Here is a 57,671-nt window from a genome sequence, read left to right as displayed (position 1 = left end):
GAGCGCTCGTCTGAGCGCTGCTGCCAGCAACACCCGCTTCTGCTACGTTTTCAATAACATTAGGTAACTCATAGGGCGAGTAGTATTTCCATTTTCCTAATGCCCTTGTAGCCGGAGAATAACGCCCGTCTGCAACGGTCTCTCCTATCGCCTGAACCTGAAGGATGCGATGGGTACGAGGATCAATGACTGACTGAAAGCCTTCTGGGTCTTCAGGTAACGAAAATGAGAGCCCACTAAGTGATAACCGGACTCCTTCAACGGTTTTCTCTGGCGCCTGTTTCCAGGCTGTAGCGAGCGCAGTTATCACGGCATAAGCATCTTGTGCAATGAATGTCGGATAACGCCCGGCCCGGCGGTAAAACTCCCCAACATACTCCCGGTTAGCCTCGGTGGCCGGCCAGTTCACATGTGACCGCGCCGAAAGAACCAACCCTTCAGGAAGGGCGTCACCCAGTCGAGACAGAACATAATAGCCCCCTCCTGTATCAAAATTAACAAACCGGGTCCGACTGAACAGTCCTGCCAACTGAGCCTGCTCAATGAAGCTTACCAAGTCACGAGTCCAATGACCGCTGACCACAATATCCGGAGGATCAGCCAATAAGGCATCAATGTAGCGGCTATAATCTTTCTCGCCATGCAAACTGTAAAACTCATCTTTTACTTGGTAATCCACCTCTAACGTATCGAGCGCTGTCACCATCTTTTGCCAGATCTGATGTCCGTATTCATAGTCAGGGCCGATATAAGAAAGGGTTTTCCACTTCCATTCATCTTTGATGTCTTGAAGGTACCTGGCCCCGGCCCCGCTCGATTGACTGGCATCGTTGTTCAAATGAAAATACCACGGATGAAGTGCATCTTCGGTCAAGCGAGGAGAACTATGCCCGGCACCGAGGAATAAGGTCTGACTTTCAAATGCCAACTTGGAAGTTTCTAGCGCAATATTAGAGTTCACCACGCCGCAAAGCACGTCCACCTGTTCACGTTCAATGAACTGCAGGGCAATCTCCCGCGAACGATATTGCTTCCCCATGGTATCGGCCACGGTAACTCGCATCGTTGGTGCATGAGAATCAGCTTTGAGCTTATCTAGCGCCATTTTAATCGCCACAACCGCATCACTTCCCCAGAGTGCAGATGGCCCGGTAAGCGGATACAAGCAGCCAATATCCAGATCAGCCGTGTCCTTGTCACTGCCAAGTACCACTTCCGCAACTGCCGTTGTACTCCATAACCAACCCAGTACTAACCAATGAGCCCATTTCATGACTGGATCCCCAGCTTTTGCAGGCGGCGTTTAAGGGCATGACGGGAGATCTGTAACAGCTTAGCGGCATTGCCTTTATGACCACCGGTTTCACGTAGCGCATGAAGGATTATTTTCTTTTCCTCATTGGCAAGATGGCTGACGACCGGATTACTAGCCGCCACAGCATCAGAGGCTAATTGCCCACAAGAGGTGACATTGGTTTGGGGTTGGATACTGATATAAGCAGCAGTACTTACCTCTTGCTGGCTGCTCGTTTCATCCCTGACGATCTGCCAGTCTGGCGGTAGCATCTCAGTTGTGATCACCTGCCCGGGATAGAGCACCGACAAACGTTCAATGAAGTTTCTCAACTCACGAATATTGCCCGGCCACGCGTACTGGCAGAAAGCCTTGGTAACAGTCTCTGCAAAGGACAGTGCTTTACCACTAAATCGAAAGCGATCTGCGAAATAGGTCATCAACAGGGGAATATCATCCCGTCGCTCAGACAATGAAGGAATATGTACAGGCATTACATTTAACCGATAGAAGAGATCAGAACGGAACCTTCCCTCTTCCATAGCATTACGAAGATGGAGGTTAGTTGCCGCTATGATCCGCACATCAGCCTGCTTCTCGGTAGCGGAGCCAACCGGACGATAACGCTGGTTCTCCAGAAAAGACAGTAGTTTAGCTTGTGTCGGCAACGTTAGCTCACCCACTTCATCAAGAAATAACGTCCCACCGTCGGCCGCTTCAATCAACCCGCCCCGGCTACGGTGCGCACCGGTATATGCCCCTTTTTCGGCACCAAACAATTCAGCTTCCAGTAAGGCTTCTGGCAAAGCCGCACAATTGACTTCAATAAACGGCTTGTCGCCAAGTTGGCTATGCCTGTGTAGCTCTGATGCGGCCGCCGTTTTACCGGTACCCGACTCCCCCAACAGCAAAATAGTCCTGGTATGGCTGTTGGCAATCAATGTCAGCTCCCGCGCCAGTTTTTCCATTACCGGACTTTGTCCGATTAACCCACTACAGTGACTCGTTACTTGTACATCTGCCAAGCACTGGGAGATACTCTGCCTAAGCTGGGCAACATCGAAGGGCTTAGTTACAAAATCTGAAGCCCCCATTTTCACTGCCTCGACCGCGGTGCTGATATCGCCATGCGCAGACATCATCACTATTTTGCTGTCAGCCAACAATGTGCACAACCGACTCAGCGGCTTAAGATCGTCACTATCTGGCAGCCTTAAATCAAGCAATATCATAAACGGACGCAAGGCATGAGCGACAGCTAACCCATCAGCCGCATCATGGGCAATCGCGATTTCATAGTCCTGACTTTTCAGCGCAATTTTCAATGAACGCGTTAAGTTCACTTCATCATCAATAATTAGCAGTGTTGGTTTCTGGCTCACAAATAAAGTCCTTTTCAAACCTCATAGTAACTGTTGTTCCATGTCCGGGCTTGCTATCAAAACCGAGCTCAGCATGATTTTGCTTCGCCAGGCACAAGGACACCGCCAGCCCCAAGCCTGTCCCTGTTGTCTTGGTGGTATAAAATGGCTCTGTCACCATCGCTAATTGCTTTTCTGTCATACCTTCGCCGGTATCTTTCACCATGACACAAAGGCCTTTTGAACCCACAGTAAACGACATCTTCACTTCACCTCCCGATGAAGTGGCCTCAACCGCATTAATGAGCAAGTTCATTAAGATCTGCTGAAGCTGTCCAGCATCAGCCATCACTGCATAAGGGCAACATTCGTCAGTGTTTAGCGACACCCCTTTATCTTTAGCAAGTGGGGAAACCAGTACATGAAGACGATGCAATAACCCCGACAGTAACACCGGCTCACCATTAGGCTGCGGCGGTAAAGCATAATCCAGTAAGTTACTGATCAAATGATTGATCCGGTCAATTTCCGTCACCATCATGTCGCGCAGCTCCCGGTTATCATCATCCTGCTCCGGTAGTGCTTGAACACACACCTTGATTGTTGCCAGTGGATTGCGAATTTCGTGTGCTATCCCGGTAGCAAACTCACCCCAAACGGCTTTGCGTTCCATATCGCTTTGCGCAATAAGCAGTGCATTCAAGCGGGAGGTCATCTGGTTAAAAGCGGTCGCCAGCAAAGTGATCTCGTCATTGCCCTTCGGGGTGATGCGTGTGTCCCATTGCCCCTGTGAGATTGCATCGGCAGCATGGATCAACGGTACAACCCGTCCCCTGATCCGTAACACGACCAAATAAAAGAAAACACAGACGCCAACCACCGAAAGTATCGCCATCAGAGCAAGCAAAAAACGCTGCTGGTTGGTTCCCAAAGAAGGTAATACACGCGGGATCATCGCCAGCGTCCAACCTTCCCAAAGCGATAACGATATGACCTCCTCAGGTAAACTGTCTCGCCAACGCCCCAATGAATCAAAACATCCCAATGCCTCAACCCAAAGGCATGACTGAGCTCCCCCTTCGGACAAAATCGGTGGTAAATGCTGCGTCAAACTGGCTAGCCGAATCTGAAAAGCAATAAACCCGGGAGACACTTCACCATGTAAATTGGCACTAAGGGGAAAAGCCATAAGGTACCAACCAGATTGTGCCGTAAGCGGTTTTTGCGGCCCTAGCAACAAAGCCTCCCCGTAAGGGAACCGGGGAAGAGTCGCTATGTTAAGATCACCTTCGCCCCAATAAGGATAACCACTGGCACTCTGGCCAGGGAAAGCCCGCTTCAACTGCCAATGGCGGTCAAACAGTATGGCGCCATAAATTTCAGGGCGGTCAATATCAAAATAGATGAGGTTTAATACCTGACGAGGCAGGGTAAGCGCAGGCTCAGGTTGCAACAGTTGATTGATGCCGGGCAGCTCGCTGATTGCCCGCAGTGCATTACGATGCTGGCGCATCATGTATTCCATGCTGCTTTGAGTCTGCTGCAGTTGCAATGTATCCTGCTGCGCATCCATATCTTTAAGCAGGTTCGCTGTCAGGGAATCATATAACACAGCCGTGATCGTTAAAGGAAGAATGGCAACTAATAGAGAAAAGGCCAAATAACGCCTTACCAAGCTATTTTTCCAAAATCCTATTTTAGCTTGCTGGCGCATCATACTACTGACCTCAAACAAAGATGGCTGGTTAGGCTCTCCCTTTACTTTCTAAGAATAACAAGTTGTAAAGTGGGTTGTTATTAGCGATTGGTCTAAGTTCGATTCATTGATTTACCGTGTATCTCTTCACTCAAAGCGAGGATAATTAATATTGGCCTTGCTAGCCTATCCAACACATCAAGATCATCTACTAAGTAATATAACTAACAGCCCTCTTGTCTATTTAAGCTAGTTAACAACAAAGCCTGAAAGTGCTGAGCTTTATATAACTTCTCTCCTCTCAGCTTGTTCACTGAAAATTACTTGGGTTTTATAAAAAAGCAACCACAGACAACGTAAATCACTTGAATGTAAGGAAAAACGAAGAGAGGTCACAAAATAGCGCTTTTACCTAACATTGTGAAAAATTCGTAAAATATTCATTAGTTACATTTCTAACTGTCAGTTCACCTACAAAAAGTGATGGCAGAATCTCTCTGTACAGGTATTTTGTTATTAAATAACGACACTAGTCCTAATTTGTGTGAGCCATTTCAAGTTTGCTATTTTCTCCTCCCTGTTCCTCATCCCCCTACTCCCTATTAGTACGGTGATTTCATTATCAACAGTTTACTTATCATCTTAATAACAACTGATTACTTCTAAACCCATCACTTATTTATTAACGACTAGTGGACTAGGATTGTGACTATAACGACTAAGAAATTTAAATACTCGGCACTTGCGAAAATAATCATACCGCTATGCTCTGCAGCGCTTATTGTAGGCTGTAATGACGATGATTCAGCTGCATCAACGACACCGTTAAACCCAGTTAATCCGGTTACCCCAATTGAACCAAGTGTCTCCCAGCCAACACCTGTTGAGCTCCCAGTGACAATTAAGCTACCAGATGAAGCACCATCGCCGTCTGCAGAACAATTTGTTGTTAGCTATATGGCCAGTTCGACCTCAATAGCTGTGCTGAAGTCAAGTACACCTAAATACTCCAACTGGACGCTAAACTGCAACAGTATTGATTCAATACCAGCAACTGGCTCAGATGAATTTGGTCCTATTTGGGTGGTTAATAAAGATGTTCTCGATTCTTGCAGCGCGCTAGAAATAAAAGATGAAAGCCAATCTACTAAAAGTACATTCTCAGTATCCCAAGCTGATCTCGGTAAAGCGTTTTACGTAGCAGAAAATGATGCCGTAAAGAAAGTTGAAGGTTCGCGCCAAGATGGACTGCTTACAGCAAAAGGGCTGCCTCAGGCAGGAACTGATGTAGTAATGCCAGAAGTCGTCAAGCCAGGGGAGCTTCCAGCACCACCGGAAGGTATGGTTGCGCTACAGCTTTACGACGCAATGGGTGACTACGCTCCATATGAAACTATGAACCTGCACCTTTGGGGAACAGACAAGAACGCTGATAGCGGTTGCTCAGGGTTATCTGATTCGGCGACAAATAGCGATTGGGGTGATACATCGGTGCAACCTGCTGCCAGTGACAAATTCGGCCCTGTTTGGTATCTCCCGGTGCCTGATACTAAATCAGGATGCTTCAAGGTCATTTTCCGCAAAGCTGATAAAAGTAAAATTATTAGCGAAGATATTAAAATCGATATCGCTAAAATGGGTGATAACCGCACCCTGACATTTATTCCTGGTAGCTCAAAAGAGTACGATACTCGAGAAGAAGCCTTTAAACTAGACGGGCCATCATCTAATTTCTCTGTCGATACACTAGGCGCAGTCATGGTAGATGAAAACACCCTGGCATGGAAAGGTGGTGCAAATGCTGACATGGTTCAAATCATGTTCAGCCATGATGGAAAATACAAAGTTCAAGAAAAAACAGAAGGTAACGAAACCAAAAAAGTGGTAACCGGTTCATCTATCGTATTGCAATCTACCACTTTAAATCCAGATCAGCTTGCTAAATACCCTCACCTAAATGGCTACCCTGCGTTCTCAATTCCATCACTGCCTAAAAATATTTCCCTTCAGACTTTGCTAAAAGGCAGTATGGTCGCTATCGCTTCGAACAGTGATGGCGAGCTCCGCGCATCCACCGGGGTTCAATATGCTGGTGCGTTAGACGCATTGTTTGCCCAAGAAGCCACCGAACTTCAATATGGTCCAATCTATAATGATGGCCAAGTCACTTTCCGCCTATGGGCGCCAACAGCCTCTGATGTTAAACTGGTTGTCTATAACAGCGATAAATCAGAAGCTCAACGCATTGCCATGGTTGAGGATAGCAAGTCAGGAAGCTGGAGTGTCGCTCTTGAAAGTGATGCAGTTGATGGAAAGTTCTATCGCTATGCAATGACAGTCTTCCAGCCTCGCAAGCAGCAAGGTTATGGTTATGAGGTTACTGATCCCTATTCTGTCAGCCTTTCAACCAACTCAATTTATAGCCAGGCAATTGACCTCGACTCAGATGAACTCAAACCTAGCGGTTGGGATAGCCTGGAAGCTCCGCACTCACAGAAAGGCAGCGCTCTTTCTGACATGGTGATCTATGAGTCACACGTCCGTGACTTCTCTGCCCTTGATGCCAGCACACAAAATCAAGGCAAATACTTGGCCTTTACCGAGCAAGGTACTGTGCCTGTTGATCATCTCAAGCAACTCAGTGAAGCGGGTATGACCCACCTGCATTTGATGCCGGTATTCGATATAGCAACCATCAACGAAGATCCTAACAAAGTTGCCGATATCGACGAGTCATTCAGCAAGCTATGTGAGGTAAATCCAGCAGTCAAAAAATCTGACTTCTCAAGCTATTGTACAGGTGGCGGCACTATTGCAGACGCCTTTGCTGAGCTTGCGGCAGAAGACAATAAGGATAATGCAAAGGTAGAAGCTCTCAATGAATATGTACGCAGTGTTGATAGCTTCAACTGGGGCTATGACCCATTCCACTACACTGTTCCTGAAGGTTCTTACGCCACCAATGCTGAAGGTACCGCCCGTATTCTAGAATTCCGTAAGATGGTCCAATCTGTCAAGCAAGACATCGGCATGAATGTGGTGGTGGATGTCGTCTACAACCACACCAATGCATCCGGCCTGAACGATAAATCGGTACTCGATAAAGTGGTTCCTCTGTACTACCAGCGTTTGGTTCCTGATACAGGTAGCGTTGAAACGTCAACGTGTTGTGATAACACGGCACCAGAGCATGCCATGTTTGCCAAGCTCATCGACGACTCGGTTCAAACTTGGGTTAAAGCCTATAAGATCGATGCCTTCCGGTGGGATCTGATGGGCCACCACCCTCTTACTCAAATGCAAGGAACACTTGAAGCAGCACGTAAGATCAACGACGAGGTGTACTTCTACGGTGAAGGCTGGAACTTTGGTGAAGTTCAAGATGACAAACGCTTCGTACAAGCTACCCAGAAGAACTTAGGCGGTACGGGTATCGGCTCGTTTTCTGACCGACTACGTGATGCTGTCCGCGGCGGTAGCCCATTCGATGGCGGTGAAGGTATCCGTAAAACGCCTGGCTTTGCGACAGGTGCCTATGTTAAGCATAATGAGCTAGTAAATACTAAGGCTGATGCAAATGAAGATGGTGTTTCTGATGAGCTGGCACGTGCGCTACATCAGACAGATCTGACCCGACTGGGCATGGCGGGTAACCTTAAAGATTTTGAGTTCATTGACTTTGAAGGCAACGCGCTGAAAGGTTCAACCCTGGACTACAACGGTCAGGCAGCAGGCTATGCCGAACAGCCATGGGAAGTGCAGAACTATGTTTCCAAGCATGATAACCAGACACTTTGGGACATCAACATGTACAAGGTCTCTCACGATGTCTCGCTAGAAGATCGTGTCCGTATGCAGGCTATTGGCATGTCAACAGTACTGCTGGGTCAGGCAATGCCATTTAACCACATGGGCGGTGAGCTGCTGCGCTCTAAATCAATGCAGCGAGACTCATATGACTATGGTGATTGGTATAACCGTGTTGACTTTACCCTGAATGACAACAACTGGAACAAGGGGCTTCCTGCAAAAGATAAGGATGCAGCCAACTACGCTGTTATCGAAAGTGTGCTGACAGCAGATGCACAACCATCAGCAACAAACCTTGAGCAGATGTTTGAGTTCTACAAAGAGCTACTACGCCTGCGCAAAGCATCACCTTTGATGACGCTACCTGGTGCTGATGAAATCATGAAGCGCGTTGACTTCCGTAATACGGGTAAAGGTCAAACACCGGGTATGATTGTGATGTCCATTGATAATGGTTCATCGCAAACCACAGATCTCGACAGTGCTCTTGATTCTATTGTTGTCGTGATTAACGCAACACCCAACGAGCAAACGACAGGTAGCTTCCTTAATAGTAACAACGAAGCTATTGCCCTTGCAGGTTTCGAGCTAAGTTCAACCCATAACCAGGCGAACTCTATTGCCGGCAATGCGAGTTTTGCTAATGGCAAGTTCACAGTTCCTGCATGGTCAAGTGCTGTCTTTGTTCAGCCTCGTGGTAACGAACGTGGATTAGGTCTGCCAGTATCGCAGAAAGCAGACATTCCTCCGTTTGAAGCGGCTAAGAAAGTCTATGTCGCAGGTAGTTTCAATGGCTGGAATAAAACGGACACTGAAGCCGCTTATGCAGGCAAAGGTCTTTATAGCGCCACTGTCGGTTTGAGCACTACTGCAGAATACAAGATGACTACGGTTAAAGGTGATGATGTATCTTGGTATGGCTGTAACGGCGAAAACTGTACGGTTACCAAATTAGGTATGTACAAACTATCTTTGGATGCAACCAACCCTGAACAACCTGTTGTTCTTGATGCTGCACTTCAAGACGACTACACAGGTGTTTCTTGGTACATCCCAGGAACTATTTCAGGGGGATGGGAGCATGAAGATACTCGTAATAAGATGACTAAAGTTAACGCTGAACAATTCAGCTTCCCTACACCAAGCTTGAATGCGGGTACAGAGTATGGTTTCAAGTTTACCGGTGGAAGCTGGGAAAAGTTTGAGCATACTGCTAGTGATGTCGTTGCCGCTGAAGGAAGTCTGGCCTTCTCTGGCTCAGACAATATCGAGTTTACTCCGGCTGAAGCTGGCAGCTACCAGGTAAGCTTTAATATTCTGACCAAAGAGGTTGATATTCAAAAGAAATAACTGCTGATTATTAAATCACTGCTTAAAGCGCCAGTTAATTTTAACTGGCGCTTTTTTCATCATTTTTATCTTTAATCATCAAGTAGTGATACCAACATTAGTTTGCTTTTATCACTTAAACTAAATTAATTTCCAGCACCGAATTCACCGAGCTGCCGTTCCACTTATAGGTATAGTGTTTGGTCTGGCATACCTTGGAAACCAAATTCGGTTTGAAGAGTGCATAGCAATCATGCCCCTGATGGCGAACTGACTGATAAACGATCCCGTCGCCTTTCTGCTCCTTGATTTCATTAGCCAGCATTTGCGAGTGGGAGTAATTTGTCGGATGGTAAATGTTTTGGTCGAGATATTGCTGCTCTGTAAGATCAACCAATGCTGCATTAAACCAGGCATCAATACAACGCATCTGAATATCCTGTGCAGGTTCCTGGGTATACCCCATCACCCGCTCCATATGATGTACGGTTTCCTTTATGGCGGTATTCACATCTGGTGCCGCATAGTAAGCCCCGTAGTCGGCGGTGTTAAATCGCGCTCCATCCGGGCTGACATGGGTAAACGCAGCCATCACAAAACTGCAATGCGGGATCCCCACTAAGCGTTCTTCAAGCGGGATCTGCGAAAAATTACCGACCTCTTCCGAAAGGCGAGGATTGGTTATGGCCTCGACAGCAAATATCGCCTCAAGCTGTTCGGGCTCAGCCACATCTTCATACAAATTGATAGGCGGATATTTCGATGGGATCAGGCGAAAGCAATGCTGATCACTGAAGGATTTCACTGGATGGCTCATCTAAGACTTCCCACCTCGCCAGGCATTCAGACGAGATGCTACCTGATATAAGTCAACCACTTTGCCCTGAACCATGATATCCATTGCCGAGCGACCAGCAAAAAACGGGTGGGAGTTGGGCTTCTGCACCCATTGGTACACACTCTCTTCAGCGGTAAACATGATTCGAAGACATTTGTGAATATTGAGTATATAACTCATCCGCTCCAGCAGATCCTTCGACACCTTAGCCGATTCTGGATGACTACGATACTTATTCAACGTAGAGCGACTCGCCAGGCCAAGAATGGCCATCTGCTGTGCCTGGGTGCAAGCCCACTTATCAAGAATATTAAAAATAACCGGTAGCACCATGTTACCCGCCTCTGGCATTGACTGCCCTTGTACCGCATGGGATGCGTTCATAAGCACCTCTCACTATAGTTGTTTGTTTATTTATATACAATTATAGTTGAAATGTACACAAACAGAGAAAGCGACACTTGTTTTAAATGCAACTAGCCCGAGGCTCTCAAGCGGCCGTTAGTTATAAAGATGTGATCATTTCCACAATAGAGTAATTACTCATGTCGAATAGCTTTCCTTGGTTTACCCTTAATTATGAATATGACGCTATTGCGCAGTTTTTTTAGGAAGTAACTCTTACAGCAATTTGGAGAGCTACAATGAAAATGCTAGATCTACCCAAAAACTTCTTTATAAAAAAGCAACCAACGAAACACCGTTCATCGACTAACACACAGAGCGTGTTACTCAACCCCAAAACTGAAAATTACGAATACCTCGATGAATACTCACAAACACTGTTAAAGAAAACCATCGACTTTTTTGAACAACGAGGAAAAGCAAAACTAAAAGAAGATGATCATGAACGTCTTTGGTACGCAGATTTTCTAGCGTTTGTGAAAAAAGAGCAGCTATTTGCAACTCTCCTGACTCCCAGTCCCTTTGGTGATGAAAACACCCGGTGGGATACATTTCGCAACTGCACACTCAATGAAATACTAGGCTTTTATGGATTGGCGCACTGGTATACTTGGCAAGTCAGTATCCTGGGACTAGGGCCAATCTGGATCAGTGAGAACGAGCACGTAAAAAAGAAAGCGGTTCAGCTGTTACAGGATGGTGGCATATTTGCTTTTGGATTATCGGAAAAGGAACATGGTGCCGATATCTACGCCAGTGATATGGTTTTAACACCGCAAGAAGATGGTAGCTACCGAGCAAACGGCGGCAAATACTACATTGGTAACGGTAACAAGGCTGCTCTGGTCTCAACCTTTGGCAAGCTCGCGGATACCGACGAGTACGTCTTTTTCGTCGTGGACTCGCAACACGATAATTACCAGCTCGTTCAAAATGTTGTTAACTCGCAAAACTATGTCGCCGAATACCGCCTAAATGATTACCCCATCCGGGAAGAAGACATACTGGCCAAAGGTCGTGATGCTTGGGATATGGCATTAAATACAGTCAACATCGGCAAATTCAATCTTGGCTGGGCGTCAATCGGCATCTGTACCCACTCCTTCTATGAAGCTATCAACCATGCCTCGCACCGACGTCTTTTTGATCACTATGTCACTGACTTTGTCCATATCAAGTTGCTGTTCACCGAGGCCTATGCCCGCCTTACCGCGATGAAGATGTTTGCCCAGCGCGCAATTGATTATATGCGAATTGCTAGCCCTGAGGACCGTCGCTACCTCCTGTTTACACCTATGGTAAAAATGAAAGTCACCACCCAGGGTGAGGAAGTGATGAACTTGCTGTGGGATGTTATTGCCGCGAAAGGCTTTGAAAAGAACATGTACTTCGAGATGGCGGTAAGGGACATTCGCGCCCTACCGAAACTTGAAGGTACCGTGCATGTCAATATGGCCTTAATTTTGAAGTTTATGGGTAACTATTTCTTCAAGCCTGGAAAGTTCTCAGACGCGCCTAAGATGAGACAGGCAACCAATGACGACTTTTTATTTAATCAGGGTGCCACCAAGGGGCTTGGCAAAACACGTTTTCATGATTATCGAGAAGTGTATGGTGAATTTGATTCCCCCAATGTGAAGATATTTAAAAAGCAAATTCGCCTGTTGAAGATCCTGCTACTGCTGGGCAAGCCGAATAAAGAGCAGACAAAAGATTTCGACTTCCTGTTAAATCTCGGCGAATTATTTACATTGGTGGTCTACGGACAACTCATCCTGGAAGAAGCCAAACTGACCAACCTTGATGATGACATTATTGAGCAAATCTTTGATGTCATGATCCGGGATTTTTCCAAATTTGCTCTACAGTTGAGTGCCAAGTCGAGTGCAACTCTGCTCCAACAAAAGATTTGTGAGCGAATGATAAAACGTCCATATGTGGACAATGATCGTTACCAGCGAATGTGGAACAACTATGTGAATGTCACCAAAGATCAATATGAGATGAACCCATAACACAGGAATAAAGAAGTGCGGAAACGCTGACAAAAAAGAGCCTGCCGATATATGGCAGGCTCTTGTCAGTTACCCTACTCGCCTAGTCTGAGCTAGTACAAGTTATTGATAGCGAGCTGCAGTCTTCTCAGCCACTTTAACAATCACTTTTACTGCCTGCTCCATACCTTCAACAGTAATAAACTCGTGAATGCCGTGGAAGTTATAACCGCCAGTAAAGATATTTGGACATGGCAGATCCATGAATGACAAACGTGCACCGTCTGTACCGCCACGGATTGGCTTGATCAATGGCTGTACATCACACTCGATCATCGCATCTTTGGCAAGCTCGATGACGTGCGGATGAGGCTCAACCATTTCACGCATGTTGCGGTAGCTGTCAGTGATCTTCAGCTCAACACGACCTTTCTTCAGCTTGCTGTTTAGCTCGTCGACTTTCTCCTGCATGAAGACCTTACGGCGCTCAAGACCTTCACCATCAAAATCACGAAGAATGTAGTTCAGCTCTGTTTTAGCAACACCACCTTCCATAGCAACCAAGTGATAGAAGCCCTCGTAGCCTTCAGTGCACTCAGGTGTTTCTTCGGTAGGCATCATGAGCTGGAACTGAGCGGCGATGTTCATGGCATTGATCATCTTATTTTTCGCTGTGCCCGGGTGTACGTTGACACCATGGCAAATGACATCAGCAGATGATGCGTTGAAGTTCTCAAACTCAAGCTCGCCAACCGGACCACCATCAATAGTGTACGCCCATTTAGCGCCAAACTTCTCGACATTGAACAGGTCTGCACCGCGACCAATCTCTTCATCAGGTGTGAAGCCAATGCAGATTTCACCGTGTTTGATTTCTGGGTGTGCTTTCAGGTAAGCAACGGCGGTAATGATTTCAGCGATACCGGCCTTGTTATCAGCACCCAATAACGTTGTACCGTCAGTGGTAATAATATTGTGACCGTGTAACTTGTTCAGATCCGGATACTGAATTGGAGATAGCACCTCATCGCCAATACCCAAGGCAATGTCACCGCCCTGATAGTTTTCGACGATTTGCGGTTTAACATCTTTACCGGATGCATCCGGTGCAGTGTCCATGTGCGCAATAAAGCCAATGGCCGGCACGTCATGTTCAACGTTTGCAGGCAAACGAGCGGTCAGGTAGCCATGTTCGTCCAACGCCACATCGGACAGCTCGAGTTCAATAAGTTCTTTTTTAATCTGTTCTGCTAGCACTCGCTGCCCTTCAGTACTCGGACAGTGGTCGACTGATGAGTTAGATTGAGTCTCAAAGCTCACGTAACGCAGAAATCTCTCAATTAATTTATCCATGTCTCACTCATTCGTATTGGTAAGTTAGAAGTGCTGATTCTTAATGAGGCGCTATTCATATACTGCTTGCCTCAGAAAATACTGGGCAAGTATCAGGGACTCGACAGCAAAATGAATTGCGATGAATCAGTTTTTCAGTGAAATGTATAAATTTATTCCAATATTTGAGACTTAAACTACTTTATAGCCATTGAAATCGTGTCTATATCAATATGACTATAGGTTAATATCACTACTACCCATGCTTTTCATGTGTAATATGACATTTTCCGCTCTCATCGATGGGTCATTGAAAAAGCGGAACAATTCGTTAGTTGCCGCCTTCTCAATAATTGGGCTAACGGCCATTGAATCAATGATACTCGGAACCAGCGTACCTAACTGCTCAGCAGTGTGAAAATCTCTCCTTGATTGCAAAGAGCAGGCATTAAAGCCTGACAATGACACGTCCATACGGGCCGGTATCGCCCCTTTGGCCAAGTTAAACTGACTAAGAAAGTCTGGTTCTGAAACAATCGCTGCTATCTGGTTTGCTTGCTGTTCATCAAGCAAAGGATTCTTAAACAGTGCAAAGCTGTCCATATTGTAGATAAAGCCGGGTTGCTTAGACGGTGTGGGATAGCAAGAGATCGAGTCGGGAAATTTACCTTCTATGGCCATCAGCTCGCCCGCCACCCAATCTCCGGTAATTTGAAATACACGCCTTCCGGACAATAGCTCCTGAGTGGCCTCCTCCCAGCGCTGATTTGTTAAGTCAGGCAACACAATCGCACTGATTTGCCTAAATTTATTCAGAGCTTCAAGCGTAAGAGAGCTATCAAGCACATCGGGTTCCAGTTCGATAAATGCCCGACGGTAATAATCAGGCCCGCCCAGCCCGAAGGCAATGTTTTCGAATAACTGAACGACTTGCCAAGGTTCATTGCCCAACGCCAACGGGGCAACCCCGCGTTGTTTAAGCTGGTAGAAAACATCAATCATCTCATCCCAGCTTGTTGGCATGGTTAACTGATGGCGATTTAGAACCTCATGGTTTACCCATACCCAATTAAGTCTATGAATGGTAATAGGAACGGCAACATACTCTCCCTTGAACTGGTGTATATCACGCGCCAAGGGAAGCAGATTCTGATCCCAGTGATTACTGTTGGCAACCGTGTCCAGTGAATGCAAAAAACCCAATGCTGCCCACGATTTAATAGCCGGCCCTTCAAGCAGAGCCATATCTGGCGGATTGCCCGCAATGGCGCGAGCTTGCAGAATTGATTTGGCAGTATGACCACCGCCCCCCTGAACAGGGACATTCACCACCTCAAAACCAGCCTCTTGCAAGGCGTGTTTCACCACTTCTGCCGATTTAGCCTCACCTTGCGATGTCCACCAATGAAGAAAATGAACGTCTTCCCTTGCCTGCACAGAGAAAACACATCCAATAAATATAGCTATAGCAATTAATTTCATACATCTCTCGCAAAGGATAACTGGACCTCAAGCCCTTGTCCGTCATGATTGGCAAGCTTAAGATCGCCGCCGTGTGATCGGGCAATGCTTCTCGAAATTGTCAGCCCTAAACCGGACCCATTGCCATCGTCACGCTCTGCCCTGTAATAAGGCTCAAAGACTTTTTCCAGCAGTTTGTTATCTATACCCGGCCCATAGTCACGAATAGTCAATTGAAGAAAACCGGGAGTCTCATCAAGGCGGATGTCAACTTTGTGACCATAAAGCACGGCGTTATCGACAAGGTTATAAATACAGCGCTTCACAGCAATTGGCTTACCCAGATAGTGCACCTTCGGTATATCGTTCAACTCAACGCACTGGTTATTGCGGTTATAATAATCGGCACAATTGTTGAGTAACTGTTGAATATCAATCCACTCAGGCTCTTCATGAATATCCGTATCCCTAATGCACTGAAGGGCCGCCTTCAACATCAGATCGACCTCATTGAGCAACTTCTCAAACCGTTGTCTGGCCTTGTCATCATCCAGCATTTCGGTGCGAAGTTTCAGGCAGGCCAAAGGGGTTTTCAGATCGTGAGAGATAGAGCTAAACAACATCTCACGATCTCGGATATAAGCTCTTACCCTGCGGTTCATTTTATTAAAGGCATGAATTGCGCTGCGGGTTTCCCTACTCCCTTCTTCCTTAATTTCTGTTGTTGTGAACTGGGCGCCCATCAATGTTGCCGCCTTTGCCAATGACTTGATCGGCCGGATCTCCCTTTGCAGTATCCAGGCGGTGCACAACATGAGCACAATAGAGGTAATAGCAAGAATTAGTAGCTGGCGTTTATCAATAAACTGAGTTGTCAGCGAGGAATGAGGTACCGGCAGCACAGAGGCAATATAAAACCATTCATGTTCGGACATCTCTATTTGCATGACAACGATAGGTAAATCCAATTCACCAAGAACCAAACTATATTTCGTCCAGATTTCTGGAAGTTCTGCCAGTTTAATACCTGAATTAAAAACCCGTATATCATCTCTTTGAGTTATCGTCACGTGGACACTGTTGGCTGACGCAAGCCTGTCAAACAAAACGTTGGCGGTAAATTCAGGCAACCACTGCGTAAAAGTCAAATCAGGGATCGCATCCATTTCTATTTTTTTGTTATTGATGGAAATAAAAAAACGTGTGCCACCAACATCTCTTAGTTGATTTAGAATTAAGTGGCGGTAATTAAGAGGCAGTGATTGAAAGTAATTGTATGTATCGGCTGCGGCATTAGATATATTCTTCATTGTATGCTTTGCATTTTCTTCTTTTGTCGCTGCATTTGTTTGATACCAAATAATCCCTGCCAGAAGTTCCGCAATGACAATTGCCAATAATAAAGTAATACCGACACGAAACGTAATCGATTTGAAAAAACCAAATCTCACTCTATACCCTCCACTGGCTGGTATTTATGCTTCAGATAATGAATCAACTGCGAGCATGTACCCTTTATTTCTGACGGTAATAATAATGGTTCGATCATCATCATGGAGGTGCTTTCTCAATCGGCTCATCTGAACATCAATTCCCCTTTCAAGCGGATCAACATCTCGTCCCCATACGCATTGTGCGATTTCATCACGGCTAAAGACTTTGTTCGGATGCTGCAACAATAGGGATAACAAAGAGAAGTCCGCACCAGATAACTGAACTACTTCACCGCCGGTATGCACCAACTGCCGTTTTACAGTGTCAAACGTCCAGTCAAGAAAGCAGATCTTGCGGTTGAACGGGGTGTGAGTGCTAAATTGGCTTCTGCGAAGCAGTGCCTTAACCCGAGCCAACAACTCTCTGGGGCTAAAGGTTTTTGTTATGTAGTCATCAGCACCAATCTCAAGCCCGGCCACTCTGTCAGCCTCATCGCAGACAGCCGTGAGCATAATAATAGGAACATGTGATTTGAGTCTTATTTTGCTGCAAAGTGTTAGGCCATCATCTCCGGGTAACATGATATCCAAGACAATTAAGTTCGGCTCCTCCTTATTTAAATGCAACCACATTTCATCGCCATCAGCAGCTGTCAATACATTAAATCCTGAACGCCCAAGATATTCACTGAGCGCATCACGAATTTCTTCACTGTCATCAACCACTAATATTGTTTTTCTTTCCATGAAAAAACTCTCTACCTGTCGTTGAAATGTTCTTAATAAACTTATCATCTTATATTTTAGTTATAGTAACACCGAGCCTCCTTTCAATTCTATTTTTACTCATTGATATTTGTAAGAGAACACTTACAAATATCAATGTAACAATAGCAAACAGCAGATAACAGTAATTGTAAGTCATCCCTTACAAAGGGATAACATTTTAAAACTTCAGTAAAAGTAGAATCCTGTAACTTATGTGAGGTGAGTGTTTTATATAAATATCACCGTCAAACATAAGGAAAGCCATATGACAACCGAGGCTACGTTGACGCCTGACAAAGGCATCTCGATATTATCAGCGTTGAAGCAAGCAGCTTCGAAACTATCAACCATCGGGAAGGCATTAATGCTTCCCATCTCTATCTTACCTGCAGCAGGTTTGTTACTCGCTTTTGGTGAAAAACTTGATATCCCACTGATGCTTAATGCAGGTGGCATTCTGTTCGACAATCTACCTGTGTTATTTGCAGTCGGTGCCGCCGTGGGATTAGCGAAAGAATCTGGCATTGCCGCATTGGCTGCCCTTGTCGCAATGTTGGTTATGAATGTAACTATCAGTACTAACTTGGGTATTACGCCAGAAATGACAAGCGAAGGTGCCTATGCCATGGTGTTAGGAATTCCCACCTTACAGATGAACGTCTTCGGCGGCATCATATGCGGGATCTTAGCCTCTAGCATGTATAACCGGTTTCATGATATCCAGCTCCCGCCTTTTTTAGGCTTCTTCGCCGGTAAACGCTTTGTTCCCATTGCGACCGCACTCAGTGCCTTCGTACTTGGTTTGATTCTGCCTAGTTTCTGGATGTACGTACAGGCAGGGATCATTGCCCTGTCCAATGTTGTCAACGGTGATAACCAGGCCCTCTCTACCTTCGTTTTTGGCTTCACTGAAAGAGCACTGATCCCAACAGGCTTACACCATATCTGGTACCCATCTTTCTGGTTCTCGTTTGGCGAGCACACCACCGAAGCTGGTGCGGTAATTAATGGTGACCAGACTATTTGGTTTAAGATGCTGGCCGAGGGAGTCAAAGACTTTAACTCCGACACCTATCAAGGTGCTGGTAAATTTATGCAGGGTGAATTCCCGTTGATGCTATTTGCCCTGCCGGCAGCTTGTCTGGCGATGTACCACGAAGCGAAGACAAAAAACAGAAAGTATGCCGCCGGTATCTTGTTCTCGGCCGCGCTAACCTGTTTCTTAACCGGTATTACCGAACCTGTCGAGTTTACGTTTATCTTTGTCTCGCCTCTGCTTTATCTGTTTAATGCTATCTGTACTGGCTTTGCATACACCTTCATGTACCTGCTTGATGCGCACCTTGCAAAGACATTCTCAGCCGGTTTCATTGACTATGTCACGCTGGGCATCATGCCTTCATTTAGCGGCTTCGAAACCAACTATTTCGCAGCCGTGATCGTCGGTGTGCCAATGGCTGCGCTATATTACTTTGTCTTCCGCTTTGTCATTCGTAAGTTTGATGTACAAACACCAGGACGTACCGATGATGTAAAAGAAGAGATCACGCTAACGGATGAGCAGCTAACTAAGCTCACCCTGGATTTCGTAGGCGGCAAAGACAACCTGACATCAGTGACATCATGTATCACTCGTCTTCGTCTGGAAGTGGTAGACACATCACTGGTCAATGTAAAAGGACTTGAAGATATCGGTGCCATGGGCGTGGTGAATGTAGGCTCGAACGGTATTCAGGTTATCTTCGGGGCAAAAGCACAATTTATTGCTGACCAAATCAATCAGGCGTAGCACTGTAATAGTTAATACTCTCCCACTCTAAAATCCAAAGCACATGTTAAGTATCCAGATACTTTCATGTGCTTTATTTATTCAGGGACTCTTAGTTGCCAATCGTAGGGACAATGAATAAAAAATCAGGCTACATACGTTAGCCTGATTTTCATTTCATTCATCGGTGGTGGGAAGATTAACTGCCTTGTAGGCTAACTCTCTTGCGAATTAACTACCTTGAGGAATCCAAGGCGTTACCTTCACGGCGCGCTGAGGAAGCTTAACTTCCTCGCCTTCGGTAAGCTCAGCAAGCTTAATAACCACCTTGCTATCCTTCACCGAAATTGTCTTGCCGCCAGAAAGGCGAATAGGCTCACTGACATCGTCTGCGAAATGAACCACAACGCCACCGACTTCTGGCATAAACCAACTTGAGAACATCCCGCCCAGGTCAGATAACAGTTTATCCATCTGTGGGGCCAAGGCAGCAATTTCCGCCTGGTTAATACTTTGTCCATAGTCTTTGTTGGCAATAACCTGCATGGAAAGGTCGCAAGTAATGCCATCATCAATCACAAACGTCACATCCGGGTTAGCCTGACGCAGGTTAGAGTCGATGGGAACAACCAGTTCATTGTTCTCGGGGATCACCAACTCCTCGTAGTGTTTTTCTTTGCGCATCGAGCCCTTATGAACAGTACAAACATTACCGTCTTCCTGATTTAACAAGAAAAAGGCAATACGCACATCCTCATGGCCTTCTTTGACATTCTGTTTCAGCTTGCCGTAGAGCGAGCTATAACGCATTTCTATATTTTGGGCAGAAGCGTCCTGAGCATAGACAGACGCTGTGGCAAACATGCCAGCTAAAAGCCAATGGGTTAACTTCATCCTTTATCCTTGGCGCCAGTATTTATTGTTATGTCTGATCATCGACTGTATTTCATCTACATACGCCTGACCACGTTCTGAATAACGGCTTAGTCCTTCAGCCAGTTTGGTGCCTTCAATCATCTGGCCGGTACGACGCTGAGCCGCTCGAATATCGCGCAAATCAGCGTAGGCACGATTTCGGTTCACGTTCATAAAGTATGCCTGTACAGACAGATACGCCGAATCAAACACCGCCACTTCATGGGTTGCGCCATTTGTACGTGAAGCCGGTACTAAACCGCAACCCGCACGATAACACCATTGACCAAAATAGTTATTACCTTCAACAGCAAAGCGTGATGTACCCCACCCCGATTCATTGGCAGCCTGGCTTAATACCAGCTCTTCAGGTAGCACATCGACACGATTCAACATTTCTTTGAGCCATGACTTGGCGATAGTTTTAGCCGCACTGTCTCCCTCTAGCGCAACCTGATACATTTTGCCGAGCTTGGCCGCGTAGTCGTACTCTTCGCTATCGAGCTTGTCACCCGAGTCAAGCTTGGCCTGAATGCTCAACAAAAACTGTCGCTCTCTTTCAACCCGCTTGTTCTCATGCTCAACAGCAGGTCGCAGAAAATCAAAGAAAGCCGCTTTCTTCTGGTTTACATCCTTAAAAGCTCGAAAATCAGGTTTAGATGTGTATGACGCTTTAATTTTCGTGTCGTCGACAGCTTCTGTTAACGGGTTCTCCGGAAGAGTTTCGCCACAGCCGGCCAGGCCTGTGATCAGCGCCAATAGCGCAAGTTTTTTTGTTGTTTTTATCACGCGTTAAAGACCTTAGAGTCATCTGTTGTCGAGTTGTCGTCGTCACTGCCCTTTTTCATTGATGTTACCTGCAGCGTAATTCCAAACAAGTTACGGTAGACAATCCCCTTAACATTGAAGAAAAACGGTATGGTCCAGATAAGGCCAACGCCAGCTGTTGCAAAAGAAATGAAGAACATGATCAGCACGACCAGATAAATAGCGGTTAGCGGCATAAGTTTTCTCACCGTAGCCACCAACGAGTACTGAATCGCTTTCAATGGGGTAACGCGCTTCTCACACACCAGTATGATCGCCATACTAAAGCCCATAGAAAGGAACAAGCCGATTAGCGGGAAAATAGCATTACCAACCCCCTGCAGCGACGAAGTCAACAGCATGGTCACAACAGAGACCAGGGTGAACGGGAAGCCTTTAACCAGGTGGCTAGGTTTGGTTGGCAAGCCGACAGCGTGGTTCAGCGCCATCAGGCTAACACCTACATATAGCGGGGCACTCAGTACATCTGACCAAAAGTTCGCCATGTAGCCCGCCTGAACAATTTCCGAGGAAATCTCACCGCCTGTCACAATCGCCTCAAAGAAAAGTGAGGCATCACCAAGCTGTACCTGCAGGCCAAGCATCAACAGTGCAACCTGGGCCAAAAACAAACCGATAATTGCAGGGAGAAACGAGAGAAAATTCTTGGCCGTTACCTTCCAGGCTTCCTGAAGTATTGCAAAAGCCTGAAGTTCAGAGTCACCCTTCATGGCTTTATCGATCGAGCCACCGACATGGAAAGTTTTGTTGTTCATTCTGTTTTATCAACTAATCAGTAATCATAGTGACGTGATTGTACGCTAGCCGGCCTCTATATAAAAATCGAACTAGCACTAAATTGTTAAATAGGTATTAACAAAGCAATCTATAACCCCTCCTTCAAAGAAATCACCTCTTATTCTCGGTTAAAGCATAATTGGCACCCAAGTCTGTTTGTTCGCATTTTTAATCTATGCTTAATAGCTGCGATGCTTCACTGTGATAGTAGGTTTGCCTTTGATTTTATTGCTAAAAATAGCGTGCATCACCGAGTTCATTTTAATCAATATGCCTATTATTTTCTGCGGTTGAAAATTAGCTAAAAAAACCATGAAAAAACGCTTTGAATTACTAAGTTAGAGGTCTATTATGCGCCTCCTAAAATTAGCCTTTCTGTTGGGGTGACACAGTGACCCCCCTGGGTGGAGATAACGTAGAATTGAACGCTGCACAAACAACTAAAAAACCAGTGATTCAGCTAATAGGGCTGAGTAAAGGCTTCGATGGCAAGCAAATCATCACTGGTCTTGATCTAAACGTTAATGATGGTGAGTTCCTGACTATCCTTGGTCCGTCAGGCTGCGGTAAAACGACCGTTTTACGCCTCATTGCAGGTTTTGAAAATGCTGATGCCGGTCAGGTGATGATTGACAATCAAGACGTCACCGAGATCCCAGCGGAAAACCGCCACGTTAATACTGTTTTCCAAAGCTATGCGCTATTTCCGCATATGACAGTATTTGAAAATGTAGCGTTTGGATTGCGCATGCAAAAAGTTGCTGAGAGCGAAATTGAGCCTCGTGTTACTGAAGCGCTATGTATGGTGCAGCTTGAGAGTTTTGCCTCTCGTAAACCCCATCAGCTATCTGGTGGACAGCAACAGCGTGTAGCGATTGCCCGCGCCGTTGTTAACAAGCCAAAAGTACTGCTGCTTGATGAATCTTTGTCTGCGCTTGATTACAAACTACGTAAGCAGATGCAGATCGAGCTGAAACAGCTACAGCGTAAACTGGGGATCACGTTTATCTTCGTTACCCACGATCAGGAAGAAGCCCTGTCGATGTCAGATCGCATCATTGTTATGCGTGACGGCAACATCGAACAAGATGGTTCGCCGCGTGAAATCTACGAAGAGCCAAAGAACCTGTTTGTTGCGCGCTTCATTGGCGAGATCAATGTCTTTGATGCGACGGTTAAAGAGCGTCTTGACGAAAACCGTATTCTGGCAAATGTAGAAGGCCGCTCGTCGCTACTGCACTGCAAACTGCCCGTTGAGAATGGTGACAAGGTCAAAGTCCTGCTGCGCCCGGAAGATATTCGCCTGGAAGAAATCAATAATGACGAAACAGCGAATGGCATCGTCGGCTACGTACGTGAGCGTACCTACAAGGGGATGACTCTTGATTCCGTTGTTGAGCTGGAATCTGGCACCTCTGTCATGGTTAGCGAGTTCTTCAATGAAGATGATCCTGATGTTGATCACTCGCTTGACCAAAAAGTGGCGATTACCTGGGTGGAAAGTTGGGAAGTGGTACTTGCAGATGAACAAGAAGCTTAATCTTCAGAACATCATCATTACTGTTATTGTCAGTTGGTTATTGCTGTTTGTCTTTATTCCCAACCTGATGATCATCGGAACCAGTTTTCTGACCCGTGATGATGCAAACCTGATAGAAATGACGTTTACGCTCGATAACTATATTCGGTTATTCGATCCGCTATACGCCAAAGTCATGCTGCATTCGTTTTATATGGCGCTAGTGGCGACCCTGCTTTGCCTGGTCATCGGTTACCCATTTGCGTATGCGATTGCCAAGATGCCGGTCAAGTGGCGGCCATTTATGCTGTTTCTGGTGATTGTTCCTTTTTGGACCAACTCACTGATCCGCACTTATGGCCTGAAAATCATGCTGGGAACACGCGGTGTATTCAACAATGCCCTGCTCTATCTCGACATTATCGACAAGCCGATCCGTATTATGTACACCGAGTATGCAGTGATGGTTGGCCTGGTCTATATTCTGCTGCCGTTTATGGTCCTGCCGCTCTATTCGGCCATCGAAAAGCTGGATCATAACTATATCGAGGCAGCTCGCGACCTGGGTGCCAATAAGTTGCAGACATTTACCAAAGTGATCATCCCGCTGACAATGCCGGGCATTATCGCAGGATGTCTGCTGGTATTATTGCCGGCACTGGGTATGTTCTATGTCTCTGACCTGCTTGGCGGAGCGAAGAACCTATTGATTGGTAATGTCATCAAAAGCCAGGTTCTCAATGCCCGTGACTGGCCGTTTGGTGCAGCAACAAGTATCGCCCTGACCATGGCGATGGCTGTCATGTTGTATGCCTACTACCGTGCAGGCAAGTTGCTTAACCGTAAAGTGGAACTGGAATAATGGGACGCGTATTTAAATTCAGTCTGATGGCTGTGGTGTATGCCTTCCTGTATACACCGATTATTATTCTGATTGTGAACTCCTTTAATGCCAGCAAGTTTGGTATGAAATGGGGTGGCTTTACGACCAAATGGTATGAGCATCTGGTCAACAATGACAGCCTGATGCAGGCAGCTTGGCACTCACTGAATATCGCAGTGTTTTCAGCGACAGCCGCAGCCATTATCGGGAGCCTGACGGCCGTTGCCCTGTTCCGCTATCAGTTTCGCGGCAAACATTTCGTCAACGGCATGCTGTTTGTCGTCATGATGTCGCCAGACATTGTTATGGCTATATCGTTATTGGCACTGTTTATTCTGGTAGGTGCCGAGCTGGGCTTTCTGACGCTGCTGCTCTCTCACATCACCTTCTGTCTGCCTTTCGTGGTAGTCACGGTCTACAGCCGTCTGAAAGGATTTGATGTGAAGATGCTTGAAGCAGCGCGCGATCTTGGCGCCAGCGAGTGGGTGATCCTGAAACAGATTATTCTGCCGCTAGCGAAACCTGCTGTTGCTGCTGGCTGGCTGCTAAGCTTCACCCTGTCTCTGGATGATGTAATTGTTAGCTCATTCGTGACCGGGCCATCCTACGAGATCTTGCCATTGAAGATTTACTCAATGGTAAAAGTGGGAATTTCACCAGAAGTGAATGCACTAGCCACGATAATGCTTATTGTGTCTCTGGTTCTGGTAATTTGCTCGCAGTTGCTAGCCAGAGAGAAGATTAAATAAAGTAATCTAACTCAGTTTTTTAATTGGCCTTGTGCCAGATACTGCAAGTGATTAGTCAGCCGATTAATCACTTGTTTTTTATCAATACCCTGCTGGGGTTTTGGAGATGATAAACAAATGAAAAAATGGTCCGCTTTTCTGACCGGTACTGCTTGTGCAGCAGCGATGTTCTCAACCTTTTCGAATGCTGCTGATAAAGAATTAGTTTTATGAACTGGGGCCCTTATATCTCTACAGAGCTAAGGGAACAGTTTACTAAAGAGACTGGTATTAAAGTGATTTATTCGACTTACGAGTCGAACGAGACTATGTACGCCAAGTTGAAAGCACACCCGAAAGGTTACGATCTGGTTGTGCCATCCACTTACTTCGTTGCCAAAATGCGCGATGAAGGCATGTTACAGACAATCGACAAATCAAAGCTAACTAACTTCCATGAGCTTGATAAGAATTATCTGGATAAGCCTTTTGATCCAAACAACGACTACTCCATCCCCCATGTAATCGCGATGACCGGACTGGCCGTAAATACAGATATGTACGATCCGGCCGACTTCGATAGCTGGGCAGATCTGTGGAATCCTGAACTCGAAGGCCAATTGATGCTAATGGATGATACCCGTGAAGTGTTCCATATTGCCCTTCGAAAGTTGGGTTACTCTGGTAATACGACGGATCCAAAGCAAATCGACGAGGCTTATGAAGAGCTGAAGAAACTGATGCCGAATGTATTGGTATTCAACTCCGATAACCCGGCAGCACCCTACCTTGCCGGTGAAGTCGGCTTAGGTATGCTCTGGAACGGCTCGGCAGCCGCAGCGCAAAAAGAAGGCCTACCAATTGAGCTTGTCTGGCCTAAAGAAGGCGGTATTTTCTGGGTCGATAGCCTGGCTATTGCCAAGAACGCTGAAAACGTTGATGCCGCCCATAAAATGATCGACTTCCTGCTCCGCCCGGATATCGCGGCCAAGATTTCGGAAGAAACCGGTTATTTAACCGCGGTAAAAGCCTCTAACGATAAGTACAAGGATAACCCGACGCTCTTCCCACCTCAGGAAGATCTGGATCGTGGTGAATGGCAGGACGCCGTTGGCGAAATGAATATTCGCTATGAAAATTACTTCCTGGAACTAAAAGCCGCTCAGTAATTCTGCATCTAAGGCAACCAGATAATATTTGGTTGCCTTAATCATAAACCTATCTGCTATAATCTCCTTTTAAATCGTCTGTTTATAGTCATATACCCAAGCTACCGCAAGGTGCAGGATTCAGAGTGAAACCAGCGAGTCTAGTTCAAGGAAAATCACAGCAGGAATGGCCATCCATTTCAATGTGATTTGACGCAGAAATGGGCACGCTGGTTCACTCCCAAAGGGCGAGTTTACTTGGTGACTATGCGTTGTTACCGACTATTAATTTAGGACCACTAGATTTTCAAATCGGTGCCTAGCCTAGTAACCAAGTAATTCTCGCTGAACAAGCACCTTGAAGTAGTTTGGGTATATTAAATAAAAGAAAATGGCTCTCTGGAGTCATTGGATTTCTTTTGCATGTAGGAGAAGCGGTTAGTACCGAGCAGCCATGCGCATTTATTTGCTTATTGGCATTTATTGTTTAGTACATTCGCTGGAGATAACTCTCAACACATCCTGATAGTTAGGAGCACAATAAAATGAAAAAATGGTCTTCCTTAGTGGCCGGTGGTGTCTGCGCAATGGCAATGTTTTCGAATGTTGCAGCAGCTGCAGATGAAGAACTGTATTTCTACAACTGGTCTGAATACATTCCAAGTGAAGTATTGGAACAGTTCACGAAAGAAACGGGCATTAAGGTGATTTATTCGACTTACGAGTCGAACGAAACCATGTACGCCAAGCTAAAAACCCACGGCACAGGCTACGATCTCGTCGTTCCTTCAACATACTACGTCTCAAAAATGCGCGACGAAGGCATGCTGAAGAAAATTGATCGCTCCAAGCTATCAAACTTTGATGAGCTTGATCCAAACTACCTGCACAAGCCATTTGACCCAAGCAACGACTATTCTATCCCTTACATTTGGGGCGCGACCGGTATCGGTGTAAACACAGAAATGATGGACAAGGCTGAAGTCAGTTCTTGGAGTGATTTCTGGGATCCTAAGTGGGAAGGTCAGCTAATGATGATGGATGATGCTCGCGAGTTCTTCCACATCGCACTTCGCAAGCTTGGCTACTCTGCGAACACCCAGAACCCTGACGAAATCAAAGCAGCCTATGAAGAGCTGAAGAAGCTAATGCCAAATGTATTGGTATTCAACTCAGACTACCCTGCTAACCCATACATGGCTGGTGAAACATCACTAGGCATGCTTTGGAATGGCTCTGCATATATGGCTCGCCAGGAAGGTGCTGAGATCGAAATCGTATGGCCAAAAGAAGGCGCTATTTTCTGGATGGACAGCCTGTCAATTCCAGCGGGTGCCAAAAACGTCGATGCTGCTCATAAGATGATCGACTTCCTGCTACGTCCGGAGAATGCGGCAAAAGTTGCTCAGGAAATCGGTTACCCAACACCAGTTGCCTCAGCGAAGAAACTACTTCCAGCAGAGTTTGTTAATGACAAAAACATCTTCCCACCTCAGGAAGTATTGGACGCAGGTGAATGGCAGAACAGCGTAGGTACAGCCAACACCATCTACGAAGAATACTACCAGAAGCTAAAAGCTGGCCAGTAATAGCGAACGCTATCACTAGCTTAAAGCCGATTAGATGACCAAAACCCAAGCGACTGCTTGGGTTTTTTATAGCTTTCGTTAAGGCCGAGGGTACTTAGAACATGTTGTACCAACCTGGATAAGTCATTAAATACTACAGCGTCAGCGTATTGAACATGATGAGATCCAACGCTAATACCGCTCCGCCAAGAACCATCATCGCCAGAATTTTTTCAACCGGCTTGCTAAGAAAGTCCCCCCCTCGCTCTTTCCTTGAATATAGGTAGAATGGTAAACCACACGCATAGAGCAACAGTGACAAAAGCAAGTAGTCCAGCCCGCCGGCATAAATCAACCATAAGCCATAGCCTGAGCCAATTGACATCATCAGCATCAAAGAGGCTGAACGTTGCTTGTTTTCGACTGCAACCTTGAGGCCAAAAACGGCACACAGCAAATATGGAATCAGCGCCATTGACGAAGCTAACTGGATTAAAATGTTATATCCGGCATCATTGAGGTAGTTCACTATCAGAAAAACCGTGATCAGGCTATTCGTCAACCACATAGCATTTTTGGGGATCTGATTAGCATTGAGCTTACCAAATACCGACGGTGCAGTGTTTTGTGTCCCTTTGGCTGCAAGGAAAAGCATCTCACTGGAAATCATGGTCCAGGCCAACAATGCCCCGCCAACAGAAACTATCAGGCCGATATTAATCAGCATACCGCCCCACGGGCCGACAGCGTACTCAAGTACTTGTGCCATTGACGGATTTTTCATTCCAGCAAGTTCCGCCTGTGGCACCACCCCAAGCGAGAGCAGAGAAACACAAACAAGCAAGGTGATGGTGATCAGAAATCCCAGGATGGTTGCCCGACTGACCACTTCCATATTTTTCGCCCGAGAAGCATATACAGTCGCGCATTCTATACCCAGAAACACCCAGACAGTGTAAAGCATCGTATTCTTAACCTGGCTGGTTACTGTCCCTAGCTCTGGTGTTCCCCAGAAATCGATATTAAATGTCTCGATTTTAAATGCCAGTGCAACAAGCAGGATAAACAACAGGATGGGAATTATTTTAGCTACTGTGACTATGACGTTTAGCGTAGTTGCCGATTTAACCCCTCGCAAAACAAAGAAATGCAGTACCCATAAGGTAATGACACTACAAACCATAGCCGGAAGCGTACTACCATTGCCAAAGAACTCGAACGCATGAAATGAACCCAACGCACTATACATGACAACCAGGTAACCGACGTTTCCGACCCAAACAGAAATCCAGTACCCCCATGCGGCATTAAACCCGAGATAGTCACCGAAGCCCTCCCGAACATATCCGTATACTCCGTCTTCAATGTCGGATCGGTTAACGGACAACCATTGAAATATTTTTGCCAACGTAACCATACCGAAGAAAGTGATCACCCAGGCAATGATAATTGCTCCGGCCCCGGCTCCCTCCGCCATATTTTGCGGCAAACTGAAGATCCCACTTCCGACAATCGCCCCTGTTACAAGGGCTGTCATTGGCAGCAACCCCAACTTCCGTACGCTTTTGTCTGTCATAATATTATCTCCTGAGTAAGGGGGGAGACATCCCTGCCTTCCCCCTTCAACGGATTAAAAGCGCAGCGACATACAGCTAACGCCACCGTCAACTTTGCGATACTCAGAGGTATCAACGGTTTCCACCCTGTACCCAAGCTCACGGATTCTATTCTCTGTTGTCGGATAACCACTTGGCATAATGACGGTACCGTTTACCCAGATACAGTTAGCGGCATAGCTCTCGTTCTCGGGGATCTCGATAATATTAAGATGGGCAAACTCAGGTTTATCAATAAACTCACCGGCGGCTAGCAAATTACCGTTTTCCAAATAGGCAAGCCCGGTTTTGAGGTGGAGTACTTTTTCCAACGGAACAATATGTCCAGACATGCCGTACTTTTCCAGTATCGCAATCAACTGAGTGGCACCTTCTTCGTTGGTTCGGGCCGACTTACCAATATAGAAAATGTCTCCAACCATCATCACATCACCGGCATCGAGGGTGCCGGGAGCAGTGATATGTTCAATTTTGTCCCCATAGAAACGGCGAAGCGCCGGTTCAATCGAATCAATTTCCCCACGGCGCGTATCAGCTCCCGGGCGGGTCACAATACCGCAGTGTTTGGTGCAAAGTGCCGGGTCCTCAACAAAAACAGAGTCAGGATACTGCTCGAGTGGCGGCAGCAATAAGATTTCAACCCCACACTTTCGCAAGGCATCTAAATACGCCAGGTGCTGTTTCATAGCAAGTTCGTAGTCGGGTTTGCCATCATCAGCAGAAGAGATACCATCAACCAGTGCCTTACAAGGGGTACGCGCAATAATGTAGTTAAACATAGTCAGTCCTTTTAATATTTACCTTTAACGCCTGAGACCAACCTATAGCGAGAACCGTGCCATATTGACAATTCTATTAAAAGTATCGTTAAATCAGCTTGTTACAATGGTTGATAAGGTTTTAATAAGGTGAAAAGGGTGCCGAAAATTCGTCGCTGATGAAATTTCGGCAAGTAGAAGATAACCATATAATTTATTTGGTTTATTTGTGAATTGCTTCACTACAAAAGTGGATGTTAGATGGTTTACTATGACGATAATTCGTCAGTTTCGAGGATAAACTGTGATGGACAAATACCCTGCTGAGATACTCTCGCTTCTTAATCAGGTAATGACAGTCTTTGACAGTATTTCTAGTTCCTACATTATCATCGATGCATCAGAAACAGTTGTTACCTACAACGAAGTCAGCTCGAAGCTTGATGGCATTGCCGCCAGTAAAGTTATTAACCGTAAATTGCTCGATGTATTCCCTACCCTTTCGAGAGGTTCAAGCTCAATGCTCCAGGTGTTACGCAGCCGTATACCCATCTGGAATAAAGCCCAAAGTTATCAGGCACCATCTGGAAAATTGATGACCATGACCTCCTCAACATTTCCCGTTATAGGGGCTGACAACACGGTCATGTTCGTAATTGAAGTTGTGCATGATATCAGCAACTTAAGAGAGCTGACGGATCATGTTATCCACCTGACGGAGACTCTGAAAGAAAGCCAGACGCCAACAAAACATAGTCTGCAAATTATCACCGAGAACAAACAGTTTAAACGACTTCTCAAAGATGTAAGAACGTTCGCCCAAACACAATTACCGGTACTGATCGCAGGCGAAACAGGTACAGGGAAAGAGTTAATAGCCCGTTATATTCACCTCAATAGCAGCCAAAATAATACCGCGATGGTAACAATCAATTGCGGAGCTATACCGCCAACCTTAATCGAAAGTACCTTGTTTGGCACTGTTAAAGGCGCATTTAGCGGTGCCGAAAACAAAAAGGGATTACTTGAACTTGCTGATGGCGGAACACTTTTTCTTGATGAAATCAATTCCATGCCGATAGAGGTACAAAGCAAACTCCTGCGCGTTGTCCAGGACGGTGCTTTTCGTCCTTTAGGTGGCAGCCAAGAAAAAACAGTGACCATCCGCTATATCACCGCGATGAATGAGCAGCCCGAAGTGGCAATACAAAAAAAGGAGCTACGCTCAGACCTCTTCTACCGTCTTGGTGTTTGTATGGTGGTACTTCCGCCACTACAGCAGCGGCTGGATGATATTTCGCACCTGGTCGAATATTTTATCCGCAAACATAACCCGCTACTCAATACAGCTATAACTGGCTATACACCGGATTTTATTCAATCGCTGGAGTCTCGCTCCTGGCCAGGAAATGTCCGGATGCTGGAGAACGTAGTGCTCCGTTGCATGCTGATTTGTTCACAACAAAATCATGATGTACTGACGGCATTGCACTTGGGGTCAATCCAGGAGCCGTCGATTTCTATCACTCCTACCTCTACTCATCATGAATGGGAACCGATAGACAGCCGTGAGCCAGAAGAGTCGTTAGCCGATCACCTTGCTGCTTATGAGAAGAAGTTACTGATTGATGCTCTAGCTCGGTATCAAGGCAATAACAGCAAAGTCGCTCGGCAGCTAAAGCTCCCCCGAACAACCCTACAGAGTAAATTGCGAAAATATGGCATCAGTAGCTAGTCTAATCCAACAAGGTATTTATGGCTTGGCATAACCACTTAGCTGCCGGGCCCATACTGCAATCTTTCGGTGTGATGTACTCAATCGGAACTGACCAGTCTTTATAGTCGAATGTTACCGGAAGTATATGCAGTTGACGGGAAACATCCTGTTCAACAAGATGCCTTGGCATGTAAGTCCAGCCTAACCCCATCTCAACACTTTTTAACAACGCGCGGTAGTCATTGCCATACCAAACCTGCGATGAAACCGGCTGTAAATGTGCCTGATGCACACCATTAGCGCCCTTGATCATCAACTGCCGATGAGGGATCAGATCTGCTGGTGTAACATTCTCCAGGCTTGTTAATGGGTGTGTTTTGCAAACAATAGGAACAAACGACATATTACCGATATAGCAAATATCAGCTTCTTTAATGAATGTCATATCACTCAAAATAACGCCAATATTCGCCTTCCCAGATAGAACATACTGGATAGTATCGCTGCTGGACATCGTCATAATGTTCAGTGATGTTGCTGGGAACTGGCATGCAAAATCATCAATAATCGTATAAAAGCGTGTAACCTGCAGACTATCTTCAATTGCTAAAGTTAATTGAGTTTCTTCATTATTGGTTAGTGCCTTTGCCGCACTTTCAAGCTCATAGGCCTGCTGCAATATAGCCTCGGCAAAAGTCAGCAGGTGCTTGCCTTCATTGGTTAAGGTTGGCTTTCGGGTACTCCTGTCAAAAAGAGTCACATCAAGGTCAATTTCCAGATTAGAAATCCCCTGGCTTACTGCAGATTGAACCTTACCTAACTTTCTGGCGCCTGCTGAAAAAGAACCCAGCTTCGCAGCCGTAACAAACATATTCAACTGATCGAGATTATACATACCATCACAAATTATGATATTAACTAACTAGATCTAATCATATATTAAGATACATTAGCTGCATAGATTATCCCTTAAGAGTATTAACCCATGTCAGTTAAAGAACGTATCTTGCACAGCCTGCTTTTTGAAGCGATTGCACTATTCATCCTAATGGTTGCAGCGACACTGTTTACTTCCCACAACCCAGGTGTTGTTGGCGGTATTGCAATTGTCTTATCGCTATTGGCGATGGCCTGGAACTACGTCTATAACTTAGGCTTCGACCATATTTTTGGTCATGATCGTTTATCACGAAAACTCGGCATGCGTATCGCGCACGGATTTGGCTTTGAAGTGGGCTTGCTGATCGTTACAATTCCGCTATTAATGTGGGTGCTACAAATGGATTTCTGGACAGTATTCGTCCTTGATCTGGGTATTGTTATCTTCTTTTTGGTTTACTCAATCATCTATAACTGGGCTTACGATCAAGTACGCTCAAAAATAACAGCACGAAAAGCGGTTACTTCATAAGAAGTAAGCAAAGCCCGTGGTTATATACCCACGGGCTTAGTGTTTAAATTAAACGCAGAGTGCTAAGACAGAATTTGATCCACAAACTCCGGAACCAACACCGAAGCCGGACCATAGCGCTTTTCAGCAAACTCACTTTCAACTTCACTCGGCTCAAGATTGAGCTCTACCGTGTGTGCACCATGCATAGCCGCCTCATGGACAAAACCGGCAGCAGGATATACGGCGCCAGAAGTACCAATCGAAATAAACAGATCGGCTTTCATCAGCGCATCATGAATGCGGTCCATGCCAATCGGCATCTCACCAAACCACACCACATTCGGGCGCATTGGGGCTGGCATCTGACAACAATGACAATGATCATCTAGAGAGATGTTCCCGCTCCAAGCTACACTCTGGCCAGTGTTACTACACTGCGCCTTTAAGAGTTCACCATGCATGTGGATAATATTATTTGTTCCTGCTGCCTCGTGAAGATTATCGATATTCTGGGTAACAACAGTAACTTGCCCTTCCAGTTCACGTTCGAGCTTGGCCAGCGCCAAATGGGCCGCGTTGGGGGCCACCGTACCGCTCTCGAGTTGCTGGCGGCGTTGATTGTAAAAATCTTGAACCAAAGATGGGTTACGACGGTATCCTTCAGGAGTTGCGACATCTTCAATATGATGATTTTCCCATAATCCATCTTGATCACGGAAGGTACGAATGCCCGATTCAGCTGAAATGCCGGCGCCGGTAAGAATAACGATATTACGATACGGGAAAAGCATAGATACGTCCTTTTCAGCTTGTATAAGCTATTTATACCATTGTTTTCATAAGGTTATAAGTCAAAAGTATTCGACATTAGTCTAATGTTTTAAGGTTACATTCATAAAGTTATAGTGCATTAAGGAAGTTGTCCATAGTGCAACTCTCCAAACGAAAAAAAGCCGGCGAGGAGCACTCACCGGCTTTGCTTGTCTTTTCAGGGACCTGCAAGTAAAAACTAACTATGCATTATCCTGAGCAGGCTTCTTCGAAGCTTCAAGCTTTTCTTCATAACCTGGCTGATTTTCAGGCAAATCTTTTACCTCTTCATACCATAGGTCATGATGCTCTTTCGCCCAGGTCTCATCAACTTCACCCGTGATCATGCCATCTAGTGCCGCTTCCATCCCAAACAGGCCGATATAGATGTGGAAGACAAAACCACAGATCAATATCAGTGCCGAGAACATATGCACGAGGTTCGACAACTCCATGTCACGGCGAGTTTGATCAAAGATCGGGAAGTCCAGAATGAAACCACTGACCGTGATAAAGATACCGAAAAAGATCAGTAGCCAGAAAATCGCCTTCTCACCGCCATTAGAAAACCCTGCCGAAGGATGAGTGCCTTTGTGTTTACCAACCATGCCGCCCATCTTCATAAACCACTTCACATCAACCATATTGAAGATGCTCTTGCGCCACCATTTGATAAGCACCGTCAGTAACAAGATGGCGAAAATCGGACCAATGTAGTTATGGTATTGCTTGGCGATATATATTATCCAGCCCCATAACTCAGTAGGCACCACTGGCTTGATGAAGTGTTTGCCATAAACCAACGTCAGGCCACTGAACGCCAGCGTCAGAAAGGTGAAGGCCATGCTCCAGTGTAATGCGCGATCCATACGGCTCCAGCGCTTGATCTTACGACCTGTTTTAGGCTTGCTGAGCTTTAACGGGCCGACAGTTACATACGCCAATGCAACCAACGCCAAACTGCCAAAAATAGCCAATGCCCCCAAAGGTGACATCCACTTCTCTTTGAGGATAAACCACGTCTGACCCGGTACGGAAATTAGCACCCCGTGCTCAGGCGACTGTGATGTGGTATACCCTTCCTGACCATCCTTGACCATGCGCCAATAGTCGGCTCCGGCAAACCCTACGATTTCTTTCTGAATCACAGATTCGCCCAAGCGCGTATTATCAGATTGTTGGCTGGTTTCATGACTGGCTAACACTGACAGCGAAAACGTCAGCATGAATGCAGTAACCAGTATTGTAAACCAGCGTTGAATTCGCTTAGTCATTAACACTCCCGACTGTTTGAAAAACAGTTTTTACTTAACAAGGGTTTCAGCCCGGTAACAGGCTGAAACCGATTAGTGCTTTGAAACACTAGATTTATCGTGATTAGGCCTTACGTACCTTGCCTGCGTCATAGGCAAGATCATCAGTATTAGCCCACCCCGCTTCTTTTGCTCCGCGAGCTACCACACGTTCACGGTAGATATCGGAGATTTTGGCTGCATCACCAGCCAGCAGCGCCTTGGTCGAACACAAAGATGCACACATTGGCAGCTTGCCTTCTGCAATACGGTTTGCCCCGTACTTTTGCTTCTCTTCGTGCGAGCCAGGCTCTACACCCGGACCACCGGCACAGAAGGTACACTTGTCCATCTTGCCGCGCTCGGCAAATGCGCCCTGTTTAGGGAACTGAGGCGCACCGAACGGACAGGCGAACAGGCAGTATCCGCAGCCAATACACAAGTCTTTATTGTGGCGAACAATACCGTCTTCGGTTTGCTCGAAGCAGTCAGCAGGACACACCGCCATACACGGCGCATCGCTACAATGCATGCAGGCAACCGAAATTGAGGTTTCCCCTGGCTCACCATCATTTAGAGTAACTACGCGGCGGCGCTGGATGCCCCACTCAAGCGCATCATCGTTTTCGTTTTTACAGGCGGTAACACAACCGTTGCACTCGATACAACGTTTAGAGTCACAAAGAAATTTCATACGTGCCATCAGAATGACTCCTTACGCTTTAGAGATCTTACATAGGGTTACTTTGGTTTCCTGCATCTGAGTGACAGGATCGTAACCATATGTGGTTGCAATGTTTGCTGATTCACCGGAAATAAACGGTGCAGAGCCTTCCGGGTAGTTTCCTCGCAGATCTTCACCCTGGAACTTACCGCCGAAGTGGAACGGAATGAACGCCAAGCCAGGTTTCACCCGGCGAGTTACCATCGCCTTAACATGGATACGCCCCTTCTCGGCACCTTCAACCCACACCATATCACCGTCACGGAAGCCCAAATCGTTGGCATCTTTCGGGTTAACCTCAACAAACATTTCTTGCTGCAGCTCGGCCAGCCAAGGGTTAGAGCGGGTTTCATCACCACCACCCTCGTACTCAACCAGACGACCAGACGTCAGGATGATCGGGTACTCGCCAGAGACGTCTTTGTCCTGAATTGACTTATACAGAGTCGGAAGACGGAACATCGCCTCGCTGTCATTCCAGGTCGGGTAATCCGTCACCAGATCGCGGCGAGGTGTGTAAAGTGGCTCACGGTGTAACGGAACGGCATCCGGGAAGGTCCAGACAACAGCACGCGCTTTAGCGTTACCGTAAGGAATACAGCCATGCTTGATCGCAACGCGCTGAATGCCGCCGGACACGTCAGTTTTCCAGTTTTTACCTTCAGCAGCGGCTTTTTCTTCAGCAGTCAGTTCATTCCACCAACCAAGCTGCTTGAGCATCTTGTCACTGAATTCCGGATAACCGTCTTCAAGCTCACAGCCTAGCGAATAGCTGTCATCTGCCAGCAGACTTTCACCATTTCGTTCAACACCAAAGCGGGCACGGAAGTTACCGCCACCCTGGGCAACCGTTTTGGATGTATCGTAAAGAATATGAGTACCCGGATGCTTCATTTCAGGCGTACCCCAACACGGCCAAGGCAGACCGTAGGTTTCACCGTCGGCAACACCACCCTCAGCTTCAAGCGTCGTTTTGTGGAAGGTATGCCAGTTTTGCTGGTGTGCCTTTAGACGCTCCGGACTCTGACCGGTATAGCCAATGGTCCACATACCCTTGTTGTATTCTCGGGTAATGTCTTCAATCACCGGCTGGTTATTTTCAACCTTGATATGCTTGAACAGTTGATCGGCAAGGCCGAGCTTTTTCGACAGCAGGTACATGATTTCATGATCAGGTTTAGATTCGAACAACGGTTCAATTACCTGATCACGCCACTGAATAGAACGGTTTGTTGCCGTTACAGAGCCTGTGGTTTCAAACTGAGTTGTCGCTGGCAGCAGGTAGACATTATCGGTACGGCCGTTCATTACCGCTGCAACACCCGGGTACGGATCAACAATAACCATCATGTCGAGCTTGCCCATTGCAGTGCGCATTTCCGGGCCACGGGTTTGCGAGTTTACAGCATGTCCCCAGTAAAACATGGCGCGGATGTTATCGTTCTGCTCGATATTGGCTTTATCTTCCAGCACGCCGTCAATCCAACGTGATACAGGAATACCGGCGTTGTTCATTGGTTTCTTGCCGCGATAGTCAGCTTGATCAAAACGTCCTTTCAGCCATTCGTAATCGACATCCCACACGCCAGCCCAGTGTTTCCAGGCACCTTCAGACAAGCCGTAGTAGCCAGGCAGGTTGTCAGACAGAACGCCAAAGTCCGTTGCACCCTGTACGTTATCGTGACCTCGGAAGATATTGGCACCGCCACCGGCTTTACCCATGTTGCCAAGCGCCAGTTCTAAAATACAGTAAGCACGGGTATTGTTGTTACCTGTGGTGTGCTGGGTTCCCCCCATACACCAGACGACACAGCCCGGACGGTTTTCAGACAGCATCTTCGCCGTTTTATACACTTCTGCTTCAGGCACACCACTGACGCGCTCGACTTCTTCCGGCGTCCACTTGGCAACTTCTGCACGAACTTCATCCATACCCCAGACACGCTGGCGAATGAATTCTTTGTCTTCCCAGCCATTCTTGAAGACGTGGTACAAAATACCCCAGATAAAGGCGACATCCGATCCCGGACGTAGCGACACATAATGGTCGGCTTTTGCCGCAGTACGGGTACGGCGCGGATCGGCAACAACAATCTTACAGCTGTTGCGCTCTTTGGCGATCAGGATATGCTGCATCGCAACCGGGTGCGCTTCAGCGGCATTCGAGCCGATAAACAGAATCGACTTACAGTTGTGCATGTCGTTCAGTGAGTTGGTCATCGCACCGTAACCCCAGGTGTTGGCAACACCGGCTACCGTTGTCGAGTGACAGATACGCGCCTGGTGGTCAACGTTGTTGGTTCCCCAAAGCGATACCATTTTACGGAACAGATACGCCTGCTCGTTGTTGTGTTTTGCAGAGCCCAGCCAGTAAACCGAATCCGGACCTGACTCTTCGCGAATTTTCATCACTTGCTGGCTGACTTCGTCTAAAGCCTGCTCCCAGCTCAGTTTTTTCCACTTACCGTTGACCAGTTTCATCGGGTATTTAACGCGGCGCTCACCATGGCCGTGTTCGCGTAGCGCGGCACCTTTAGCACAGTGTCCACCAGCATTAAAAGGATGGTCAAAAGCGGGTTCTTGGCCAGTCCAGACACCTTCTTGTACTTCTGCGTAAATACCACAGCCCACTGAACAGTGAGAACAAATCGTACGCTTAACTTCTACCGGCGCTTTCGGGTCTACCGATTTCGCTTGCGCCTTTTTCATCATACCCGGTGCAAACATGCTGGCACCGGCAACACCACCAGCCGCAGCCAGTGAAGTGTTACGAATAAAGGAACGACGAGAGATACCGAGCTGGTTTTCGTCCTTGCTCACTTTGTCGGAACGTTTAGTCAGTTTCATTTATTGCTCCGTCTTACAAGGTTTCGTAGTAATCACGAACATGCTGAGTTTCGCGATAGCCTGTTGTGTTGTTTTCATTCTTCTGTTCCGGCGTCTCTACCGCGGCCTTGGCAACGGTTGTCGTACCGGCAGCAACAGCTCCAGCAGCCGCAGTCAAACCAATGTTCTTCAACAATTGGCGACGGCTTTGATCAGTTTCATTATGAATAGCTTTGTTTTGCTCACTCATAAAAGCTTGCTCCTTTATCGTTGTTCCTGATGTCCAAACCATGTTCACCGGGAATCGATTCTTATGTTTTTTCTAATTACGTCGTTACAAAAAGTAAAATCAGAAAACTCTAGTTCACTTCAATAAAACGCGTTTTCTCTACCGTTAAAAATTGCAAAGCCAGCTCACCAACCGCACAGTAGAACACGGCGCTCTCGGCGGCTTTCATATCGGCACATAACCGCTCAAACCAGGTTGCGACATGACGATTAAAGAAGGTTTTCTGCAGGTGCTCATCACCGCCCTCCACCAGCATTGCCATCACCTCCAGCAGCGCAGCAATGTGGTCTTCCGGCTCTTTCACCGACTCATCACGTTCAAAACCCAGCTGGACCAGATCTCGACGCAGGTGAGCCAAAGGCATTTCCATCAAAGACCCCGTCAAATACCAGGATCCAAATGGCACAATCTCGCCACGACCGATACCGATAAACATATCCTGATACTCTTCTTCAACGGCGATAAGGTTGGCCTTTTGCGCAGCCAGTCTTAGTAGCGGCCAGGCTGCTGCCATTTCAGTGGTTTGATGCTCTGCGATCTCCACGTTCAGATCGGCCAGCCAGTTCAGGACATTTTCATCAGGCGCCTGACGCATCAGATGCGCAAGCATGGCGTAGATCTCGATTCGCAGTGACGTTTCTGCTTGTTGTGGCTGATTTACCATCGGTTGTTCCATTTGTTGAACCATACTTCGCTCCTTACACCCTTAACTGACTTTCAGGATCAGCGTCGATCTTTGAAAAGACATCACGTACGCGACAGTCTTCACACATAGCCAGCCGGCGAATGGCCTCTCCCTGAAACTGAGAGTGACCTTGTAACTTTTCAGTTAGCATTTTCACCATGGATGCCGGAGCAAATGGTTTACCGCAACTTGTACAACAAGCCGCTTCTTCCTCATAAACAACCCGCGCTTCCTGACGTTCAGTTTTGTTCCAGTTAAAACCCGGCTTAAGCGCAATCACCTTCTCAGGGCAGGCCTTTTCACACATACCGCATTGCACGCAGTCTTCTTCAATGAACAACAAACCCGGACGATTACCAATGGCATGCAAAGCGCGGGTCGGACAAACCGCCACGCATCCCATACACAAGGTGCAATCATCAGACTGGCATTCCACCGAACCATACGGTGCATTGGCAGGTACATCTGAACGGACAGGCTTTTTCTCTGCAGCGCTATACAGCAACTCAAGTACCGCAAAAAGTTTCTCTCGCTTGCTGCCTTCAAGGCGCTCAACAGAAGATGTTGTTGCTATTGGTAGCAAAGGGATATCGAAAGGCGTAAAGGATGCCGCCGAGGCGAGATCAAACAATGCAATCCGGTCGGCCTCATAACCAAGCTCAGTAAGAAATGTCTGAGCAACCGAAAGCTCGTCAGACAAAACACGATCAATAGTGGCAGGAATATAAACTGTATTTGTAGCCAGAAGCACTTGATGCGCTCCGTAGGCCAAGGCAGTAAACCAAGTATCAATCCCTACGGTTGCCAACTCTTCCAACGCTACAGGGATAACTGTAGAAGGAAGATGAGCTAGCGCATTCACAACAGATTGCTCGTCTCGATTGCCATATATAAGCAGAGTGGGCTTTTCTCCCCCTTCTTGCTGATAACGGTTTAATAATCGGGATACAAAATGTTGAGTATTATCAGGATCAGGCAGTGCATAACTAATGGCTTCTGTAGGGCAAGCCGTCGCACAGGTTCCCACTCCTTGACAAAGGTACGGATTGATTTCGATGGCATAACCATTACTGGACAATGCACCCGCGGGGCACGCATCGACACAACGATCACAGCCACTCACGCCGCGCGACGAATGGGCACAAAGATCCGGGTTCAGGCGAAAATATTTGGGCTTATCGAATGTTCCCAGCATATCCGGAAGATCTTCAATAACACTCGCTAGTTTCGCCTTGCCTGCACCCACACCATAATAACCAGGAGCCGGAATTTCTGTTTTAACAACGCCTTCAGGCGTCATATCAACCACAAGATCAAAACAATCACGACCAATCGCTATTTTTGCCAAGTTCGTGAAGGCTTCCGTATCCCCAGTTTCAGATTTTGTTTCTGAAACAGAAACCGGGTTAGCACCACCAACACGACAAGTCACTTCAAACGCCCCTAGGTAACCTTTAAGCTTTACCTGTGAGCTGAAATACAGGTTCTCACCCTTACTTGCCGTATCTGCTTTGGCTAACTTCTCTGTTACAAGCAACGTCACCGAATTCAGCGCCGAAAATTGAGATTTCAGTGCAGTTATCGTTTCTTGCTCACCAATCAGCAACACGTTCCCGCGGCTTTCATAAGAAACCGTAGGCGGGATCAGGTTTGACAGCTCGACAGTACCTGCAATCGCAGTGTGTCGTGCTTGTCCGTTCTTGTCAGAAAATGCTTCTAGTGTACTTTTTAACATTCTTATTCCTGTCTACTCGTCACCGTCAGTCAGTGCCGATTGAAGAGCCTTGTTTAATAAAAGGTTTTATAAACAGGACGCTTCATAGCCCTTATAAGAGCAATAACCGAACCAACTTTTCACGGAATAAAATGACCTAAAGGGAACTAAAGTCAGAAAGAGGCAATTTGAACCACTCGCCATGGGACAATTTGTCCTAGCTATTTTTGAGCAGTGCGCCAAAATGTCCCGATCTTTTTTAAGGGTATTATTCCCTTTTTGTCCCAACTTCAGTTCTGCTGCCTCATTTTTGTAACAGCCGACTTTTCTTTTTCATTAATTAAGAGTGGTTAGCATCGTGTCTTAGCTTCTAGCTAAAGGGACTTTTACCGCATCATGCTCATCACACGTATCTACACAACGAGTAGATACTTCTTCTGACAAGGTAGGGATAGATGCGTTTTGAGATGCTAACTCTATGGGTTCAAGCTCAGTGGGTTCAGTCTTCGTGACAAGCTCAATGTATTCAGACTCTGCGGAACACGTATCCTCACCATCATCAGATATTGATTGGGCCATTTGATCTGAAGCGTCTAGTTGTTCTGACACTTTTTCTAGCTTTTCTGACGCCTGATTCACCCAGTTTCGAAGCTGTTTGGTCACACCGGAATCCAAGGTAGGGACATTGGAAAAGTCTTCCGTGTGATCATCCATATCACTGACATAGTTAAACTCGTCTGAGTGAAACAGCTTACGCAATGCCGCTTTCTTCACAGACTTATCAACGCCCGTTCTCATAAACGACGTGACTCCGCCATCAAAGGTTACATTGACAACATCTTTCAGCGTCAGCGCTTCTGCTCCACTTGCCTCGTCTTCATCTTTCGATAGATTAGGCCCAGTACCAGAGTCATCGTCATGAGATGATTTATTTGTTGCTTCAGTAACTTGGCTTAAGCTCGCAGTGTCATCAATCAGAAGAGGATCCGCATCAGACTCAACAGCATCTTGTTTCTCAACAGCGTCTTCGCGCGATGCCAGCTTTCTGCTTGACCAACGCTGGAAAAAATTAGTTGCCACTAGAGCGCCCTTTCTTATCTTTACTTTTGTCTTTACAACGCTTGCGTCTGAACTCGATTAACTCGCCATGACGACCAATAAAAGCTTCCATCCAGGCCTGGACCTGAAGCGGGATTTGGATATGGAGAACTTGATAATCACCATCCATATAACTGCCCGCAACGCTTTGTGCTGCAGTAACCAATAGCGGGGAAAGTTGCTCGTTCTCCTCTTCACAAACAATGAATAAGTGCGGATCCTGAGAGCTCAAATTAAAGCGATATTCGGTACGCTCATCACGGTAAAGTTCCAATGGGAGGATGTAGCCACCATCTGATTGGGCAACTTCATTCTTTTTGTCCTGATCATAAAGACAGACATCTTCAATAGACCAGGACAAGGTCGACCAACGACCAATTTGCTTCTCTTCAGAGGCCAAACGAAAGGCTATCGGCCATATGGATTCATCTTTATGCAAATCTGGCACATGCGCTCCTTAATCATTACTCGTTTACTCTTGAATAAGGCACATAAAGCAATTATCAGACCAACTTCAGTTTAATCGCTCATTTCCACACTCCTTACTCATATAGTTGGAATGATGTTTGCTAGACTGTGAAACTACTAACGACATGAAAAAGAATGTCTGCCGATAAACCCTATTGAGCATAGACATAATTAGAACGTTTTCGAATCAGCAGGAATTTCTGATGACCCAACTGCCAAAAATCATTAAAACCAAATCATCCGTCAACCAGACTATGACCGTTCAAGTCATGGACGAGTATGGCGATATGATGGAGAAAGAAATCGCCTGCGAGCACCCCTTAACGGTTTACCTGAACTGGATTGAGGTTGTTACCTTGATGACCCTTGGCGAGCGGCCTTCCGCATTGGTCCTTGGCTATTTAAAAAACCAGGGATTTATTGAAGATATCGACGCCATTGAATCTTTGATCATTGACTGGGATACCAATTCGGCGGCTGTGATCACCAAAGAGAGCACAGATGGTCTTGAAAAGAAGCTGGGTAAGAAAACAGTGACCTCAGGATGTGGTCAGGGCACCATGTTCGGTAACGTAATGAAGAAACTGGAAGGCGTTACGCTTCCCCAACCGACCATTCCGCAGTCAAAATTGTACGGGCTGCTGGAGTCACTTACGCATCATAACGAAACCTATAAAGCAGCAGGTGCTGTTCATGGATGCGCCGTTTGTAAGGACACTGACATTCTGTCTTTTGTCGAGGATGTCGGCCGACACAATGCGGTTGATACCCTCGCTGGCGAGATGTGGTTAAAGGGTGAAACAGGCGAAGACAAAGTCTTCTACACCACAGGCCGACTGACCTCCGAGATGGTGATTAAAGTCGCCCAAATGGGGATCCCAGTTTTGCTATCACGTTCAGGTGCTACACAGATGGGGTATGAGCTGGCTCAAAAGCTGGGGATCACCATGATAGCTCGTGCCAAAGGACATCGCTTTCAAGTCTACAACGGCCAGGAAAACCTAGTCCTTGACGTCAAGGGCGCAAATGCCGAAGACGGAAATAAACTCACTCCGCTAGATGACCAACATAAACCAGACCACAAAGGTGAAAATGATCATCAGCGATCCGAAACAAAACAGACTGGAGGCAATGCATAAATGTCCACCAGCTTTCCCGAGTTCATGAATGCCAAGCTGGTTGCAGAGTATTTAGACCTTAACGAAAAGAAGGTATATGCCCTTGCCAACGACGGCTTGCTGCCTGCTACCAAGGTAACCGGAAAATGGCTGTTTCCCAAAGCCATGCTCGATAAATGGTTGCTGGAGTCCTGCCATAACGGCGTACTGAATGATCGTTTACTGATCGCCGGCTCTGACGATCCACTCCTTCAGATGATTGTCGGCAACATGGCCAACAAACTGGGTAGCACGGCACTGGTCGGCTATACCTCAACCGGCACCCGCCAGGGTTTAGCTATGCTTAGCAAAGGTCATGTAGATATGTGTGCTATCCACTGGGGCCATGCCGATGAGGCGCCACTGCGTCACCCAGCATTGCTTCAGCAATACCCGGGCCACAAAAACTGGGTGCTTATCCATGCCTTTGAGCGTCAGCAGGGATTGGTAGTGAGCCATGAGATCGCGGACTGTATCAATGCCCGTTCGCTTAACCCGCAAGAGTTGCTGGCTTCTCGCTGGCGGTGGGCACTTCGTCAGGAAGGTGCCGGGAGTATGCGCGCACTTGAAGAATGGTTACACGGCCATGCCTTCAATATAGATATGCTGACCAAAGCCGACATTTGTTATAGCGAGCGCGAACTGGCCTCCGCCATTGCCCGCGGACAGGCAGATGTCGGCTGCGCAAGCCAAAGCACTGCCGGAGAATTTGGATTGGGCTTTATCCCGCTTTGCCGGGAAGCGTTTGAGCTGGTTATTCCCAAAAACATCTATTTCAGAGCGCTGCAACAGCAACTGATTCAGGCTTTATCTGATCCTGAGATACAGGCCAAAGGCGATCAGCTGCAAGGCTATAATTTTCAGCGAACCGGCACCCAGGTTTGGAGTGCGAATTGATCGCCATAACTCAATAATGCCAAGTAGGAAAGCAGGCCGCCAATGATAGCAAAAATGCATTGGCGGATTTTTTACGCCTCGAAAGAAAGCCATCAAAAGAACCCCGTGAGTTGGGAGGCGGGAAACAATGCAATCAAAGCAACACCAACTCACTTTCATTCAAACGAGAACTACGTTTTATTCAGCCAATCAATAGCACGTTTCCCACTCAACAAGCCGCTCATCCCCTTCCATCATTTTGCTTATCGATTACCGTACGTTTGAAGCAATCGATAAGCATTTTCCTTAGTGAGAATCATAAGCAAAACCAATATACCAATTAGTAACAAACCACATTATAAATGGTTAGGTAATGTACATTTCAGATAGCTTTCTGTTGAATATGTGAGCAATTACTCTAAAATAAAAAATTCCCGCTTGGAATATTGATCTATACCTAATTTCTGCCTGTTATGCTTTAAGTTTTGTGCCACTAGGTGCACACTAGAACTTGGTCCTCCGACCAGTAATAAATTACTCTGAATTTACATGAAATATAAATAGCGTAAGGAGTGGTCATGAATTCATTCATAACCGGCGCAACTGGATTTATCGGATCTCAACTTTTAAGGCGTCTGGCTAAGAGACCGGGAGATATCTACGTACTGTCATTTAGCGAAGCATGCGAAGAAAGGCTTCAGTCTCTCATTGAAAAATATCAACTTCCCAAAAATAAGTTTCATAGTTTCCGTGGGTCGATAACCGAACCGAACCTGGCACTCTCTGCCGACAACATCAAATTGCTAACAGGTAAGATCACTAACTTCTACCACCTTGCAGCAATTTATGATCTTGAAGCAGAAGAAGAAGCAATGATGCGTGCCAATATTAACGGCACAGAAAATACGCTCAGACTGGCAGAACGTATTAACGCAGGTTGTTTCCACTACGTCAGTTCTATCGCTGTCGCCGGTCAATTCCGTGGCTGGTTCCGCGAAGATATGCTGGATGAGGCAACTGGTCTTGATCATCCTTACTTCGCCACCAAGCACGACGCGGAAAAGTTGGTCAGAGAATCGGCAACGATCCCATGGCGTGCCTACCGCCCGGGTATTGTTATTGGTGATTCAGTCACCGGTGAGGCTGATCGTGTCGACGGCCCCTATTACTTCTTTAAGATCATTCAGCGCCTGCGTCGCTCGCTACCAGAGTGGATGCCACTACTAGGGCTTGAAGGTGGCCGACTGAACCTGGTACCGGTCGATTACGTTGCTGATTGTATCGATCATATCTCTCACAAGGACAATGTTGAGGGACAGTGCTTCCACCTGGTGGATCCTGATCCTTATCGCGCCGGCGAAGTCATCAATATGTTTGCCGAGGCAGGCCACGCCCCTAAGATGGCAATGCGTCTGGATATGCGCCTGTTCCGTATGGTACCAAATCACTTCTGGAGCCAGCTTGGCCAGCTTCCTGTCCTCAAGCGTTTCATTGATGCAATTAGCCAGGAAATACGGGTCCCTAAAGATGCGCTGGGAATGTTTAACTACCCGACTCAGTTTGATTGCACCAACACATTGAGTGCACTGTCAGACAGTAACATCAGTTGCCCTCGCCTTCCGGATTACGCCAACAACATCTGGGACTACTGGGAACGCAACCTTGATCCTTCGCTTCACGTTGACAGACCCCTGAAAGGTTGTGTCGACAATAAAGTGATTGCCCTGACGGGTGCATCATCAGGTATTGGCTATACCACAGCACTGAAACTGGCCGAAACAAACGCCACGCTGGTGCTTATTGCCCGTGATCTGGAGCGCCTGCAGCAAACCCGTAACGAAGTAGAGCGCCGCGGTGGCCGCGCATATATCTACCAGTGTGATTTAAGCAAAGATGAACCTAGCCAAAAAGTGCTGGAAGAAATCAAGCGTGATCACGGCAAGGTTGATATCCTGATCAATAACGCCGGACGTTCAATCCGTCGTTCAGTTATGCACTCCACTGAGCGTCTGCATGACTACGAACGTACCATGCAGATCAACTACTTCGGTTCGCTAAGAATGATCCTGGGACTACTGCCTGAGATGGTCGAGCAACGTGCCGGACATATTATTAATGTCTCCTCGATTGCCGTTTTGACCAACCAGCCACGCTTCTCTGCCTACGCGGCCTCGAAGTCTGCACTGGACTCATTTACCCGTACCGCCGGTGCCGAGCTGTGCGGCCAGGGGATCAACTTTACCACTATCAATATGCCTTTGGTGGAAACACCGATGATCGCTGATCACTACCGGAAGGCTGAAGGTGGGATCCCGCTGCTGACATCCGAAGAAGCGGCCGACCTGATTGTCAAAGCAATCATTGAAAAACCTAAACGTATTGCAAACCGTCTTGGTCTGTTTGCTGCCTTGGTCCATGGTGTTTATCCGAAGATTGGCGAACTGGTAATGAGTACCGGCTTTAACATGGCGCCTGAATCTGATGGCTTGGAGCATGATTCAGATCCAAAACAAGATAGCGCCGATGTGATGGCATTATCTAGCATCATCCGTGAAATACATATGTAAGGGAACACTATGCAAGTTACAGCCATTCATGACTACAAGGAAAATTTGGATACCTTGCTACGTTATTTCAGTGAAGACGACCTCATCACTGACAAGTACCTGAAGTTGGGTGCCAGAAATGTCCGAGTCAATAAACTCGAAGAAACGGATGACGGCTTCATTGTGGAAACTCAGCGCGAGGTTCCAGCCAACGTACCCGGTGTACTGAAAAGTCTTTTGGGCAGCTTTAATACCATAAAGCAAACAGAAAGCTGGCACTGGCAGGAAAATGAGCAGCTATTATGTCATATGGATGTCGAAATTATTGGTGTCCCGGCAAAGATCTCGGGCCAGATGATGTTCAGCGAACCAACAGACCGTACTGGGGTATCAACCCAGAACGACGTGTCGGTTACTGTTAAGTCATCCGTCCCGCTTATTGGCAGCACGTTAGTCTCTTTCATCTGTGATGATATCAAAGCGCAGATGCAAAGTGAGTACGAGTTTCTGTGTGAAACACTGCCACAGCTGGTTGCAGAGGACTAAAAACCGCCGCTGAGATATGTGTAGCTGCCAGTGTTACGTTGCTTTTTCACCAACACTGCGCAGCTACCCTAGCAAAACAAGGAAGATACAATGAAAACCCGCGACAGGATTTTATTAGTTAGCCTTGACCTGTTTAACCGTGACGGTATTGCACAGGTAAGCACACTGATTATTGCGACTGAAATGGGGATCAGCCCGGGTAACCTGTACTATCACTTCAGGGGCAAGGACGAAATAATTGCGACCCTGGTAACCGAGCTGCAAAACTCACTGGTTACCATCAGCAACGAGTACCCGAAGCAGGTAAAAGATTTTGATGACTATTGGCCATTTATGCACACCATTATGGCGTTATTCACTCACTATCGTTTCCTGTTTAGGAACCTCGACAGCCTCAACAGTCAGAGCCCGCAAATCAAGCGTAAAATACGGACACTGATCTTAAAGCTGCGCCATCTAAGCAATGACATGCTGGCACACCTTATCAGTCTTGGTAAGTTAAAGTGCGATGAAAAAAGCCTGCCTTTGCTGGCCGATAATTTATTGCTGGTCAGCCTTAACTGGCTCAATTACCAAACGTTGCTGGATGACAAATACAGCGAAACTGAATTGATCAGAGCTGGTGTTCTTCGCCTGATATCGATGGTTGAACCTTATTTGACCGAATCAGCCGACTCACCGTTTTATACTCACCAGGATTTGCTGGACGAACTCGTGAGCTAATACGGCTTCCGACAAGATAACAACGAAACAATAGCGCCTTAATTATTACGGGCGTTATTGTTCTTCTTTATCAGCTAAGTAAAAAATAGCCCCCACCTCGCTTACACGCACATTTTGCGTCACTTTATTGACAGATAGTAGCTCAAAGTATCTCTTTGTAAATCAAAGCAATATGCATACGACTTTGTATGCGTACACCATTCGGCAAGAAACTTTGATAAATGTATAAATTTTGTATGATCAAAACATAAAAATGAGTGACATCGAGTCTGATTAATTATTTAATGTCTTAATCGTTTTGTAAGATGTGTCGCCTATGGCAAAAACCCTGGCATGTCTGAGTTGGATATGTACTTTTCCGAAGGTTAATCGCCCCATGTTTAAAAACGCTATGTTCATAGCTGCCATTAGTTTGTCTTTTGCCAGTCATGCCAACACACTGCTCATAGAAAGCGAAGCGGAGCAGGTTAAGCAAATAAAAGCTAAATACAGCAACACAGCTGAACTGAAAGAGCTAACCAAGATCAGCAGCAGCATTTTTACGCTTTCCTCTCGTATTGAAGAACAGAAATCAACGATTGTTAAAGATAAGCAGCTATACCAGGAATATCAGCGTCGCCTCAGCGAGGAGATGTTATCGGGGACTGAAGAAAAAACCGACTATTACTTCGCGGAAATGAAAAAAACCTCTAAAGAGATTAAGCTGAATCAAGAGCAAATCAAGCTAAATACTGCTCAGATCAAAAAGTACAATGATAGAATCGTCTTGCTGAACAGCTCGCTCAGAGAGTCGAAAAAACTTTACAATGATAAACTTCTCGATATCAGAGACAGCGTAGTCACCAGGCTCAAAAAAGAGTTTGCCAACCCTATTCCGGTATCTGTTTCAGGCAAACTGCAATGCTCCCCTTACCAATCTATCCGCGCTTGTTTTGAAAGCAAGCAAACAACATCCAAGCTTATCAACGATGCTGTAGAAACACGTTTTGGCCAAATCGAGATCACCAGCACCACCAACAATTTCAAGGTCGATTCGGCCACAATGGATTACGATGGCAATGTCGAGTATAAGGCCAACTTCAACCTGTTCGTCCAATACAACGAAGACATCGATGCGCAAGTTGTCAAAGAAGTGGGTGTTGAATCCTTCGATATCGTTCTTCTGAGCAACAAGCCCGCCAGCTTCTACCTTGACGGGCTTCCTGTCGGAAAAGGACAAGAAGTCAGCGTGAAAGTATCAAAGGGCAAATACGCCGTACTGGCTAAGTTTGAAGGTCATCAGGAGTCAACAATACAAGATATCTCGATGCCGGTTAGCCTGACGTATAACTTCTAGGTAATTCGTTGAAAGAATATCTCTACTTCTGATAAGTCGCCTCAAAGGCACGTTGTGCAACTTCAAGCGACTTCATCAAATCATCAACGTCCCTGGACTCACCAGATACAATCGCTATTCGAAGTTGGCTCTGGTGAGCCTTTACAACTTCCCGGCACTCATATCGTTTGATAAGAGTTCTCAGCCCGTTAGCTTGATCTGAATATACCTCAAATGAATTCATCTCCGCCCTCCGACATCAGGCATGACAAATAAATGCTCATCTCTAATCAGATATGGCAACTTTTTCTAACCAGCTACCAAATGTTCTTATTATAAATTAGGTCAATACTCGCAATAATGCACAACAATTACGCACCTAACACAAAGAAACATACAAAATACTGATGGTTGATGTATAGGGTTGGTTACAGATGCAATACTAACCGCAGCATATCCTTATGCTGTATACCCATCTCATAGATAGGCTCATCATAGTTATCAAGAAAGAAGTTCTTTAAAATCGAATCCACCCGAAAACCCAGGCGCTGATAGAAGGCAAGTTGATAGCCAAAAGTACCGGTACCTAGCTCAATACAGCTGATACCCCGCCGCTTTTCCGATTCAATCACAAACTGCAGAAATGCCTTCCCTACTCCCTGGCCTTGTCTATCGGGACTCACCGCAATATTAAACAACTCAATTTTGTTATCGTCTTTATTTCTATCATCATGAACATTCAGCACGCAGACGGCGACAACCTCGTCGTTGCTGACTGCAACATAGCACCGCGCACTCTTTAGGTATTTTGTCACATTCGCTTCAGAGGGATCTGCTTCTAGCAGCAGATACATCGGTGCATTTTGGGGCTCTATTTGTCTGAAGCTCAACATACTTATACTCATCACTTATACCCAAACTATCAAGCAACGACTAACCAAACCGAACATTGCGGTTTTCTTTCATAAAACGAGATAGACCAGTTAAGTTTTCTATAGTTGCGACAACGCCTCGCGGTCAACCTTTCTTAGCTTGCTCACAACTAGCTGGTATGACTTATCGGCCAAATCCACCAACATAGCATCGTTAACATCGCTGCTTAACGACACAGTTATCCAATGGCGTTTATTCATATGGTAACCAGGAATAATACCCTCGAACTGACTGACCAAAACCTCGCCATCGGCTGGCTGGCACTTATACGTAACCTGAGGGACACCTTGGTGAATGGCCACCAGCGCAAACATTTTTCCCATCACCTTATATACCAATGCCTCAGGGCCAAACGGATAGCTGCCCTCAGATCCCGGAAATTTTCCCAGATATTCTTCTAGCTCCTGCTGTTTCACAACTTCTCCTCATTACTTGGTTTTAGGTTCAACCGCTTTTAATTCAATACGTTAACAAATGCCAAGGTTGCAGGCCATCTGCAATCTGCAAACCCTGAAAACCCGTCACATTCAGCATCTTGAAATCACTCGGGTATAATCGGCAATAACTCATAATGTGCCCTAACTCGGCTTTACACAATCATGACTTGCACCGGCAATCAATAAAGTGAACTATTATCCACTTTGTTAAGAAGCCCGAGCAGCCACTGTACGCTTGGGTAGAACGTTTTCCATCTACGCCAAGGAGTCATTGTGGGTAGAGTGTTATTACTGGCTTTAGCCTTATGGGGCGCAGGCAGCGCCATTGCATCAACAGATAAAACCAATCTGGATCCGAGCAAAATTCAAACAGCCTCTGTCAGTACCTTTGTTACCGATCTCAAATCTGGTGAAACCTTGTTTCAAAAAAATGCTGATATCGTTATGCCAATTGCATCGATCACCAAGCTGATGACCGCCATGGTCGTGCTGGATGCCGATCTATCCCTTAAGGAGAAAATCACTTTCGACAAAACCGATAAAGAGCGTATCTATAACGGTTATTCACGCATCCGAATGGAATCTCAACTCAGCCGCGGCGAAGCCATTCATATTGCCCTGATGTCATCCGAAAACCTTGCCTCTGCAGCACTGGCAGACAACTACCCTGGCGGCTATAGTGCTTTTGTCGAGGCCATGAATGCCAAAGCCAAATCTCTGGGAATGACTGATACCCGCTTTGTGGACAGCTCCGGCCTTAGCCCAAAGAATGTCTCGACAGCAGCCGACATCAGCAAGATGGTAAAAGCGGCATACGATTATCCTGAGATCCGCAAGTACAGCACCACCCCGGTTCATACCGCATATTTCAAAAAACCGCGATACAAACTGGGATATACAAACACCAACGCCCTTGCCCGCGGTAAAAAGTGGAACGTCGAACTGAGCAAGACCGGTTACCTCGATATTGCCGGCTATTGCCTTGCGATGGTTACCAGTATCGATGGCAATAAACTATTGATGGTAATGCTTGATGCTTACGGCAAACTTACCCCTGTCGGTGATGCGGGAAGAATTAAAAGATGGATCCAGACCGGAAATAGCGGCAAAATCTCTGACTCAGCCAAGCATTACCAACGCACCAAGTTAGCTGAACTAACCCAGTAGCTCTATTTTTCGATGTAACTCAGAAAATGACATACAAGTGCACAAAAACAAACAAGTACGCATAGGCATCCTAAACTATCCCGGTTGCCTTCAGTCTGCAGTATTTGGCCTGAGTGAACTGTTCTTGCTGGCCAATCGCATTGGCCAGCAAGAAGACTCAAACATACAGTTTGAAACCAGCATCATCCAGTCTATTGACAATCAACTGCCGCATTATCAGGTTCTTGTTATTCCTCCTAGCCTGGACGAGCAAGCCTATCAGGCCCCACCGGCGGATCTTTGCGAAGGGATTATCTCCGCCCACCAGGCGGGGACTATTATCTGCTCTGCCTGTGCGGGGGCTTTCATCCTAGCCGCTACAGGGCTTCTCGATGCCAGGGAAGTCACGACGCATTGGGGGCTGGCAGATAAGCTATCGACCCGCTTTCCGAACCTTGTACTTAACAGCGAGAGAATTCTCGTCAATGACGGTGACATTATTACTGCCGGAGGGATTATGTCATGGGTCGATCTGGGACTGGAGTTAGTTGCCCAGTTTTCACACCCCAGTATTATGCGTCAGCTTGGAAAAAGTATGGTAGTCGATACGGGTGAGCGGGAGCAGCGTTACTACAGGCGCTTTATCCCCAAGCGTGGGCATGGCGATCAGACCGTGCTGCAAATACAGCAATATATCCAGGTTAACTTTCATCGGTCAGTTTCAGTCGCCAAGTTGTCTGAAATGAGTTTTCTCACAGAAAGAACCTTCTTGCGCCGCTTTGTTAAGGCAACAGGGCTAAAGCCTATTGAATACCTACAAAGGACACGAATTCAGAAAGCCTGTGATTTAATCGAATCATCAGCGGCAAGTATTGAGTCTATTGCCAGCCAGGTTGGGTACGAAGATATCAGTGCCTTTCGGAAGATTTTCATCAGAATAACAGGCCTGACCCCGAGAGACTTTCGTCGTCGCTTTACAAGAGCGCACTAGCCTCGCTAGCTGGCTTTTTTTTGCTCAGACTTGGCTGATTTATATTTTTCGTTGATAAAGCCTGCCATGAGTTTGATTGCTTCCCGGGCTTCACTTAACTGGTAAAACAACGGGTAGACATGGGGAACTCCCTTCACCACATTGATAGTAACATCGCCTCCATCTGCGCCAATTTTTTCGGCAAGATTTACCGCATCATCCATTAACAACTCTTCGGTTCCTGCCGTAATAAAAATCGGCGGCAAGTCATGCAGTTTGGCATAGTATGGCGAAATGTCCGGATTACAGGGGTTCTGGTTACCGATATAGTTATTGCGCATCAACAACAGCGTACTCAAGTCAAAGAAAGGATCATCTTTGCACTTTTTAAAGGCTGATTCGCCAGTAACGGCCATATCCGATACCGGCGACATAAGTATCGCCCCAGCAGGCATAGGGAGATTAGCTTCTCTTAATCTGAGCAGCGTCGTCATTGCTAAATTCCCCCCGGCTGAGTCACCGGCCAATACGATTTGGTGTGGCAAATAACCTTGAATGAGCAGAGCGCGGTAGACGGCAAAACACTCGTCAGGGGCGGTGGGATAAGGGTTTTCAGGCGCAAGACTGTAGTCCACCATTAATCCACGAGATTTTGTCGCATTGGCCAGACGGCCCAAAAAGGCACCATGTATTTTGGGGCTATGAAAACAAAAACCACCCCCGTGGAAATACAAAATTATTTTACTGCCGCTGCTACGGGGCATATTGACCCAATCACAAGATATATGGGCAAATTTAGTTGGGATGACTTCCATCCCTTTTGGCGCCGAGATCAATGCACCATAGTTATCAATACTTAAAATCAAATCACGCATTTCTTGTGTGGTATTACAACCAGCAAGCCGCTGTCGCATGATCCGAAATAACACCTTATTGAAAGCCCTATTTCGCCAACTATCCATAAACGCCACCTTTATTACAATTCAGTAACAAATTTAGGATTAAAAATCCTGATTGGTCAACATATGGCAGAAAAACATTGCTCAATCTCCCAAACAACTGCGATTAAATATGTCCAAAATAACGAACATCGCTGTTTAAATCTGACTACGCCATACAATTAAAAAAGGTGCGCGTGCATGGCCCACGCGCAACCTAAAAGGCAAACTGCCTACAGACTGGGAAAGGCAGTTATGCCTAACAGGGTTACATTATCGTCTGGCTGGCTTATTGATCGTAACCCTGCGCTGGCAGTTACTCTGCTTCTGCCAACTTCTCAACCGCAACTGTCAGCTTGTCGATTTTTTCATCCATACGCTCAAGCTTCTCACGGTCAACGCCACTGAGGCGGTAGAAAAGGTCATTCATACCTGCTTCTACTTCATCAGTCGCTTTTTCTGCATTTTTACCAATGCATTCTTTAGCTTCAATTTCGACTTCTTTACCACGCTCTACGAGCTCGTCGAATACCTGGTTAGTTTTCTCATTGATTTGCTGCGCTTCTTCTAGGCTGCGGCTATAAAGACCTAAACCGGCTAGCCAGATGTTGCGTGCAACACCCTCACCACTTTCAACGACATTTTTGGCCGCTTTCACTACTGTGTTATCGCTCATAATCATATCCCCCTGCGCATTCACGCTGGATTGTCAAAATATCTATACAAACACCGATGGCTCACTTGCTATCTGTGCGTGTTCCCTACACCGCTTAGGCTTCAGTTGCCGGCTTTTTTTCCTCAACTGGCTTAGCGGCCACGGCTTTTGGCTTTACCGGCTCAGAAGTGGTTTTCTTCTCAGCCACTGGTTCTTTAGGTACCGGAGTTGCAGCCTTAACAGGCTTACGACGCGCAACGCTTGGTTTTCTTGTCCGCGTTGTGGCCGGCTTATCTGCAGACTTTGCGGTCGGTTTCTTCGCCGCAGGTTTCGCTGCCGGCTTCGCCACTTCTTGCTGACGAGCCAATAGCGCTTCAATGTTTGAAGTCAGTTGATCAATCTTGTCATCCACACGGTCAAGACGCTCATTATCAATACCAATAAGCTTCTGAACCACCGTGTGTACACGCTCTTCAATCGCTACCGAAGTATGACTGCGAGCGGTATGTACGCGCTCTTTGGTTTTAGATTCAACAGCTCGACCGCGTTCAATTAACTCATCGAATAAGCTTTTTCCTTTATCCGACAATTGATTTACTTCGTCTGCACTTTTTGCATAAGCGCCCAAACCAGCTAACCAGATGTTGTAGACCATAGCGTCACGAATCTGCTCTTTTTTAGATTCTTCCGCAGTCTGTTTAAAGATGCCCATGAGTGTGCCCTCCATATCTCTGTGACAACTTGTCAGCCAGTGGGTATTGCCTGACTGCTTAACAACAGAATATGAATTTCAATTAGAATGTTCTTACTAAAACAACAATTTATCGTGTGCTGGATCAAAAAATCGAACAACAATTCGGCAAGGTACAGGGGGAAGGAAAAAGAGCCCATCAATGGGCTCTATTTAGTGCAATAAATTCAATTAATTAGGAAGCAGCAACTGATCTAGCCGCTCAGAAATATGGTTTTCGATACTGGCCGAGAATAGACTGGCCGCAAACCCTAGTTTTAGTTCTATCGTAATCTTGCCCTCCTCGGAGTGCAGAAAGCCCCTTGCAGACGCGTGATTGATCAGAAGCTTATTCTCTTCCCAAGCCCAGGTGAGTCCATATTCCTGCTCAAGCTCTCCTGCGATTTGCTCCGATAGAACAGTGATATCATCTAAAGGAAAATCATGGTTACGTTCAATAAAAATAGTCACAAAGAAGCTCACTCGATTTAGTGTATTTACTCGGTTACTTCTTTTTAACATACCTGTGCACGATTTTCATTTCTGTGGTGAAGATCCAATAGTGAATAATCTATATCACTCACAAAATATTCAGTTTCCTGAACAGTTGTGTTGCCCACATCGCGCTGCCAACTGCAAGCCTCGCTCCCTTGACCGCCTGGCCGTACGGGCGATGCTCTGTCGGTGAAAACAATGCGCCAAGCAACAGCCCCATTCCGGCCACTTTCAGCACCGGAGCCTCAGCGTTTAATATGATGTAGCTGCCAGCCAAGGCAACCACACACTGTTGGAACTGCGTACATTCGACAGGCAACCCATGCGCTTCGCGAACAAACTGCTCGCAATTCTGGCTAAAAAGGTTATACGACCGGCCAACTTGCTGGGTGGCGTAATGGTAAGCTTGCTCTGGCTTTGCACTGGTAATTGTGCTCTCCACAATGTCCCTTCCCTCTGAAAACTCATCCAAGGTATCCAACTGAACCCGCCGTCTTTTTTTCGAATTATGAACCACACATCCATTGCCGTCCGAAATACCATAATGCCAATAAGTACTGCATCTGATTTTTAATACTGTCCCCTTAGGGTAATAGAATTCTGACATCTAAATTACTCCTATCCGCCCTTTACATTTCAACTTTCTAAGCTTGATGATATTTTCAATGTCTTGTTGTTCTTGCAAATTCTTTAGGTTCAACTACGCGCTTGAATGAAAGTACGTCTTATTAACGGTAAGTGTAATACAAATACTGACTGTCTCATGTCTAAGGTCAAGGATTGATGTGTCTCATTTCTAAGATATCTTTACTAAATAGCCAGTTACCTAGGTGATATCACTTTTTTGCTGCTATAAATATAAGGTAGTGTAATTCTTTTACATCAAGAAATTACAATAACGCATAAATGTACTTGGTCTGTAATAAATAAAGATATTACTATGAAGTATTATATTATTA

The 57,671-nt window shown here is 46.3% G+C and carries 49 protein-coding genes and 1 pseudogene (1 of these 50 running past the window's edge); 18 read left to right on the top strand and 32 right to left on the bottom strand.

Features of this window, described 5'->3' with window-relative positions:
• The 3 genes in view from L4D19_RS27685 to L4D19_RS27675 are tightly spaced (each overlapping or abutting the next) and all read right to left on the bottom strand, a layout consistent with a single transcriptional unit that may run on beyond the window.
• Nucleotides 1–1,273: the 5' portion of an ABC transporter substrate-binding protein gene (locus tag L4D19_RS27685; RefSeq protein ID WP_428455078.1), read on the bottom strand. Its footprint begins 14 nt before the window's first position; only the first 1,273 of its 1,287 coding nucleotides appear in the window; the start codon lies at nt 1,271–1,273; the stop codon falls past the left edge of the window.
• A complete protein-coding gene (locus L4D19_RS27680) occupies nt 1,270–2,676 on the bottom strand; it encodes a sigma-54-dependent transcriptional regulator (RefSeq protein WP_428455077.1) in 1,407 nt (468 codons plus the stop codon). The genes L4D19_RS27685 and L4D19_RS27680 overlap by 4 nt, the downstream gene beginning before the upstream one ends.
• A complete protein-coding gene (locus L4D19_RS27675; protein WP_428455076.1) occupies nt 2,645–4,372 on the bottom strand; it encodes a sensor histidine kinase in 1,728 nt (575 codons plus the stop codon). Before L4D19_RS27675 ends, L4D19_RS27680 begins: the two co-directional genes overlap by 32 nt.
• Before the next feature lie 684 nt (nt 4,373–5,056).
• Between L4D19_RS27675 and pulA the strand changes: the two genes are divergently transcribed.
• Entirely contained in the window at nt 5,057–9,511 is a 4,455-nt protein-coding gene (gene pulA / locus L4D19_RS27670) for a pullulanase-type alpha-1,6-glucosidase (RefSeq protein ID WP_428455075.1), read from the top strand.
• A 115-nt stretch (nt 9,512–9,626) separates the two neighbouring features.
• On the opposite strand, the gene L4D19_RS27665 is transcribed toward pulA, so the two are convergent.
• Together L4D19_RS27665 and L4D19_RS27660 are read right to left on the bottom strand one after the other, a co-directional pair.
• Nucleotides 9,627–10,307, bottom strand: a complete 681-nt coding sequence (locus L4D19_RS27665) for an RES family NAD+ phosphorylase (RefSeq protein ID WP_428455074.1) — start codon at nt 10,305–10,307, stop codon at nt 9,627–9,629.
• A complete protein-coding gene (locus tag L4D19_RS27660) occupies nt 10,308–10,712 on the bottom strand; it encodes an MbcA/ParS/Xre antitoxin family protein (protein WP_075768054.1) in 405 nt (134 codons plus the stop codon).
• Between the two features lie 260 nt (nt 10,713–10,972).
• On the opposite strand from L4D19_RS27660, the gene L4D19_RS27655 reads away from it, so the two are divergent.
• Nucleotides 10,973–12,748 (top strand): acyl-CoA dehydrogenase family protein, encoded by a 1,776-nt coding sequence (locus L4D19_RS27655; RefSeq protein WP_428455073.1) that lies wholly within the window; start codon nt 10,973–10,975, stop codon nt 12,746–12,748.
• 102 nt (nt 12,749–12,850) lie between these two features.
• Here L4D19_RS27655 and pepT read toward each other — a convergent pair whose 3' ends face one another.
• From pepT to L4D19_RS27635, 4 genes are all read right to left on the bottom strand, one after another.
• On the bottom strand, nt 12,851–14,080 hold the full coding sequence (gene pepT / locus L4D19_RS27650) for a peptidase T (RefSeq protein WP_428455072.1): 1,230 nt from the start codon (nt 14,078–14,080) through the stop codon (nt 12,851–12,853).
• Nucleotides 14,081–14,296: 216 nt separating this feature from the next.
• Nucleotides 14,297–15,541: an ABC transporter substrate-binding protein gene (locus L4D19_RS27645; protein ID WP_428455071.1), complete on the bottom strand. Its 1,245-nt coding sequence runs from the start codon at nt 15,539–15,541 to the stop codon at nt 14,297–14,299.
• Nucleotides 15,538–16,971: an ATP-binding protein gene (locus tag L4D19_RS27640; RefSeq protein WP_428455070.1), complete on the bottom strand. Its 1,434-nt coding sequence runs from the start codon at nt 16,969–16,971 to the stop codon at nt 15,538–15,540. Before L4D19_RS27640 ends, L4D19_RS27645 begins: the two co-directional genes overlap by 4 nt.
• Nucleotides 16,972–16,995: 24 nt before the next feature.
• Nucleotides 16,996–17,700 carry a response regulator transcription factor gene (locus L4D19_RS27635; protein ID WP_428455069.1) on the bottom strand — a complete coding sequence of 235 codons (705 nt, stop codon included), beginning with the start codon at nt 17,698–17,700 and terminating at the stop codon, nt 16,996–16,998.
• Nucleotides 17,701–17,986: 286 nt separating this feature from the next.
• On the opposite strand from L4D19_RS27635, the gene L4D19_RS27630 reads away from it, so the two are divergent.
• Nucleotides 17,987–19,510 carry a PTS transporter subunit EIIC gene (locus tag L4D19_RS27630; RefSeq protein WP_428455068.1) on the top strand — a complete coding sequence of 508 codons (1,524 nt, stop codon included), beginning with the start codon at nt 17,987–17,989 and terminating at the stop codon, nt 19,508–19,510.
• 210 nt (nt 19,511–19,720) lie between these two features.
• On the opposite strand, the gene L4D19_RS27625 is transcribed toward L4D19_RS27630, so the two are convergent.
• The 3 genes from L4D19_RS27625 to L4D19_RS27615 are packed head-to-tail and all read right to left on the bottom strand — an operon-like array spanning nt 19,721 to nt 21,987.
• A complete protein-coding gene (locus tag L4D19_RS27625) occupies nt 19,721–20,383 on the bottom strand; it encodes a DUF2987 domain-containing protein (protein WP_428455067.1) in 663 nt (220 codons plus the stop codon).
• Nucleotides 20,384–20,386: 3 nt separating this feature from the next.
• On the bottom strand, nt 20,387–21,193 hold the full coding sequence (locus tag L4D19_RS27620; protein WP_428455066.1) for a glucosaminidase domain-containing protein: 807 nt from the start codon (nt 21,191–21,193) through the stop codon (nt 20,387–20,389).
• On the bottom strand, nt 21,190–21,987 hold the full coding sequence (locus L4D19_RS27615; protein ID WP_428455065.1) for a hypothetical protein: 798 nt from the start codon (nt 21,985–21,987) through the stop codon (nt 21,190–21,192). Before L4D19_RS27615 ends, L4D19_RS27620 begins: the two co-directional genes overlap by 4 nt.
• 443 nt (nt 21,988–22,430) lie before the next feature.
• Between L4D19_RS27615 and potA the strand changes: the two genes are divergently transcribed.
• The 5 genes and pseudogenes from potA to L4D19_RS27590 all read left to right on the top strand — a co-directional run bounded on the left by potA (nt 22,431) and on the right by L4D19_RS27590 (nt 27,876).
• Nucleotides 22,431–23,549 (top strand): spermidine/putrescine ABC transporter ATP-binding protein PotA, encoded by a 1,119-nt coding sequence (potA, locus tag L4D19_RS27610; protein WP_428455064.1) that lies wholly within the window; start codon nt 22,431–22,433, stop codon nt 23,547–23,549.
• Nucleotides 23,533–24,390, top strand: coding sequence for a spermidine/putrescine ABC transporter permease PotB (gene potB / locus L4D19_RS27605; RefSeq protein ID WP_075768060.1), 858 nt, complete (start codon nt 23,533–23,535; stop codon nt 24,388–24,390). The genes potA and potB overlap by 17 nt, the downstream gene beginning before the upstream one ends.
• Nucleotides 24,390–25,160 carry a spermidine/putrescine ABC transporter permease PotC gene (potC, locus tag L4D19_RS27600; RefSeq protein ID WP_075768061.1) on the top strand — a complete coding sequence of 257 codons (771 nt, stop codon included), beginning with the start codon at nt 24,390–24,392 and terminating at the stop codon, nt 25,158–25,160. Before potB ends, potC begins: the two co-directional genes overlap by 1 nt.
• Before the next feature lie 117 nt (nt 25,161–25,277).
• Nucleotides 25,278–26,308, top strand: a pseudogene (locus tag L4D19_RS27595) (extracellular solute-binding protein).
• Nucleotides 26,309–26,874: 566 nt separating this feature from the next.
• Complete coding sequence (locus L4D19_RS27590; RefSeq protein ID WP_428455083.1) at nt 26,875–27,876, top strand: extracellular solute-binding protein; 1,002 nt, start codon at nt 26,875–26,877, stop codon at nt 27,874–27,876.
• 133 nt (nt 27,877–28,009) lie between these two features.
• Here the strand turns inward: L4D19_RS27590 and L4D19_RS27585 are convergent, their stop codons facing one another.
• Nucleotides 28,010–29,431 (bottom strand): basic amino acid/polyamine antiporter, encoded by a 1,422-nt coding sequence (locus tag L4D19_RS27585; RefSeq protein WP_428455063.1) that lies wholly within the window; start codon nt 29,429–29,431, stop codon nt 28,010–28,012.
• A 54-nt stretch (nt 29,432–29,485) separates the two neighbouring features.
• Nucleotides 29,486–30,250: a dimethylargininase gene (gene ddaH, locus L4D19_RS27580; protein ID WP_428455062.1), complete on the bottom strand. Its 765-nt coding sequence runs from the start codon at nt 30,248–30,250 to the stop codon at nt 29,486–29,488.
• Between the two features lie 286 nt (nt 30,251–30,536).
• Here ddaH and L4D19_RS27575 point away from each other — a divergent pair, with 286 nt between their 5' ends.
• Complete coding sequence (locus tag L4D19_RS27575) at nt 30,537–31,964, top strand: sigma-54 interaction domain-containing protein (protein ID WP_428455061.1); 1,428 nt, start codon at nt 30,537–30,539, stop codon at nt 31,962–31,964.
• Nucleotide 31,965: 1 nt separating this feature from the next.
• Here the strand turns inward: L4D19_RS27575 and L4D19_RS27570 are convergent, their stop codons facing one another.
• Complete coding sequence (locus L4D19_RS27570) at nt 31,966–32,841, bottom strand: LysR family transcriptional regulator (RefSeq protein ID WP_428455060.1); 876 nt, start codon at nt 32,839–32,841, stop codon at nt 31,966–31,968.
• A 90-nt stretch (nt 32,842–32,931) separates the two neighbouring features.
• Between L4D19_RS27570 and L4D19_RS27565 the strand changes: the two genes are divergently transcribed.
• Entirely contained in the window at nt 32,932–33,357 is a 426-nt protein-coding gene (locus tag L4D19_RS27565) for a PACE efflux transporter (RefSeq protein ID WP_428455059.1), read from the top strand.
• A 62-nt stretch (nt 33,358–33,419) separates the two neighbouring features.
• Here the strand turns inward: L4D19_RS27565 and cobB are convergent, their stop codons facing one another.
• The 9 genes from cobB to L4D19_RS27520 all read right to left on the bottom strand — a co-directional run bounded on the left by cobB (nt 33,420) and on the right by L4D19_RS27520 (nt 43,225).
• Nucleotides 33,420–34,130, bottom strand: a complete 711-nt coding sequence (cobB, locus tag L4D19_RS27560; protein WP_428455058.1) for a Sir2 family NAD+-dependent deacetylase — start codon at nt 34,128–34,130, stop codon at nt 33,420–33,422.
• Nucleotides 34,131–34,352: 222 nt separating this feature from the next.
• Nucleotides 34,353–35,423 (bottom strand): formate dehydrogenase subunit gamma, encoded by a 1,071-nt coding sequence (locus tag L4D19_RS27555; protein ID WP_428455057.1) that lies wholly within the window; start codon nt 35,421–35,423, stop codon nt 34,353–34,355.
• A gap of 103 nt (nt 35,424–35,526) precedes the next feature.
• Nucleotides 35,527–36,144, bottom strand: a complete 618-nt coding sequence (gene fdh3B, locus L4D19_RS27550) for a formate dehydrogenase FDH3 subunit beta (RefSeq protein ID WP_428455056.1) — start codon at nt 36,142–36,144, stop codon at nt 35,527–35,529.
• Between the two features lie 12 nt (nt 36,145–36,156).
• Nucleotides 36,157–39,012: a formate dehydrogenase subunit alpha gene (locus tag L4D19_RS27545; RefSeq protein ID WP_428455055.1), complete on the bottom strand. Its 2,856-nt coding sequence runs from the start codon at nt 39,010–39,012 to the stop codon at nt 36,157–36,159.
• Between the two features lie 13 nt (nt 39,013–39,025).
• Nucleotides 39,026–39,241, bottom strand: coding sequence for a twin-arginine translocation signal domain-containing protein (locus L4D19_RS27540; RefSeq protein WP_160655512.1), 216 nt, complete (start codon nt 39,239–39,241; stop codon nt 39,026–39,028).
• Between the two features lie 109 nt (nt 39,242–39,350).
• Nucleotides 39,351–39,968: a TorD/DmsD family molecular chaperone gene (locus L4D19_RS27535; RefSeq protein WP_428455054.1), complete on the bottom strand. Its 618-nt coding sequence runs from the start codon at nt 39,966–39,968 to the stop codon at nt 39,351–39,353.
• A 10-nt stretch (nt 39,969–39,978) separates the two neighbouring features.
• Nucleotides 39,979–41,700 carry a 4Fe-4S dicluster domain-containing protein gene (locus tag L4D19_RS27530; RefSeq protein WP_428455053.1) on the bottom strand — a complete coding sequence of 574 codons (1,722 nt, stop codon included), beginning with the start codon at nt 41,698–41,700 and terminating at the stop codon, nt 39,979–39,981.
• 342 nt (nt 41,701–42,042) lie between these two features.
• Complete coding sequence (locus tag L4D19_RS27525) at nt 42,043–42,759, bottom strand: DUF3306 domain-containing protein (RefSeq protein ID WP_428455052.1); 717 nt, start codon at nt 42,757–42,759, stop codon at nt 42,043–42,045.
• The gene (locus L4D19_RS27520) at nt 42,749–43,225 is read right to left on the bottom strand and encodes a DUF3305 domain-containing protein (RefSeq protein ID WP_428455051.1); all 477 of its coding nucleotides are present in this window, start codon (nt 43,223–43,225) and stop codon (nt 42,749–42,751) included. The genes L4D19_RS27525 and L4D19_RS27520 overlap by 11 nt, the downstream gene beginning before the upstream one ends.
• A 223-nt stretch (nt 43,226–43,448) precedes the next feature.
• On the opposite strand from L4D19_RS27520, the gene fdhD reads away from it, so the two are divergent.
• From fdhD to L4D19_RS27490, 6 genes are all read left to right on the top strand, one after another.
• Nucleotides 43,449–44,384, top strand: a complete 936-nt coding sequence (gene fdhD / locus L4D19_RS27515) for a formate dehydrogenase accessory sulfurtransferase FdhD (protein WP_428455050.1) — start codon at nt 43,449–43,451, stop codon at nt 44,382–44,384.
• On the top strand, nt 44,385–45,299 hold the full coding sequence (locus L4D19_RS27510; RefSeq protein WP_428455049.1) for a substrate-binding domain-containing protein: 915 nt from the start codon (nt 44,385–44,387) through the stop codon (nt 45,297–45,299).
• Nucleotides 45,300–45,856: 557 nt separating this feature from the next.
• Nucleotides 45,857–47,845, top strand: coding sequence for an SDR family oxidoreductase (locus L4D19_RS27505; RefSeq protein ID WP_428455048.1), 1,989 nt, complete (start codon nt 45,857–45,859; stop codon nt 47,843–47,845).
• 9 nt (nt 47,846–47,854) lie between these two features.
• Nucleotides 47,855–48,370 (top strand): DUF2505 domain-containing protein, encoded by a 516-nt coding sequence (locus L4D19_RS27500; protein WP_428455047.1) that lies wholly within the window; start codon nt 47,855–47,857, stop codon nt 48,368–48,370.
• 90 nt (nt 48,371–48,460) lie between these two features.
• Nucleotides 48,461–49,093: a TetR/AcrR family transcriptional regulator gene (locus L4D19_RS27495; protein ID WP_160655532.1), complete on the top strand. Its 633-nt coding sequence runs from the start codon at nt 48,461–48,463 to the stop codon at nt 49,091–49,093.
• Nucleotides 49,094–49,469: 376 nt separating this feature from the next.
• Entirely contained in the window at nt 49,470–50,429 is a 960-nt protein-coding gene (locus L4D19_RS27490) for a hypothetical protein (RefSeq protein WP_428455046.1), read from the top strand.
• Between the two features lie 22 nt (nt 50,430–50,451).
• On the opposite strand, the gene L4D19_RS27485 is transcribed toward L4D19_RS27490, so the two are convergent.
• The 3 genes from L4D19_RS27485 to L4D19_RS27475 form a co-directional block, all read right to left on the bottom strand.
• Complete coding sequence (locus tag L4D19_RS27485) at nt 50,452–50,652, bottom strand: hypothetical protein (RefSeq protein WP_428455045.1); 201 nt, start codon at nt 50,650–50,652, stop codon at nt 50,452–50,454.
• A 184-nt stretch (nt 50,653–50,836) separates the two neighbouring features.
• Nucleotides 50,837–51,313 (bottom strand): GNAT family N-acetyltransferase, encoded by a 477-nt coding sequence (locus L4D19_RS27480; RefSeq protein WP_428455044.1) that lies wholly within the window; start codon nt 51,311–51,313, stop codon nt 50,837–50,839.
• 87 nt (nt 51,314–51,400) lie between these two features.
• A complete protein-coding gene (locus L4D19_RS27475; protein ID WP_428455043.1) occupies nt 51,401–51,757 on the bottom strand; it encodes an MmcQ/YjbR family DNA-binding protein in 357 nt (118 codons plus the stop codon).
• 294 nt (nt 51,758–52,051) lie between these two features.
• Between L4D19_RS27475 and pbpG the strand changes: the two genes are divergently transcribed.
• Both pbpG and L4D19_RS27465 read left to right on the top strand, forming a co-directional pair.
• Nucleotides 52,052–52,945 (top strand): D-alanyl-D-alanine endopeptidase, encoded by an 894-nt coding sequence (gene pbpG / locus L4D19_RS27470; RefSeq protein WP_428455042.1) that lies wholly within the window; start codon nt 52,052–52,054, stop codon nt 52,943–52,945.
• Between the two features lie 37 nt (nt 52,946–52,982).
• Entirely contained in the window at nt 52,983–53,915 is a 933-nt protein-coding gene (locus L4D19_RS27465; RefSeq protein WP_428455041.1) for a GlxA family transcriptional regulator, read from the top strand.
• Nucleotides 53,916–53,920: 5 nt separating this feature from the next.
• Here L4D19_RS27465 and L4D19_RS27460 read toward each other — a convergent pair whose 3' ends face one another.
• From L4D19_RS27460 to L4D19_RS27440, 5 genes are all read right to left on the bottom strand, one after another.
• Nucleotides 53,921–54,856 carry an alpha/beta hydrolase gene (locus L4D19_RS27460; RefSeq protein ID WP_428455040.1) on the bottom strand — a complete coding sequence of 312 codons (936 nt, stop codon included), beginning with the start codon at nt 54,854–54,856 and terminating at the stop codon, nt 53,921–53,923.
• 292 nt (nt 54,857–55,148) lie between these two features.
• Entirely contained in the window at nt 55,149–55,508 is a 360-nt protein-coding gene (locus tag L4D19_RS27455) for a phasin-related domain-containing protein (protein WP_160655553.1), read from the bottom strand.
• A gap of 94 nt (nt 55,509–55,602) precedes the next feature.
• Complete coding sequence (locus L4D19_RS27450) at nt 55,603–56,199, bottom strand: phasin-related domain-containing protein (protein WP_428455039.1); 597 nt, start codon at nt 56,197–56,199, stop codon at nt 55,603–55,605.
• Nucleotides 56,200–56,409: 210 nt separating this feature from the next.
• Nucleotides 56,410–56,688 carry a polyhydroxyalkanoic acid system family protein gene (locus tag L4D19_RS27445; RefSeq protein WP_338046936.1) on the bottom strand — a complete coding sequence of 93 codons (279 nt, stop codon included), beginning with the start codon at nt 56,686–56,688 and terminating at the stop codon, nt 56,410–56,412.
• A 109-nt stretch (nt 56,689–56,797) separates the two neighbouring features.
• A complete protein-coding gene (locus L4D19_RS27440; protein ID WP_428455038.1) occupies nt 56,798–57,319 on the bottom strand; it encodes a lecithin retinol acyltransferase family protein in 522 nt (173 codons plus the stop codon).
• Nucleotides 57,320–57,671: the final 352 nt, after the last annotated feature.

Origin of the sequence: Photobacterium kasasachensis, from assembly GCF_050336885.1 — a bacterium.
Taxonomy (GTDB): domain Bacteria; phylum Pseudomonadota; class Gammaproteobacteria; order Enterobacterales; family Vibrionaceae; genus Photobacterium; species Photobacterium kasasachensis.
The sequence above is the reverse complement of the archived record's forward strand: the minus strand, read 5'-3'. Positions and strand labels throughout refer to the sequence as shown.

Coding starts and splice junctions, on each gene's coding strand:
- L4D19_RS27675 (WP_428455076.1), bottom strand. CDS start 4,372: ATGATGCGCCAGCAAGCTAAAATAGGATTTTGGAAAAATAGCTTGGTA.
- L4D19_RS27665 (WP_428455074.1), bottom strand. CDS start 10,307: ATGAGCCATCCAGTGAAATCCTTCAGTGATCAGCATTGCTTTCGCCTG.
- L4D19_RS27660 (WP_075768054.1), bottom strand. CDS start 10,712: ATGAACGCATCCCATGCGGTACAAGGGCAGTCAATGCCAGAGGCGGGT.
- L4D19_RS27655 (WP_428455073.1), top strand. CDS start 10,973: ATGAAAATGCTAGATCTACCCAAAAACTTCTTTATAAAAAAGCAACCA.
- pepT (WP_428455072.1), bottom strand. CDS start 14,080: ATGGATAAATTAATTGAGAGATTTCTGCGTTACGTGAGCTTTGAGACT.
- L4D19_RS27645 (WP_428455071.1), bottom strand. CDS start 15,541: ATGAAATTAATTGCTATAGCTATATTTATTGGATGTGTTTTCTCTGTG.
- L4D19_RS27635 (WP_428455069.1), bottom strand. CDS start 17,700: ATGGAAAGAAAAACAATATTAGTGGTTGATGACAGTGAAGAAATTCGT.
- L4D19_RS27630 (WP_428455068.1), top strand. CDS start 17,987: ATGACAACCGAGGCTACGTTGACGCCTGACAAAGGCATCTCGATATTA.
- L4D19_RS27625 (WP_428455067.1), bottom strand. CDS start 20,383: ATGAAGTTAACCCATTGGCTTTTAGCTGGCATGTTTGCCACAGCGTCT.
- L4D19_RS27615 (WP_428455065.1), bottom strand. CDS start 21,987: ATGAACAACAAAACTTTCCATGTCGGTGGCTCGATCGATAAAGCCATG.
- potB (WP_075768060.1), top strand. CDS start 23,533: ATGAACAAGAAGCTTAATCTTCAGAACATCATCATTACTGTTATTGTC.
- potC (WP_075768061.1), top strand. CDS start 24,390: ATGGGACGCGTATTTAAATTCAGTCTGATGGCTGTGGTGTATGCCTTC.
- L4D19_RS27590 (WP_428455083.1), top strand. CDS start 26,875: ATGGCAATGTTTTCGAATGTTGCAGCAGCTGCAGATGAAGAACTGTAT.
- L4D19_RS27585 (WP_428455063.1), bottom strand. CDS start 29,431: ATGACAGACAAAAGCGTACGGAAGTTGGGGTTGCTGCCAATGACAGCC.
- ddaH (WP_428455062.1), bottom strand. CDS start 30,250: ATGTTTAACTACATTATTGCGCGTACCCCTTGTAAGGCACTGGTTGAT.
- L4D19_RS27575 (WP_428455061.1), top strand. CDS start 30,537: ATGGACAAATACCCTGCTGAGATACTCTCGCTTCTTAATCAGGTAATG.
- L4D19_RS27570 (WP_428455060.1), bottom strand. CDS start 32,841: ATGTATAATCTCGATCAGTTGAATATGTTTGTTACGGCTGCGAAGCTG.
- L4D19_RS27565 (WP_428455059.1), top strand. CDS start 32,932: ATGTCAGTTAAAGAACGTATCTTGCACAGCCTGCTTTTTGAAGCGATT.
- cobB (WP_428455058.1), bottom strand. CDS start 34,130: ATGCTTTTCCCGTATCGTAATATCGTTATTCTTACCGGCGCCGGCATT.
- L4D19_RS27555 (WP_428455057.1), bottom strand. CDS start 35,423: ATGACTAAGCGAATTCAACGCTGGTTTACAATACTGGTTACTGCATTC.
- fdh3B (WP_428455056.1), bottom strand. CDS start 36,144: ATGGCACGTATGAAATTTCTTTGTGACTCTAAACGTTGTATCGAGTGC.
- L4D19_RS27545 (WP_428455055.1), bottom strand. CDS start 39,012: ATGAAACTGACTAAACGTTCCGACAAAGTGAGCAAGGACGAAAACCAG.
- L4D19_RS27540 (WP_160655512.1), bottom strand. CDS start 39,241: ATGAGTGAGCAAAACAAAGCTATTCATAATGAAACTGATCAAAGCCGT.
- L4D19_RS27535 (WP_428455054.1), bottom strand. CDS start 39,968: ATGGTTCAACAAATGGAACAACCGATGGTAAATCAGCCACAACAAGCA.
- L4D19_RS27530 (WP_428455053.1), bottom strand. CDS start 41,700: ATGTTAAAAAGTACACTAGAAGCATTTTCTGACAAGAACGGACAAGCA.
- fdhD (WP_428455050.1), top strand. CDS start 43,449: ATGACCCAACTGCCAAAAATCATTAAAACCAAATCATCCGTCAACCAG.
- L4D19_RS27510 (WP_428455049.1), top strand. CDS start 44,385: ATGTCCACCAGCTTTCCCGAGTTCATGAATGCCAAGCTGGTTGCAGAG.
- L4D19_RS27505 (WP_428455048.1), top strand. CDS start 45,857: ATGAATTCATTCATAACCGGCGCAACTGGATTTATCGGATCTCAACTT.
- L4D19_RS27500 (WP_428455047.1), top strand. CDS start 47,855: ATGCAAGTTACAGCCATTCATGACTACAAGGAAAATTTGGATACCTTG.
- L4D19_RS27495 (WP_160655532.1), top strand. CDS start 48,461: ATGAAAACCCGCGACAGGATTTTATTAGTTAGCCTTGACCTGTTTAAC.
- L4D19_RS27490 (WP_428455046.1), top strand. CDS start 49,470: ATGTTTAAAAACGCTATGTTCATAGCTGCCATTAGTTTGTCTTTTGCC.
- L4D19_RS27485 (WP_428455045.1), bottom strand. CDS start 50,652: ATGAATTCATTTGAGGTATATTCAGATCAAGCTAACGGGCTGAGAACT.
- L4D19_RS27480 (WP_428455044.1), bottom strand. CDS start 51,313: ATGAGTATAAGTATGTTGAGCTTCAGACAAATAGAGCCCCAAAATGCA.
- L4D19_RS27460 (WP_428455040.1), bottom strand. CDS start 54,856: ATGGATAGTTGGCGAAATAGGGCTTTCAATAAGGTGTTATTTCGGATC.
- L4D19_RS27455 (WP_160655553.1), bottom strand. CDS start 55,508: ATGAGCGATAACACAGTAGTGAAAGCGGCCAAAAATGTCGTTGAAAGT.
- L4D19_RS27450 (WP_428455039.1), bottom strand. CDS start 56,199: ATGGGCATCTTTAAACAGACTGCGGAAGAATCTAAAAAAGAGCAGATT.
- L4D19_RS27440 (WP_428455038.1), bottom strand. CDS start 57,319: ATGTCAGAATTCTATTACCCTAAGGGGACAGTATTAAAAATCAGATGC.